Below are 57,671 nucleotides of genomic sequence, written 5' to 3'. Positions count from 1 at the left end.
TTAGCGGTAACCGCATGTTATAAATTACCGATCACTACAACAGGAGCAGCGTAAAATCGCTGCTCTTTTTAATTTTGAATGAAGTATTGTTATATAAAATTCTGCATCCTTAATGTCGATACTATCGTATGGAACAATATAGGAGATGAATTTGAGTGAATAAAAAAATAAGAGACTTTATAATTGTTTTTGTAATCATACCGCTATCATTATCATCACTCATCTGGGTACACTTTCTTACAAATTATATGGATTGGAAACATATTAAAGAAGAATACCATACTCAAGAGGGCTACTGGGAATTCTTTGGACGAAATTGGTATAAAAAAGGTTTCCAAATTGAAGTGGAATATCTAAGAGAATACAAAGAAAAACAAAAGAAAGCTGCTGAATAGTAGCTTTTTTATTTGTTCAGGAAACTTTTCCTTAGCTTCAGATACATTATCAAAAGGAGTGAATAACAAGGCATGGGACGAAAGAGAGATCCGAAACGGGACGAAGCATTTGATTTATACAAAGCCAGTTCCGGCAACATACGTCTCACAGAAATAGCCTCTCAACTTAGTGTATCTGAAGGTACGGTAAGAGGATGGAAGGCTAAAGATAAGTGGGAGAACATGCTCGGGAATGAAACGGAACATAAGGAACGTTCTAATAAAAATGGAACGGATCAAAATAACGAAACTTCAAATGAAGATGAAGACCCAACAGAATATCCTGATGAGCTTTTTCTAAAAGCCGTCCAAATTGTAGCCGAGGCCAAACAAGCCTCGGTTTCTTTATTGCAGCGAAGAATGAGGATAGGTTATAGCAGAGCGGCCCGACTGATTGATGAAATGGAGCGGCGCAAATTCATTGGTACATATCAAGGTGATAAGCCAAGAGAAGTATATGCCACCCTGCTTACTGTTGATGCACTTTCTAAAGAGCTGGGGGATGCTCCAAAAATACGGAACGCTCCAAAAAAGGTAAAGGAACGCTCCGACAATATGGAACGTTCCAAAAAAGTACAGAGCGCTCCAGTGATTGTTGAAGAACCTGAACCAGAGATTCCTGATGAAGATGGGTTAACGCCCAAACAAAGGATTTTCACATATGAGTATCTTCGAGACTTCAATGCAACGAGGTCAGCTATTGCGGCAGGATATAGTAAGAAAACAGCCTATCAGATCGGTTTCGCGCTGTTGAAGAAAGTTGAAATTCAAAACATTATTCGCCAGCATAAGGAATCTATGATCGACGAGGTAGGTTTGAATGCTCAACGCGTTCTAATGGAGTACATGAAAATTGCTTTTGCAGACATTACGGATTACGTGGAATTCGGTCAAAAGGAAGAGGATGTTCTTGGCTTAGAAGGTGATCCTGTATTTGATCCTGACACTGGAGAAGCGAAGAAATACAGGTACAATTATGTCTCTTTTAAAAATAGTGATGAAATTGATGGAACGCTGGTTTCAGAGGTCAAACAGGGTAAGGACGGAGTGAGTGTAAAGCTACACGACAAAACCAAGGCATTGGACGTGCTGACTAAATATATGGATTTGTTGCCGGATAATCATAAACGTATGATTGAAAACGAAAAACTCAAGATGCAGCGTGAGAAACTTGAGCTTGAAAGGGCAAAGGTCACGGGTGAAGGCAATACAGAAGACGATTTAATTGACGATTGGGTAGAGGCGGTGGTAGGTAATGAAGACGAATGACTCGCCGGAGACGAAACGGAGGCTTCAAGCATTCAAGATACGGATTCCTGAGTATCGTAAGAATCCAATATTGTTTTGCCAAGAGATGCTTAAGTTCTACCCTGATGATTGGCAGGCAAACACCTTAATGGATTTAGCTAATAATCCGCGCGTTTCAGTACGTTCAGGTCAGGGCGTAGGAAAAACAGGTTTAGAAGCGGCAACAGCTCTATGGTTCTTGTCGTGTTTCCCATATCCAAAGGTGATTTGTACAGCTCCTACAAGGCAGCAACTACATGACGTTTTATGGGCTGAGATTAACAAATGGCAATCTAAAAGTCCAGTATTGAAACGGATTCTAAAATGGACAAAGACCAAAATCTACATGAAGAACTACGAGGAACGCTGGTTCGCTACAGCTCGGACAGCTACCAAACCCGAGAATATGCAAGGCTTCCATGAGGACTACATGCTTTTCATTGTGGATGAAGCTTCAGGTGTTGCTGATCCAATCATGGAAGCCATTTTAGGTACGTTGTCGGGTGAGTTCAATAAAATGTTGATGTGTGGCAACCCGACAAAAACGTCGGGTGTTTTTTATGATTCACACAATAAGGACAGAGCAGACTACAAAACACGCAAGGTATCCTGCTTGGACAGTCCAAGAACCAGCAAGGATAATATCGCCATGCTCAAGCGTAAGTATGGTGAAGGCAGTGATGTATGGAGAGTCCGGGTTGAAGGTGAATTTCCCCGTGGAGAATCAGATACATTTATTTCGTTAGAAGTGGCTGAATTCGCAGCTAAAGAAGTAAAGGTGGAACCCACCGGAAATATGTTAACTATAGGTGTGGACGTTGCACGATTTGGTGATGACGAAACCTCAATGTTTGCTGGCATAGGACCAAGAATTGTAGGGGAACACCATCATTTCAAGAAAGACACAATGGTTACTGCTGGTTGGGTGATTAACCTAGCTAAAGAGTTGCATGTTGCTCATCCATATTTGAACCGAATCAGAATAAGAGTCGATGATAGCGGCGTTGGCGGAGGAGTAACGGATCGACTAAGTGAAATCGTAGTTGAAGAAGGGCTACCGTATGAAATCATACCAATTAACAATGGCTCTTCTTCTTTAGATGAGCACTATGGAAACCTTGTTACAGAAATGTGGGCATCTATTAAGGAACAATTAGAACAGAATATGAGCAATTTCATAAATGGAGATCCAAGTGTTCTGCAGTTACCCGACGATGATGTACTAATAACCCAACTTACAGCACGTAAATGGAACATGACCAGCAAAGGTAAAATGCTGCTTGAAAGTAAGAAAGATATGAAAAAGCGTGGGCTCAAGTCACCAGACAGAGCTGATGCTTTTGTTTTGACATTTGGAGAATATTTGATGGAGCCAGATACACATATTATGCTTCCTTCAATAGGTAGTGTGGTAGTAAAAAGATAAATTGACGAATAAATATTGTTTGGCAAGGCCGCTATGATACAGCAGGGGAACTGGACTCAGGTCAAATTAACGGGATTAATCCTAAGCTGAATCTGGGTATTCTGCCTATGCCTATCAGTGATGACGCAGCTGCTGGGGACAAGCTAACTAGGTGGTCAATAATACTTCTTCGGTTAGAGCTGGGGCTAAGGAGTTTTTGAAGCAGGTGGTAACATCCGAGCAGGGAAAACAATATATCACCAAGGAGTTCAGGTTCATTCCGACGTACAAAAGTATCAAAGGTACAGAGGCTGATATGGGCCAACTGGGTGTCGAAGCAGTGAAATATGCCAGGAAAACAAACTGCTCGTTTAAGCGCTATCTTGGAGAAGCGAAGCAAGAATTCGGAAGTCAGATATAGGCCAATGTGGTAGGCAAGTCGATTCCGCGAAGCTGTTTGAGGATTTCCAGTGCACGTAAGGTAATTTGAAAGAAAATAATTAAAAGAGAACACAGATAAAGCCTTCGTATGCCAGTGAGAATTTATGGTCCTAAACCTACGAAGGCTTTTATTGTATTCCCAATTATGCAACTATAAAAGAAGAACTAAAGGATATTTGCGTGGAACAGGAACGAAGAGGGTAGAATGGTGCTGTACATGCGGAACGGTCACTTTAAAAGCTTTCCTACGAAAAGCTTGCTTCGGAAGCATGGATTTCTACCCTATTGAGGCTTTATTTCAAGAAATTCGCTGCGATAGGCTGTATTTTGAGTAAATGCCCGCGAATAGCAGGGAACGGTTCATACTGTACCGTTCAATCGGGAGACCGCCATAATGATGGTGGAAGGCACCCCTGATTATTCTGGTTTAACGAGTACGGGTCAACTCTATTAACTCGATCCCATGTTAGTTTAACTTCGTTGCCTGCTCTTCTTCTCTTAAGTTTGAGACTGCATCCGTGCCTGCGTATCCCGCCATTGAATACATGAGACTGGTTCCTTTACTGGTTTTAGCAATTACAAAATAATAATTATATCCATTTTTATATAATGGATTTGTATCAGTAAAGGAAGTACCTTTTCCGGTATACAGTGTGTCGGATCCAGTATAGTTGGATCGAACTAACTCAAAACTATAATCGCCTGTTAGTCCGACATTTGACCAATTTAATTTTATAGAGGGACCATTTGTTATCTCAGGTGTAGCGAATTTTCTTATGATTGGAGTTCTTGCTTTTGTTCCATCCTCATACTCTGTTACATAAATGGTATAGGTGGTATTTTTCTTTAGCCCATCAACATCTGCTCTCCAATTTTGCCCATAATTGGAATAAAACCTTTGTCCAATGTTTTTTTGTGTTGATCCATCTGCAAATGCTCCATACAAACTTATTGTTACATAAGTACCTGGATACTGTGTATCAAATTGACCAGAGATAGAGGCTGATGATTCCGTGATAGAAGTAACAGAATTATTATCCATTGCTGCATCTACCTTAGAATTATTCATGATAACTCCAAACGTGAGAATAAATAAATATGTTAGTGCCTTGCATATTATGCTTTTGTTTTTCCTCATTTTTCTTTTACCTCCTTCATTTTTGTTTATTAACCATCTTCGTCCCTATTTTATTATTCTTTACAAACGCTTAATTTCCCTTCTCTTTTTTACAATTAATTCAATTTAGGGCATGGATAACGAAGATCAGTGAAAAAAACAGCTTTGGGAGCGTATATAGAGGGTCAGGAAACTTTTCCTGATCTTTTTTGGTTGTTTAGGAGTTCAGCAGTATCTTCTAAAGGAGGTTGCTATGGCGAGAGTAATCATTTTTCTAGTAGAAAATCAGTAGTAAATCTGAATAAAACTGATGTTATTCTGTATTCATAGAAGTTTGACAAGAAAGGTGGTGAAATCTTGAAATGGTATCATAAAGCTATATACTCATTAGCAATATCTGTTCTTCCAGCAGCGGTAAAGCGACAGATGATGGGTGTTGGTAGGACGACAGTCCCAAAGAACTCTAACCCATGGGAAATCTTTAGCTGGTTGCCTAAGAAGCATCAACAGGCTCACAATATTGATCTTACAAAGTTGCAAAGCTACACAGCAGAAGAATTGCTTGAGCTTCTTATATCCGTTCATCCTGACGTATCCTATGCTTTATACACATACTTACGTATGGGAGATACCGACTTAACATTTACAGCTAAGAAGCCAAACGGGAATGCAGATAAGAGTGGACAACTGGTTTTGGACGAACTGAAGGCCATGCTGAATACACCGTTACCTTCGCCGGGATATCAACACGGACGGTCGCTGGAAAAGTTGGACACCATTCAGCGAATGATGATTATGGTTCGTGGCGCTTGTGCTGGTGAAGTTGTGCTGAACGAGCAGTGTAATGATGTAGTTGATATTGTTCCGGTTGATCCGGCTTTAATTTGGTTCCGCAGGGAACCAAATACGAACCGGCTTACACCGTGGCAATACGTGAAGAACCCGCGAAGGAACGCGAACGAAGAGTGGTTCGGTAATTACAAAAAAATTGACACACCAACGTTCATCTATGAAGAGTTCGATCCGATGGTCGATGATCCTTATGGACGAACGCCCATGCTTCCAGTGCTGCAAGTAGTTTTCTTCCACCTCCAAGTGCTGGCTGATCTAAAAGCAGTAGTGCACAACCAAGGATATCCACGGCTTGATATCTCCATGTTGGAAGAAATCATGCTGAAGAATATGCCAAACAACTTAAAGAGTAATCCCGATGGTCAGCAAAAATGGCTCAAAGAGCGAATGGATGAGATGCTAAACCATTTCAACTCACTTAATCCAGATGATGCGCTTGTCCACTGGGATAGTGTAAAGGTCGAGTATCTCAAAGGCGGCAACTCGGGGCCAATGATTGATATTAAAAAGCTAATTGATATCATTGATACCCAAATGGCCACTTCACTCAAGACACTGCTAACCATTCTTTCTCGGCATCAAGGGTCAACCGAAACATACAGTTCGATTGATACTCAAATATATATCAAAAATGTAGAGTCCGCGCGGAGCGTAACCAAACGTTTCTGGCAGCGGGCTTTTTCGTTGTCCGCAAGAGTAAAAGGGACTCAAACAAAAGTTGAAGCTGACTACCTCCCCATTGATCTACGCTCTGAAAATGAGATTGAACGTGACCGCCGTTCAAAGATCGATAACTACATCATAGCGGAGAAGAATTTCTACATCACACCGTTGGAAGCTGCTGAGGAAATACGTTGGACTCTTGGTATTAATGCCAAAATTCCTGCTGAATTACTTCCTTTGCTTGTAAAGAAGCATGAATCTGATTCGAATGAAGAAAATACTCCATCGGAGGGAGGTGAATAAAAAATATGGCTAAACCTACACCCGAACAATTGGCGAAAATCAATCAAAAAGCATTGGTCCCTTTAACCGATGAACAAACTCATGTGTTTCAAGCAAGAATCATAGGAACCAAGCGTATTGATAAGTACAAAATGAAGATTACTCCAAACTTCCTACGCAAAATGGCAGATCAAGTTAAAGAGGGAGTTGCCTTGCTGGTTGACCATCCGTGGCAGAAGTGGGAAGCCTTATCTTTTCCGTATGGCAGGACTTTTGACAGTCGGATTATTGAAGAGGGAGGGGAACTGGAACTCTTCGGTGATCATTACATGGCAAAAGGGCTAGAGGCTAATGGAATCTCAACGGATCAACTGGCTACTGGTATTGACTCAGGTACTATCTTTGATACCTCAGCAGGGTTTGTTACTACAAAGCATACGTGTAGCATTTGTGGCGGCGATTATTATGGTTCCTCAGCATGTTCACACATTCGTGGGCAAACGTACGATGACAAGGAATGTCTTGTTCTCGCGGATGATGGATACATCATGGAAAACTCTATCGTGTTTGATGGCGGTTACGAAGGCGCAGGAATTACACGTGAATCTCTCTCAATGAAACAACATGGTGAATCCGAACAGCCGAAACAAACTGAATACGAACCGTTACCTTTAGATGCGAAGTCGCTTGATGGCGATGGACGTGTCTTTTATTTTTTCAGCAACAAAGGCGACATGTCTGCTTTTGTATCTAAACAGCATCAAAAAAAAGAACAGGCCGAGACACTGGCCCAAGGAGATGACACTGTGACAGACGAACAAAAAGCTGCGTTAGCAGCAGCACAAACCCAGGCAACTGCATTGGCAGCAGCTAATAGTGTACTTGGACAAATTCGAGCTGCATTGAGTGTAGATAATGATTCCGACATTCTGAGCAAGCTTACATCATTGAGCGCTCAGGCTGCTGATGGGGCGACATACAAGATCAAAGTTACTGAACAAGCATGTGGAGCTGGTGTCCGCGCTCTTGGTGAAGCCTTTAATGTAGAGGCGATGAAAACAGCACTGTCTCATCTGCCGGTATCTGAAATTGAAAAGATCGGTGCAACGTATGAGGCGCAGGCACAAGCTGCTTTGGGTGGCGGTGGTCGCCATACACAAGGTGAAGATGTAAACCTTCCTGAGGGAGCACTGAATGGAACACCACCAGCTAACTCACAAAATGATGGTAGTGAGAAAACGCCAGAACAACTTAAAGCATTAGCTCGTGAAGAAGCTCGGGCGGCACTTAAGAATACAGGCAGAGGTAATCTGCTGAAGGAGGATAAATAATTATGATGCAATCTCAGTATAACGGTGCTCCTGGTCCCGGACAGGTTATTACTCAAGAGTTTACGGAGGTACTTGCGTCTACTGACCTTCAAGCTAAACTCCCAGGAGGGATTTTGCTGAAAAATGGGCAAGGGATCTTGAAAAAAGGGACGGTTATAGGCAGGATCACAGCGGCTGGAGAGGATAAAGACAAGGCAGTGGCTTACAGCGCTTCAGCAACAGATGGTTCCGAAGTAGCTTTATGCATTCTGGATAACGACCACGATACTACTCTTTCTGATATCGGCGCATCCGCATGGATTGCAGGAATTTTTGAATCATCTAAATTGACAGGCATTGATACAGCGGCTAAGACAGCGCTGAAGCTTTGCTACTTTGTATAAGGGGGATAAACATACATGGCAAACGTACTTGATCCATATTTCCTTACGGAAGTCGTTCAGAACATCCGAACGGATATTAACAGCTTTCGAGGGGCACAACTGCTAACCAATGGAGTTGACTTCAAACCGGAACTTGGACTCACTATTGAATATGACATCACCTATGACGACACAGGTATGACGCCACCTACTGGATTGAATGATCCTTCACCTATTCATACTCCACCTGTGGTGAAACACATGAACTTCACGAACCAAGAATGGAGAGAAAAGGTTGTTATCGACCGTGAAAAGATTGCTACTTTGAGAAAGCCAGGCAACAGTCTTGAGCAAAAGTGGGGCGAAGAATACATGATTGAGAAAATGGTTGGTCTGAACCTTCGCCTCGAGACACGGTTTGAGTGGATGAGATGGCAGTCATTAACAGGAAAACTTATTGTACCAGCCACATCCACCAAACCAGCCAGAACGATTGACTATGGTGTTCCAGCTAATAACAAGCCAACAGCATCCGTATTGTGGAGTAATACCGAAACAGCAGATCCATTGGCTGACTTAGATGGCTGGTCACTTCGATTCCGAGGAAGTGGGGCTCGTCCTGTTAAAATTATTGTTAATAAGAAAGTCGATATCTATTTGAAGCAGAATGCTAAAATCCGCGAATTGATCAAGTACACTTTTGGTAAAGATGTTGTCACTGACGGTTCGCTTGCTGAAATTGTCAGCCAAAATTTGAATGGTCTTAAGTATGAAGTTTACGATGGTGGTTACATTGATGACTCTGGCGTATTCTATCCGTTCATTCCAGATAATGCAGTAATCATAATCGGCCATGGTATGACAGGCTCAATTATGGATCTTGTGACTGGCCCGAATAACTATGAAGACATTTTCACCGGTCATACAGGAAAGTTTGCACTGACTAAGTTGATCCAAGGAGACCCCGATCAATGGCAAGCCATCAATGGTGCAACAGTGCTACCGCGTCTGAAATACGTTAACTGGCATATCTTCGCAACAGTGGCGTAAGAGAGGAGATCTAATTTATGACAACTGTAAGAGTATTGGTTGATGCTGTTGGGCAATACAATTCGGGGGACATCGTAACAGATGCCCCTGATGGTCTTGTAGATATCGCAAAGAAAGAAATCCGTAATGCGGCAACTGGACAATTGCTTGCGGAGATTGTAGATGGTGGGGCTCTTGATGGTTCTCCTTCAGAACGGGAGTTACAACTTCAGGCCGAATTAGAACAGTCCAAAGCGCGAGAAGCAGAATTACTTGAGCAAATTGATATTCTTCAGTCCGATGGTGAGTTGAAAGAATTGAAAGCCTCAGCTAAGGAATTGAAAATACCCGGATACACCAAAATGAGTATTGAAGAATTGAAACAGGCTATCAGTGCTGCTGGCGGTGGAGCAGATGGCAAATAAGATCCTCACTACGGAGACGTATCACGAGGAAATTAGAGGGCGTCTAGGCGTTGGTGAGGATGTAATATCCGATGCTGACATAGACGCTCTTTCTGTTTTACCCATTGGAGAATCGAGGATTGTGAAAGCCATTCCTGATTATGCTGAGTTAACTGGTGATGATCAAACTTATGTGTATGCAGCAGCCGTTTGTATGGTTGCTGCCATACTGGCCCCTTCCATGACAGCGAGAATCAAGAAGTCTAAAAAGGACTTTGACTTCTCTTTTGAAAATCAGGTTGTTGATTGGAAAAAGTACGCTGTTCAGCTTGTTGATGAAGCCTATGAGTTTATCGAGTCCATATCAACAGTGCAGCAAGGGACAAATGTTCCGGTATTCGGTGTAGCGGGGCCAACACGGACGAAAGAAGGGCGGCGTTACTGATGTTTAAAGATTTTGCCCATCGGCATTCACCATGTACCGTAAACGGCGAACCGGACATTGTCATTCTGTCCCGAGATACCAAGGCGACAACGATCATTGGCAAAGAATATATGTACAATGGTCTGTTTTCATCGAAATCACCTGTAAAGCAGGGAGATATAGTCCAGAATGACGATCATTTTTTAGTTCAGACATTGCGTCCAACAACGGAGAAAGATAAATATTGCTCTCTGATTAAAACGAACGCCATGGTCGAGGTGCAAAGATACCAGCAAGCTTACGATGCAAATGATAATCCGGTGGGCGATGCGGAATTCACGTCGGTCGCTGCTGATGTTGTTTGTTCTGCACAGTATGTCACAGCACAATTGCGACAACAGGAGCCGGGCTTGCTGCCGAGTACCGTGTTTACCTTGCAGTTACAGACGACAGTCGATGTAAGAGACCCTCAAGACTCAAGTCTATCCGCGCTTGACCGGATTGTAATGGGCGGGAAGACATACCAGGTAGATGTGGTAGATAGGATCAAGTATCCTAACTTGCTGCATGTTCAGCTTTCAGAGGATCGACGATGATTACAGGTTATGATGCAGCTCGGGCTGCTAAAGATTTGGAAAATAAGCTGGCTGTTGAGATTACCGGATTAACAAAGTTGGTCATGCTTACGGCTAAAAGCGGCATACGGTACTATCCGGCAGTTCGGGACCACTTGGAAATGCACATGTTTGTCCTGGCGAATCAGATGATTTCAGGCGACATCACAGCGGATTACTGGCAAGCATGGCTTGAGCAATTTGGTAAAGGCTCCAAGATGGCAGACAGCAGTCAAAACCCCGGATTGGTGACTTATATGAACAGTGAAGCGTGGAACCGACTGAGGTCCAAAGGTGATCGTGTTATTGTAGGTCGTTCCCGTGGAAAGTACCGGGCAATTGACGGAACAATGAAGGAATCAGGCGGGGGCTATGCTGGGGTGGACTTGGAAGAGCTCGCGGAGCGTGGTGAAATTGATCCTTCATTCAGGGCCACACCGCCAACCTACTTTTTGCGTATTGCAATCCAATCCAACCGGAAACGTATTTTGGAAGGCATTAGCCGTGTAATAACTGAGTTTCCGTATCACAGATACTTCAAGGAGGAGGTAAAGGAGTGAGCCTACAACTTATTGATGCTGTTCAGAATGCTTTAAAAGCAGATTCGGAACTTATGAGCATGCTGAAGCTTACTCCTTCATCACCCTCTGCTGAGGTAGTAAAGCGATTTACGAAAGGCATGGAGCCTGAGATAACGGTTTCTAAGGATACAGTTCCACATATCTGTCAATATGTCATGCCGGGACGTTACGCAACTAATCCGTTGGTATTCGAAGGTAAGTTTTGTATCGACTTTTACGGTAAGACAGCATATGAAGCAAAGCTTCTATTCGAAAGAGCATTCAAAACCCTGCACGAAAAAAGGTTGTTTGCACAGGGGTTTATGTCCTATCTTTGTGTGCTGGCCTATGACTCAGATTTTGCTACTGGTATACAAGGGGCCAAGGGGTACAAAGCAATTTTCGATGTTGATTACTTGAGAATGAATTGAGGTGAACTAAATTGACAGAAGAAGCAGTATGGAAAGCAACGGGAAGATCCGGTGATCACAATGGCGTTAACCATGTTGAATACGAGTTGCTTGATTCAGCGCAAAAGCGAGTTTCCTTGGCTAAAACAAATGTGTCCAGCATTGAAAAAGATGGGGTTAAAATTGAACCCGATGATCAAGAGACTCTATGGTTTAGCGAAGCGAACGCAACCAAAAAGTACAAATTTAATGTGCTTACTCTTGCTGGTACAACTTATGAAGCCGAATTGAATTGGACTCAACCTATACCACCTAAACCTGAACCCACTGAGTGGGACAAGCTGATAGAGGAGAAGATCATACTTGCTAAAGGGTTGGGTATTATGAGTGTTTGGAATCCAAAACAGGGTTACAAGCTAACCAAAGAGTACGTACGAATTGCGGAGATTGATAAGCGTTTATGGGAACTGGTCAAATAATCTGATCGGTTCTTTTTGTATTCACACATAAGGAGGATGAAAAATGCAACCTTTAGTATTTGATGGTGTAGGGTCAGCACAGGTCTATGAAGAAGGCGGAAGGCTTAAGTTTCTTGATGATAAAATTACTAAGGTAACTTTGCAATTGCAGTTTGATTGGGACAAAGTAATGGGTGGCGATAGTGGGTATGCATTCCACTACACCGCTAAGGATTTAGGGGATAAAGCTTCTATGGAGGTTCCGCGCTACTCTGATATTTTGGCTGAATTGTCTCAAGGGGCTGAATCAGAAAAAGGCACGGCGCAATTCGATGAAGTAGAGCAAGGATTTTTGAATGCTACTGATGGCTATAAATTAAAAGCACCCACGAAGTATAACGGAACTTTTGTCGCTAAGAGTGACCGTGTTTACTTAAAAGACACTGACACAGGAGAACTCATTGAACTGACTCGTGTTGCATCTGCCCCAACAGCAGAGCAGTACGTAATTACAGCTGATGGGAAAATTACATCTGACGTTGCAAACGAAGGGAAGTTAATCACCGTTACGTTCAAATGGTCAAAAGAGAATGCTACAAGAAGTAGCTTAAGCGGTAAACGCCGTCCGAAACCATTTAAACTGGTACATCGTTTTTCATTAACCGATGATCGGAATGGCAAAGAAGTCCCTTGCCAGCTCACTATTTGGAAGGCTCTCGGCGGCGGGACTTTGGATGTGTCCCAAGAGCGCAAAAAGCCAACTACCAATACATTGGCGCTGGAGATTATGGAACCGGATATCACGCAGGAAAACCCTAACGGATATGCAGTAGAAATCATTTTCGGTATCTAATTAATCACTAACTCAACCCCCTATCGCTCAGGTAGGGGGTTACATACATTGAGGAGGAAATTTAATGAGTACAGACAAACAGTTAGATAAAACACTTAATATCGGGACGGAAATCCCTCTTGGTGAGGGAATTGTAAAACACGTTAAAATCGGAACTATCGCTCTGATCCGTCAGGTGCGACAACTTATGAGTGGAAATGAGTATAAGTTCTCTTTTTCGATTGGACGTGAAAAATGGGATGCCACAGAAGATCGAGCCGAGGTCGATTGGCCTAAAGTTGAGGCATTGCATAAGGAAGCCTTTAATCTTGTGTTGGTAGAAGGACTGACAGAGGAAGAATACGAGAATGTAGACGAAGAGGGCATTAAGGAGTTGGACGGCCTCTTAGAACGATTTCTATAAGGAGTCGTTTCCACCTGATGAAGATTATGAGCCTGACGACGAAGACGACCAAGAGGTTACTGAGGATGATCGGGAAACGGACTGGATAGAACTTTGGGCTTTATGCGTGAGTAATGGTATTTCTGATTCAGAGTGGCCTAATATGACTATTCCAAAAATTAGAGCGTTAATGAAAGCCAAGAACAGAAACCGGGAATTTGAAATCATTCTTCACGGTGGCAATGTGGAAAACAAAAAGCCGAAGAAGGTCAAGACGTTATCTGATCTTGGTTTCTTCGCCAAGTAAATTAAGAGGCATCCGCAATCATGCAGGATGCCTCTTTTTCTGTATTTAGGTCAGGAAACTTTTCCTGAACCATTTGTGAGGTGAGTTAAGTGGCAGACTTAAATAAGGACGTAGTAGGCGCACGAATAAACCTGGATACCAGCAAGATATTACCTGCATTCAAGGTTATCGACAATGGAGCAAGAGCCAATGCTGAATCGTTTAAACTTCTAAATGCTGAATTAGGAATCAGCGAGAAAAATTTCAAATCCTTAGCCAGTAGTGCGGATAAGTTTGCTTTGAGTGCAGAAGACAGACGGAAGAAGATTCTCGCTGAATCCGAAGCTCTTGTAAAGCAGCGTACTGCACAGGCAGAATTAAATAATGCTCGGAAGAATCAACTGGACCAGGCGAATAAGATAACCGACGATAAACTCAGAGCACAGCAGGCCATTGTAAAAAAGCGTGAGGATGCAATTGAGCAGCAGGAACGAGAGCATCTAAAACGGATGGAGGCCCTTCAAAATAAGGCGACATCAACCGGACAGAAAGCCGCTAAAGTTTCAGGGGTAGGAACGGATGATAAGACGCGTGAACGTGTCCTCATGCAAGAACAGGCTATCCGTATGAAGTTGCAACAAAATGCGGATAAGGAAGCACAACAAGCAAGGAAGAACGCTCAGGATTATGAGAAGTTCTGGATAAACGCTCTGCGTGCTAGAGAACAGAAAGAAGCACAGGTTCGCGAAAAGGTGCTTCAAGAAGAACAGAAGATCCGTCGTTCACTGAGCCAAACCGAAGCACAGATGAAACAGACCTTCACTACAACGCCTAATTGGATGAGCCGAGTAGGAGACATGGCTACGCATGCGCTTGTATTCAACACAATGTATGCAGCCATGCACAAAGTGCAGGAAGCACTAAAAGAAGGATTGGTTGGGATAGAATCCAACATGGCGGGTTATATCCAAACAAATGAACATTACTTTTTAGAATATAACGAAGGCACTAAAGAAATGGTTATGAACACCGAAAAACTTCATGACCAGACGACCAAATTTATCCGGACGGCGCATGACCTTGGCTCGGAAATCATGGATGTTACCGAATCAGCACGTCTTTGGGGCCGGATGTATAAGGATGCAGGCGTAGTACAGGAAATGGTGCGTAAGTCTACAATGCTTTCCACTGTTGACCTTGTGTCCTTAGAAGATGCGACAAAATCAATGGAGTCTACATTTGCTCAGTATGGAGTGCAAATCAAGGACAGTAATGACGCTATGGTGTTGGGTGGGCGCGTTCTGGATTCTTGGTCCAAGGTTGCCCATGATACGATGGCACCAGCTAAAGACTTGGGAGCAGCCTTCGAGCGTACAGGTAAGATTGCTGCTGAAACAGGCGTAAGTTTCGACTTCATGAACGGTCTTATTTCAGCCGGTGTACGTAACACAGCGCTCTCTGGTGAAAATCTCGGTAACATGTGGAAGACAGTCTTGGGTACGATTCGTACCGACAAGGCTGTGGGAGAAATTGAACGCTTGGGTGTTGCAACCAAGGAAGTTGTTAATGGATCAGAGCAATGGAGAAAAGCAGAAGATATCTTGTTGGATCTTTCTACTAAAGTAATCGACAAAAACTATGATCTTACAAAGTCATATGCAGATATCTCTCGCGGCGTGTATCAGTATGCCAAATTGGCAGCTTCCCTTAATGCCGGGGATATTTTACTTGGTACAGCAGCCTCTATAGGCTCAACCGGATCGACAATGGAATACCTGAAAGTTCAAATGGATACTATTCAGCGTAAAGCAGCACAAACCAAGGCATCTTTGCTTGAGATATTTAACAATGCAGGCGACGACGGGCTAAGAAGAATGATCAAGAATGTCTTGGACGCGATTGACCAACTGCTTATTGGCCTTACCAAAGTACCGTCTGGTGTGTTTGAGGGTACGGCAGCTATTGGAGGTTTACTTCTAGCTTATAAAGCCCTCAGCGGGCCAATTATGAATGTAGTAGCTGCTGTGAAAGTACTTACAACAGCTAAGGTTACAGAAACATTGGCTGTTGCTGCCAACACTACAGCCAATGAAGTGAATATCGTTTCTTCTCAAGGAGCAACATTGTCTACCGTCCAACGTAGCGCAGCAACTCAGGCATCCACTGCTGCAACAACAGAGGCAACAATTGCAACTACAGCTATGACTAGGGCGCAAGCGTTATCCACTGTAACGATGGCTGCTGCTACAGCAGGTTTGACTTTGCTGGCTGGGGCAATTGCTCTTGTCATTTGGGAAAGTGGAAAAGAAGAAAAAGCAGCGCGTGAAAGAGCACAAAACTTGAAAGATGAAGATTCGGCAGCTCAACAAATGATAAGTCAGTATCAGCGACAAATTGACTTGCTTCCCAAACTTGTTAATGCTCATAAATCGCTTTCTGATTCGCTTAAAATTAGCGGTACCTCAATCGAGAGGCAAACTCAAATAAAAAAACAACTGGAAGAGGTCACAAAAGCATTAATTATAACAGTAGGCAAGGATGGAGCTAAACAGCTTGAATCCGCTAACTTTAGTGAAAAGGCCGTACAAATACAAGTTGACGCTTTGAACACACTGATTACAAAGCAAAATGAAGCGCGAAAGAACATGCTTACCGATCAACAAAATGAGATTAACAATCAGTTGAAAAAGAACACCGAAGAATTGGAGCAAACAAAAGAGAAACTCCTTAAAGTTAAAGACAGCCTAGCTTCACAAATGGGAGAGTTCTTTAAAAACGTTTTTACTGGAAAGAGTTTGGACGAAGCTTCTAACTCCGTTCAGCTGCTCCAGGACGAAGTAAATGGTTTAGAGAAGGAGAACCATAAACTTGCTGCCTCTGCCGCTGAAGTCGCAGTGCAGCTAGGCCAAGTTGCAGTTGATGCGGTTGATCAATTTGCAGGGAAGTCGGGTACAGCAGCTGAAAGTGCCAAAGCTCAGGCGGAAGCATTAGCAGATTTAAGAGAGCAAATTCAAGGCAATGGCACTGCTGTATCTGAGATGAATAATCTCTTGAGCGACCTTTCAAAAGGACAGTCTCTCAACGCCGCTGCTGCCACGGACCTAATATTAAAATATCCTCAACTTGCAGCAGAGATATATAAGACGAGCGATGGATGGAAGTTTGAAAAAGATGCTGTGGAAGTTCTCCGAAAAGCAAAAATTCAGAAAGCAATCGACGATTTGAAATCCGAGAAGGCTTCAGCGTTTAACACAAAAGTATCCACCGATGAACGATTAAAAGCTTATAGCATTGAAGCAGAGGCTATTAGAAATTTAGCTCAATTAAAAGCTGCTCTTAATGGTGTGATGGCTCAGAGTTCGTTGGAGGTTGCGAAAAGACAAACTGAACTTAATAGCATGACTGGCATTAGATCAGTTTTAAACGCTCCTTTCAAGAATCAACTTGATGTTGATAAGAAAAAACTGGATAACAAAAAAAAGCTTGATGAAATATACACTGATTATGAAAATCAAGCAAAATCCTTTGACACTCGGATTAACGCTTTATCGAAGCTCTACAAAGATCCTAAATTTGGAGTTAGTGATTCATCAAGCAAAGATAAAAAAGGGGGAAAAGGAAAGAGTGATGCAGAAAAATCGGCTGAAAAAGCAGCCAAGGAAGCTGCTGAGGCTCGTAAGGATTCTTACAGCGATGATATGGACAACTTCAAATACATCGCTGAACGTAATGAATGGTCTATAGATCAACAGGTTGCAGGATACAAACGATTGGCTCAGCGGCATAAGCAATATCTTATCGAAGATAAGGATGCAATGAAACAATGGAGCCGAGATGTTCAGAAGCTTAACGATTCCAGATATCAGGAAGATGTTGAGAACCTAGAGCGAAGAAGTGAACGCATGCGACAGGCCAATAAACAGGAAATTGAAATAGTTAAAACCAGCCTGGACTTTTACAAAAAGGAGCAAAATAAAAATTATCTTCTTCCTGCTAATCGTAGAGAGATTGCCAAACAAATCTACGATTTAACCGTCAAATACAATGAGCTACGCTATCAAAACAGTGAGAAGTGGATTGATAAAGAAACTTCTAAAATGGAGATGGCAGGGCAAAGCCAGATTGCTATCCTCAAAATGGAATATGACGCTTATATGCGTATGAGTAAGGCAAAGGATCGTACCGCCGAACAGAGTTTTGAGTTGCAGCAGAAGATTTATGAGAAACGTAAAGCTTTGGAAGATGAGTTCCTGTCCGACTTCCAAAAACGAATCAATTACCAAAAGAGTATGGAAGCTGTATCTGTTTCTGATCAACTCAATTTATGGACAAAAATGCAGGCTCTTTATAAAGAAGGATCAGAACAACGGATGGAAATTGATGTACAGGTTCATGACCTTAAAAAACAGCTTCTTGAAGATCAGAAGAAGGTTGTTGCCGAAGCAGCTAAAAAGGAGAAGGAGGCGCTTGAAAAGACTCGGGACGAGGAAGTAAAGCGTATCGAGGCGGAACGTGATGCTTTTATCGAAGCTCAGGACGCTAAAATTAAGGCCATAGACGACTTGCTTGCCAAGATGCAGACAGCTAATGAAGACGAGGACTATGATCGTGCTATGGCGGAGAAACAAGCACGTCTTGCCTTGCTCCAATCCGCCGTTGGTCCCGAGGGTATCGCTGAGCGCAAACAAACCGAGAAAGACATTGAGGATATGCAACGGGAACATAACCGGACGCTGGCAAAGCGCGGCTTGGAGGATCAAAAGAAAAAGCTTCAAGATGAGAAAACTGAGCGAGAAAAGGATTACAATGACCAGATTGAAGCTGCCAAACAGCATTATGATCAGCTTGCTGAAAAATACGATGAGTATTCAGACGGAGTTGAATCCAAAGCAGAAGATTTAAAAAATACTCAAATCTCAAAAGAAACTGAAAAGAACGCGGAGATTTTGCGTCAGTTGGATCAGTTTATTGCTGACTATCAGATGAAAATGGCTGAAATTAATGCAACCTCGTTGTCTGCTTCTTTGGATACAGGTTCCTCAATCTCTGAAAAAGATAGTGACTTGGCGCGATATAATTCCAATATTGATAAATGGTACTCGGCAGGCACTGCTGAGAAGGGCAAGCTGCACGAAGAAAATGCTGCTCTGCGGAATAAGTATGGCATTAAGAAGGATACAGGCAAGCTTCAAAAATTCCATTCTGGCGGGATCGTTCAGGGGGATCGAGGTGCAGAGGTTCCGGTAATTGCAAAGGCTGGAGAAATGTATCTGAACGATCAACAGCAAAGTAACCTGTTTAACCTCATTAGTTTCAAAATGCCAAGGCTTGATTTCTCTATGCCGAATTTCTCCATGGCTTTGGGGGAGGGGACAAATCCGCAGTATAACAACAATTACTACACAGTAACTTCAGGAGATACTTATATTGAAGACGAGTCCGCAGCAAAGGTGTTTTGGACCGAACGAGATAACCTGGTACGGAGGTTACAAGCGAGGGGAGGTAAGTCTTAATGATCGACGCTACGGCAGATGGCAAGTCTTTTAAATCCATTGGTTTGGGGTTGAAAAAGCACAATATACCCGTGCTACCTCCTACGAAAGATCATTCTCTAGAAATAGCTGAGCGTGATGGGGAATTGGATTTTGGCAGCACTTACGGAGCTAGGACAATTGACCTTGAATGTGTCGTAATGGCAGATGATACAACCCTTGATTACCATAGGAGAGTCGCCCAAGTGGCGGCTCTTTTTAATGCCAAAAAGGGGGATATCGTATTCACATTTTCGGACTTACCAGGAAGGCGATATATTGGACGCTATGCCGGAACATTGGATATCGAAAAAATACTTTGGGACGGAGAGTTAACTATACCAATCAAAATGGGTGAACATCCGTTTCCCGAGAGTGACGAGAACATTGAAGAGGTCACCATCACACAATCGCCGCAGACCGTTTCAGTTACATCAGTTGGCGACGAAAGGGCAAGTCCTGTTATTGTCCTGACCAACATCGGTAATAACGACATACGGAATTTCCGAATTGCGAATGAGTACCAAGTAGAATAGGAGGTCTTTATATTGGCAGACATATTACTAAGTAAGTCGAACTGGTGGAAAACAGCCTGTATTAATGCGGCCTTGCGTGGGATTAACTTTGCTTCTCCTCAAGCGCTATACATTGCCCTATACACCAGTAGTCCAACCGATGCGGATACAGGGCAGGAGGTAAGCGGTGGAGGCTATACGCGCCGTGCTATGACGTTCTCAGAACCAGTTATAGTGGATCGTAGAGCCGTTACTTCCAGCGTGGGGGAGGTCTCTTTCCCTATCGCTGGAGCAGATTGGGGATTGATAACACACATAGGCATTCGGACAGCAGCAACCGGGGGCAATCTTGTCTATCACGGTGCAGTCAAAACACCACGCACGGTCCAGACAAATGACACGATCAGGTTTCTGGCTGGGCAAATTAAAGTAGACGAAGGGTAGGTGTGAAACGTGGAAAAAATGTATCCACCAGTCGTCAACTCTCCTAAAACAGAGTTGACGGAATTGATTACGGACAAACAAACGGAAATTACTGTTGCTAATGCGTCTGTGCTGCTTCAAGGCGAAGGTATTGCCGTTTTGGGCAATGGAGATGCAGCAGAGACTATTATTTATACATCCGTCCAAGACAATGTTTTAAAAGGCTGTGTACGCGGTTTTGAAGGTGTTGCCCGTGCGTGGCCTGTTGGTACACGAATCGCCCGCAACTTCACGGCAGCGGACTGGAGAGCAGCTATAAACAATATCCAAGCTTTGCATGAGGAAGCAAGTTCAGAATCTCGTAAACCCATTACATTACAACCAGGTGTCCAAATCGTAAAAACAGACAAACAGACTGTATTTAATTTAGCAGGACTAACAGGTAAAACGGTAATCGACTATGACGGTCAAAAAGGCTTATTCGGTGTCCGTAACCCTTATGTAATTCGGTACGGAGAGAATTTGTTACCATCGTTTTATGAATGGACTGTGCATAGTAATGCTAAAGTAACAAATCCAAATGCACTAAGTCTTGTTACTGCACAAAGTACTCAGGAGCTTTCGTATTATGACTTTAGGGCTGTAATTGTCGGACAAAAATATACAGTTTCTTTTCAAGGGGCAGGCAAGGCGATTATATCCTTTGTGGATGCGACGAATTCAGCACCTACAAGGGTTATCGTTTCAGCCGCAACGCCTGTCACTTTTATAGTGCCTAATGGAACGGTATATATCCGTGTGTATGTGGGCAATCTCATAAGTTACACTGATGAAAACAATCCCTCCACATACACATATGCTGCGGGAACATATACGTTTAGTAATATGATGTTCAGCATTGGGGAGACAGTCAAGCCATTCAAGCCACGAGAAGACTCCATGCTGGCCTTGCAAACAGACCTGTACGCCGATCCAGTTACAGGAGCAAATGCTGATACGGTATTTGAGCGTGACGGGCAATATTACAAGGCCAAGAAGTGGAAAGGATTAACACTTGATGGTAACAGAGCGTGGGTGATCGGTGACGCAGCTGTTGGTGCTGGAGTCAGACAGGTAAAAGTGGTAGGTCTGGCGGCTGGTGCTGTGGCTGCAAGCGGTATTGTAACGAAGTTTGACGGTAAGATAGTACCCCAAGGGAGTACAGGCAACACAGCAGACACAAACGCAGTCACCGCAGCCGGAGACGTTTATATAGCTATTCCTGTTGCAGACAGCGGATGGGGAGACAATTATTCACCTACTCAGGACGACATCAGAGCCTACTTTTTTGGGTATAAGGCGTATGATGCAAACACCATTACTCCTGCCACTGCTCAAGCAGCTACAACGGCGACATGGACAGGAACGGGAACTAAGTATTGGGTGCAAAGAGTTGGCGCGGCTAATTTTACACAATCCGCACCGCAAACATCCTATGTAGGGTACACGCCTTATAAACTCGTATACCAACTTGCAACGCCTACTGTTGAGCCTATTGTAGCTGAGGGCCAGTTATCTTTTATTGAAGGAGATAATCAAGTTGAAGTAGGCACGGGTATAGTATTGCGCGAGAAAGCTACGCCTTTCGGTGCTTACATCAACGCGATTAATGCAGCAGGTGGAACAAGCAACCTTAAAAACAAGACGACTCGTATATTAGCTGTATATAAGTCGGGTATGCGTGACGGTTCTTGGTCACTACGTCCACATGTATTTAATGGGGAAGACTATATGTATGCAATGAATTTAGATGTAGATAACGGTTTTCCTTATACTGTTTCCTACATTACTCGTGACCGTTCGCCAGTTGCTTCATTCATAGGCACCTACGCCGCGAATGAAAAGACGCTGCTGTTGGATTTGGTGGACAGCGTACAACAAAACAATGCGCGCCTATCCGTGGTAGAGAATAAGAAAGCGGAGAAGGATGCCCCAGCATGGATTACGCTTACAACACTATCTAACGGTTGGGTAAATAGAGGGAATGCAGGAGATCATCTCGCATCATATTTCAAAGATAACTCCTCAATAGTTCGTGTGCGGGGGGTTATTAAATCAGGTGTTGTAAACACAGAGGTGTTTAGGCTACCGACAGATTATAGACCTGATAGTATATACCGCTTTCCCATCATCACTTATAACAGCAGTTCGGTTTTGGTAACAAGCTTTGTATCAGTTTCCCCTAATGGAAGTGTTCAAATAGCAGGGAATGCAGGTAACGATTATGTGATAATCGACGGAATTGAATTTTTGGCAGAACAATAAAGGAGGGACTAGACGTGAAAACAGTGCCTAAAGTAAATACTGAAGGTTTTTATTTTGATGTCGCACATGTGGAAGATGCCTTTTCGGGTGTCGTTCCTTTTTATGAACAACCAGAGACGATTATATATGATGGGGACGAGATCGAGAAGCCAGAGCCAGTTATAGCAGGGTATATCGTTGGCGTTCCTTTTCCAGAAGGCTTTGGTGCATATGTAACTGAGGATAAAACGTTTCGTTTTGATCTAGTGGCATGGAAAGCATACGAGACGGCTAAGGAGCAGCTCCCACCACCGGAACAACCAATCGTATGGGTGGAAGGGCTGAGTGCGGCAGAAATTGCGGAGTTGACCAAGGATGCGGCACAGGAGCAAGATGCATCCGCCGTTATCGGACAGCAATTATCTGAAATGAAATTACAGACGATGCAGCAACAACAGCTAATTAGTGGACTTGGAGCAGAACTAGCAGCAGCCAAATTAGAGTTAATTAATCTCAAAGGAGCTGGTCAATGATGAGTTTTTGGGCAATGGCTTTTAAATGGAAATGGGTAACGGCTGAGAAGTTGAAGGGTGCTGTTAAGACAGATTCAAATCCATTCGGTGAAATTACATCGGACGAATACAAGACCATAACAGGCGTGGACTTCCAGTAAGGAAAATTTTCCTTGCCTGACAGGAGGACGCTATGTTTAATGGTGGATTTAATAGCCTTGGTTTTAATACAGGAGATGTAGAAGGGAACATTATTGACCTTTCTGCATCTCTTTCTGGTTCCGGGCAAATGTACTCACGGAAGGTGGAGACAGCTGGAGCAGAAAACGATAATGCGTTCAATCTTATGTCGTTTAATGTGGATGAACCCGGTACGGTAACGGAATACATTTTGGAGTTTGTTTTGGATATGACAGCCGCGGCTAATCTGTCTGGTGAAGGACAGGCACAGGCTGATTTTGTCCGTGAGTATGCTTTGGAAGCCGTTCCTATGTCTGGCGAGGGACGCATAACTAATGCAGAATACGTTCGAGAAATTCTGATGCAAGCAGTACCCATGTCTGGGGAAGGAAGGATATCGGCGGAACTGTCGAAATTCCATACCGACTACATTGAGTTTACAGATGTGTTCAGGCCAGGAGAGGTAATTGTCATTGACTCAGGAAAATTCAAAATAACGAGAAATGGTCAGAATGTTTCCCATCTGTATAACGGAGACTTTTTCGATCTTAATCTCGGAAACAACAACCTGACCTGGACAGACCCAGAGACAGGCCGGACAGTTTTGTTCCGTATTACACACCGAGATAAATTCTTATATTAAGAGAGGTGGACTATGCCTACTCCAACTATGCAAGTGTTTGATAAAAACATGCGGCGCGTTGGGACGCTGGTGGACTCTTATGACATTCAGCGGCGGCGCAGGATTAACAGTGATTACGAATTAACATTTATGGTACCGATGACCAGTGAGGATTACCGTGAGAAAATAGCAATCAAGGGCCACGTTCGAGATGAGCGTGGTCAATTTTATGTCATTCAGTCTCGTAGCCGATCACGTGAGGGAAGGAAGCTAACGGCGAATATCTATTGTAACCATGTCATGTTTAAATTAAATGATTTCAAATTCCCTTATGCGTCTTATATCGCAGAAGCCTATGGTATCCATATTAGCCAGCTTACTGACCTGATTACAACGGCTACAGGTGGAAGATTCAAGTTTGTTATACACGACACATTCGACCTTCATGACGTTAAGGACTTCGGACGCGGCACTTGTCTTGAAGCACTAAATAAGATCATTCAGTTGTATGAGTGTGAGGTCGAACCAGACAACTTCACTATTAACCTGAGAAAAAAGATCGGAACCGACAGCGGATTACAGTACCGGCTTAAAAAGAATATCGTATCCAGTAGCTTTAAAGACAAGGGTGAGTCTCTGGTCACACGAATGTTCGCTCAGATGAAGGATGGACGCACATTTATTGGAATGGATGCGTCCAAACTGACCGACGAGGAGCGGAGTTTGCTTTCCGGCGTGCCAGGAACGATTGTAAATGGAAAGATGGCGGTGAACTATTTGATATCTCCTTATGCTCAGTATTGGGCTAGCGATTCGGTTCCTTTTTACGATGGGGAAATCATTGAACAGGACATAGAGGAACCAGAGGACTTGCTAAAGGCTACACGTAAGGCGCTTGCTGAACAGGAAAACGTGACGCTGGAGGTAACCGTATCGACGGCGGACCTGTTCAAAATAGACAATACTGAACCTAAACCAGCTTTGGGCGACAATGTAATGTGCATTGACCCGGCTATGGATATGAACAAACTCAAAGCCCGAATTACAGAACTTACAGAATATCCGTATAGCCGTGACAAACACAGCGAGCCTACGATATCCAATGTCAATTTACGGGACTATGCCGATATCATTTCTGACCTGGAGCGGAACAAAAATATTATCAATAACTTGTTTAGTAATGGAAAGATCCGAACGGAAGTATTTGAATCCTTTGCAAAGCAGGCCGTGATTGATATTGATAATTCCAAAACAGAAATCAAGTACGATCAACGCGGAATAATCCTACAGGACAAGACCAATGCTCAGAACCAAGTTATTATGACTTCAAACGGGGTAGTCCTAACAACAGATGGAGGGAAAACAGCAAGGACAGCAATTACAGCACGTGGCGTTGTTGCTGAACAGATTGTCGGGCAACTCGGTAACTTTGTATCCTTGGTGATTGGTAGTGGTAATAATGTAACCAAAATCAATACGAATGGAATAAGTGCAGGGAATGACGACTATACCATTGCGCCATTCCGAGTAGACATGCAGGGGAATGTTGTAGCTCGTTCGATTAAGTTGACTGGGCAGATAGACAACTCAGAAATGAACGCTTCAGATATAAGGGCTAGTACAGTTAATGCAAGTACGATACGAGGGAGTAAGTTAATCGGTAATGAGATCGAGGGCGGTATTATTACAGGAGCCTTATTCCGTACAGCCAAAGAGGGTAGGCGTATAGAGATAAACTCTAATGGTCTTACTGCTTATAACTTACGCGGTGGAGAAGCTATTTCATTAGGACAATATAATGATGGTGGAGCCTTACTCTTTATGGATAATGGCTCACCAAGAGGAAGTATTTTTGCTGATTCGAATGGATTCCATTTAGGAAATATGGCTGGTATGATTCTACGATCTATAGATGATATGGTTTATTTTCAAGGAGAAGTTGACTTCAATGACGCGACAGTTAACGGACTGGAAATAGATAAAATAATGAACTTAAAGCAAACTATCAGTAATTTGCAGAATGATATTTCAGAGATTCGCGGTGATCTGTTTAATGGTTTAATCACTAATGCCTCTTTCGATCCAAGTTCTAGGAATCTGAAACTATTTAGTCGGGGTAAAACTGTGGCTACAGTTAATATTCCTGCTGGAGGAAACTCTAGTAGTTCGACAACATGATGTTTACTGAACCTCCTGCCGATGGTAATATTAGGACATATATACTATGTAGGAGGTACGGATAATGAAAAAATGGTCTTATTTACTCAGCGGTGTGTTAATTGGTGCGGTTGTCGCTACGGCTGGAAGTGCATTTGCGGATCAACTAAAATCTTTAGTCGGGCAAACAGTAGCAGGAGAGTACACTGTGAAGGTCAATGGAAACTCTCTGTCGGAAAGTGCGATAGTAGTTGACGGAAAAGCACATGTACCTTTGAGAGCTGTGTCTGACTCTCTAGGAGTGAACTTAAAAGTGGATGGTAAAACAATTCAGATTACTAATGGAACTGCCGATACGGAACCTGTAAATACGGCTTCAACAGGAAAATATGAAGGGTGGTCCAAAGAAAAGCTGAATGGGCGAAAGGCCGAACTTGAAAAATATTTATCCGATACCGAAAAAGATCGTGACAAGGCTGTTTCTAACCTTCAGAAGATATCGAACATGAATACCGCAGTGTCTGATGATATTTTGGCGATCAGAAGTGAAACCAAGAAGAATACAGAAATCGGCATACAAGAAGCTGAAACTAATATAGCTAAATATAAGACTGAACTAGAAGAAATAAATAAAGCTATAGCTTCACTGAAATAAAATAGAAACGAATAGACCGTTAGCGGAGGCATTTAGATGAATAAAAAGATGTATACGTTTATAGGTGCTTTACTCGGGGTACTGCTAGCTACTTCTGGTGGAGCTGCGGCAGATCAAGTGAAATCACTAGTTGGGAAGACTGTTGCAGGGGAATACAATGTGAGAGTAAATGGAACAACATTGTCTGAAAACGCTATTGCCGTCGATGGTACAGCGTATGTACCTTTGCGCTCGATCTCAGAATCTTTGGGGGCGAACCTAGTGGTGAAGGGGAAAACTATTGAAATTACAACAGTAACTCCTTCTTCTAATGTGGTTGTTAAAGAGCAGTCACAAGCTATAGCTTTGAAAGATAACCCATATACCAATTGGTCCAAGGAACTAATTGTGAAGCATATTGGAACTGTGGAGGAATTGATCGATATATATAATAATGAGGTTAAAAAATATGAAAAGTCATTGACTGACACAAAAAGAAGAATAGGTGCGGCAGGCGACGATCAAAAACTTATTGAACGCATTGAAAAAAGCGTCACTGAGACAGAGAAAGAATTACAAGAATCCAAAGACGGTTTATTTGAGCACAAAAAAGAGCTAGAACAACTTAAAGCAGCATTAGCTACTAAATAAATAAGTAGTAATCTAGAAGCAAACAAAAATTATATACTGTATACACAAAAGCCCTCTTAAACAGAGGGCTTTTACTTTTATAAAAGAGGATAGTATTAGACTGCTTTCAATAAAGAAACAACCTATATCTTAATACGTCTATTGAATCGGAACGCAAATTTCGCAATAATGATTATTAATAAGTTCAACTGTATATCGCTCCAAGATAGGTCTGGTTTCATCTAAGCTGAACCTTTGATTTTCCAACTCCAGGAATATTTCAGCCCAAGCTTTTTGAACAGCTTCTGCTGTATGATTTATCTTAAAAACAGCGTATCTTCCTCCACTAATGTTGCTCAGGATTACTTCATCAGCATCAACACAGTAATCATTTGGAACAACCAAACACGCATCGTAGCGACAATTTTCCGGTTTTACAAATGCAGGATTATCTTGGGCAATACCGAGGATAATAGACGTATTATTAAATAATTCATTAGATTCAACCCAGAATTTAAATTTCTCCATTAGTTGTGAATTTGCAATTCCATAAGGACCAATCTGTCTCATGTATACAATTCTACAAGACGGTATTTTTTCAATTTCAGCCTTCATATTTTCTTCTCTTTCTTTTTAAAGTACATCGATGTCTGAAACCATCTTATAATGCTTTAAAATGATAAACAACTCCATTTTAAAAATAGTCAAATTAGCGCCTAATGCCCAAAGAGTAGGCTTATAGCGCCTGCTCAACAATCATGTCCCGTTAGTTGAATAGTCTTCACCGTTATACTCTCATTAAGTAAAGTACGGAAAGTGATCATGCATAAAATGAGTCAAAGCATCCTCGATGTTTCTATGCAGGCTCATATATTGGAATAAGATATCCAAGGTGAGTACGGTTTTAGATTCCTCAATACTAATAGTCCAGGTTGGTGGCTCTTCAGGATTATAACTAAATTCCCTAATGATACCGTATGCTATACCTAGATCCTCTAGCCCGTTAATTATCTTGTGTAGAATCTGATCAATCTCGCCTGTCAGTTGGTCAATATGAATCTCACTCTGTTCCCAAGTATTTTTATCATTCCAGTTATCCATTGCCTATTAACCTCCATATGTCATTGATTAAGCCAACAAGTATGTAACAATCATCTCTATGTTGGTTTAACTATGTCACCCAACACTTTGGCACATCTAAAAATAGCTATTCATTTTCTTTACGCTTATATTCTATAATTCGCTGAAGAGAAATATGAATTGCCCTGAGATAACTTACTATGGTTATAAAACCGATCACTAAAATAATTATGAGTAGATCCATGGGTAACTCGATCCTAACTCAAACAAAAGATTATTCCCCATATTACCATAATTGGAACTATACTTCCTGTTAGTTTGAAAACGTATGGTCTGTTTACAACTTTATTTTCACTGATTTATGTTTCCCTTTAAAATCCGCAGCGTTACAGCAACAGTACCAATTTAAGATATAAGTATGAAAGCCTCTGATAACTCAGGGGCTTATTTTGCGTACAAAGAAAGGTGAGATCAGTAATGGATATACTTACAATTCATGGAGTGCGAGGATTTATTGATGGAAATGGTACAGCTCAACTGAATTTAGGAGATACAGTGCGCGGCCTTGGATTTACTAAGTGCGAAACCAAGAACGGGAAGGAATACAACAGCATCCGGTGGGAACGCATTTTTGAATACCTGGATGAGTTTGGTTTCGACCACAAGTGGGCGAAAGAATCTTATATACCTGAGAATGTTTTCTATCGTCTTGCAATGAAGGCAAAAGTGAAGTAGCTGAAGCATTTCAGGCTAAGGTGGCAGATGAGGTACTACCTTCTATTAGAAAGACCGGAGGATACATAGCGAACGAAAATGCATTCATTGAAACATATCTCCCTTTTGCTGACGACCAGACCAGAGCCATGTTCAAACAGACTTTAGCGGTTGTGCGACAACAAAACGAAGTAATCATATCCCAACGTGAAGAAATTGAATATAAAGAGACGGTCATTGTCGGGTTAGTTGATGATATCGACCTTGCTGCCAAGCGACAAATTTTAAATAGAGTTGTCCGTAGAGGTGGGAAGAGGTATCAAGAACGCTGGCGTGAGCTGTACAAACAATTCGAGATGAAATATCACATCAATTTATCTGCTCGCTTGGATCGCTATAACGAAAATAACAAGCCGAAATTGAAAAATAAAATTGAATACATTGACAAAGTGATGGAAAAGATTCCAGAGCTTTATGAAATTGCGGCGAAGCTCTATGAGAACGATGTGAAAGAGCTTGCTCAGGAACTGTATGAATTGAACGCAAGATAGTAAAACTCACAAGAAAGGCGATGACCTTAATGTCAGATAAAATGATTGAGTCTAACCCAAAGGAACTTGTTCGCTTGTTTGAAATCATCAATCAGTTCGGATCAACCTGTAGTTTGGAGTTTCAAATTGAGGGACAAGCCGATCCGCTGATGGGAATGGTTGATGAAAAAATCATTCCTGAGTTTTATGAAGGAGATGGTACTGGAGCTGCAATAGCTTTAGAACTTGGAGCCACTACTTTTTCTTTTGAAATCGAAAAACATAAATTTTCGAAATATATTTCCGAGATGCAGTTCACCATATGTATTGTAGGCTCGGGATATGCAGTTTGGTTCAATAGCGGTGTAATTCCGCCAGAAGGTATTTCCATAGCAAAACAATGACGGCAAGACACTTTTAATAAGGTGTCTTTTTTTCGTTCGAAGGAGGTGATTGAACCCATGGCAAAGATAAAATCTACATTGGATATACAACTGGATCTAACAAGGCCGATTGAAGAATTGACTGAGGTCATTTCTGCTGTAATTGCTTCACAGCCACATAAACGTAAAGAAATACTTGAGGGATTGGATATAGCTGTAGGAAATGCATTAGCAGAGATACAGGCCCAAGAGGAAAAGGAACAGAAAACAGATGATGATAGCTCAGGAAAAGTTTCCTGAACGGAGAGACGGGGGAAGCAAGGTGGATAAGTGGGAGGTTTTTAAATTTAGCGCTGCTTTAGGAAGTAGCGCAGTGACGTATTTTTACGGTGGGTGGTCGGGAGTATTGGGGGTGTTGCTTGCACTGGTCATTATTGATTATGTGACCGGATTATTTGCGGCTGGCGCAGAAGGTAAGAAGGGAACCGGACCAGGTTTAAAAAGCAAGATTGGTCTCATCGGCATCGCTCGAAAAGTATTTATTTTTGCAATGGTAGCAGTATCCCATCTGATTGATGGAGTCTTAGGCGATTCGCACCTATTCCGGGATGCGGTCGCCTATTTTTATATGGCAAATGAGCTGCTTTCGATTCTTGAGAATGGAGGCAGGCTTGGAGCGCCAATTCCACCAGTGATCCGGCAAGCGGTTGAGGTTCTGAAAAGTAAAAGCGGAAGTCAGGAAGGGGATAGGGAAGATGCAAGCAAGGAAAAAAGGTAATGCCCAAGGGATCGACGTATCCCGTTATCAAGGAAAGATTGATTGGAAGGCAGTGAAGGAAGACGGTTTATCGTTTGCCTTCATCAAGGCCAGTCAAGGGAAGTCATACCGGGACAAGACATTCATAGGTAATGCGCAGGCTGCGCGAGCTGGAGGAGTCCTGGTTGGAGCTTACCACTATGTAGATGACTCTGCCATAACGCCAGAGGATGCCCGAAAGGAAGCTGCAAACTTTGTGAGCGCCATTAATTCAGCCGGAGGCATCGCGTCTTTCGATCTGCCACCAGTAATGGATTATGAGTCCAACAAGTCCGGCTTAAGCAAAGCGGCGCTTACAGCCGTAGCCAAGACATTTCTGGCGGAAGTTGAGCGGCTTACTGGAGTACGACCAATCGTGTACACATATCCTTCGTTCATCGGTAATTTCAGCGGCTTATCAGATTACCCATTGTGGATTGCCCGGTACAGCGCCGCACAGGTTCCGCCTGGCGCATCTGGTTGGTCACGCTGGGATTTCTGGCAGTATAGCGATGGCTCGGCTGGTGGCGCATTGCCGTCCGGCACACGTAAGGTGGCTGGCATAGCGGGTCCAGTCGATTTGAATGAATTTGACGGTACGGCAGATGAGCTTCGGACACGGTTTAGGAAGAAGACATCCGTACCCAAAGAAGAGCCTGCGACTGTTGCGGATGGATCATTCCAAATCAACGGAGAGAATGTGGGTAAAGCTCTGCTGTTTGATGGAAAGACTCACGTTCCGTTGCGCGTGCTGGCGAATGCTCTCGGTATCCCTTTACGCTGGGATAATGCCAAAAAGGTCGCATATCTGAACAATCGAAAATTGCAATCTGTGCAGCTTGTGGAGGGTGTCGCTTATGTACAACTTCGGCCAATCGCAGAATCTTATGGAGCTGAGGTTTCTTGGGACGCGAAAAATAAAATTGCTGGTCTGAAAACGAAAGGGGATAAGTAATCATGCAATCAATTATCGAAACTGTGCAACCTTACGTAAATACCATCGCCACAGCCGCTGCGGGTGTGCTTACAGCGTTTGTTTTAGGAGGTCTAAACAAACTCAAGACTAAGGTTAACGTGTGGCTAGAGGCGCGTACAACGGCAGCACAACGTGAGGTGATCCATAAAGTAGCAGGGGAGGCATTCGCACTTGCTCAAACAGCATTTAAAGAAGCTGGAGGAGAACGTAAGCTTCAGGAAGCTTTGCAGTATGCTTCACTTACTCTTTCCAGTCAAGGTATCGTAGTATCCCAAGTAGAGCTAAAATCCGCGATTGAGAAAGCATACCTGGAGTATAAGGCCAAAACAAAAGCGGTACTGGCTACTGAAGCACAGCCGAATGAAGAGGCGACACAAGCCGCAGCTAAGGAAGCTGTATCGGGTCTGGCTGCAAAGCTTAATGATTTCCTGGCACAGGCTACAGCAGAGGTAACGCCCGTTATTCAAGGTCAGGTTCACTTTGAAACTGAGCCTAATACAGCGCCAACAGAAGCTGCTGTTCAACAGACAGTAGCTGCGGAATAAAACAAAGGCCCCGTGCATTTACCGTCGGGGCCTTTGTTTTATTTTAGTAATAGATTTCCATCCAAATTGCTCCATCCATTCACTTTCCCGTCTTTAAAACTCACGCTTGAATTTCCGTAAAACCATCTTTCGAAAGGGCCTGCATAGTTTATCGTATCAGCAGTACCCATTACCTTCTCAACGCTGTCCATTGAATCCCCTTTACCAAAAGTTCCTCTGTCTCGATTTCTGACTTCTGCAAATTCACTTTCAGAGGGGCTTTGATTTACAGATATGCTTTGAGTTTTGATTTCATCTAGTTGTCCTTCTATAGCAGCCATTACATTCTGCGTGATTTCTTCTTTCTGTTTGTCAATTTCCATAGAAATTTCACCTTTATATTGTTCCATTTTTCCAAGTGCTGAATCAATATCAGGAGTGTTTTGCCAGCCGTTTTGAGTAAGAATCTTTGCTTCTCCAGTAAAACGATTAATCATTACAGGATATTTTTGATCCAATTTATCGTATTTGTACATAGTGGGGTAAATAAAAAGTCCAAATAATAAAATAGACGCTAATACGAGAGGATAGATAGAAACTATTCTCCAATTAATCCGGGTCTTTTTACGTTCATTTTTGATTTGATTTACAGGTTCCAAAGTAGTAATCCCCTTTACATTGGATATTCTAGTCGTAGTCTATCAGAACTAGGGATATATATCCATATAGAAAGTTCTTTAAACACCTGTAGCTACGAAATAAAAGGATAAAGTAAATACCTTGCTGGCTTTAGCCGGTAGGGTGCAATTTTGTATTCAGAGGATTGAGAGGAAGTAGCTAGAAATAATTAAGAGAATAATTAACGGAATAATTTACAATGATTTTGACAAAATCTTAAATTGATAATATAATAATAGAAAGAGGAGGGAAGCTATGGAGCCACTATTGAAGGATGACGCAATAAGAATGTTGCAGCCATATATTGATTTGATTAAAACTGCTGTTTCTAAAGGTGTACAGGATTATTACATAGGCGAGGAATATGCTCAGACAAGGCACAAGCACTCGCAAAGAACAGCAGCTTCAATTTGTCATGATAATATTAAAGATGAAATCAAGTTAAAGTTTGAAGGATTGCCTAAAGTAAGAACTGACGAGAGAAAAGGCTTATTCATGCTTTCAATTGAAGGACTTTTAACTCTACGGTTTAAAAAGTTTAACGACAAGCTTCTTTCTAATGGAATAACAACAATGCAAGCATTGGCCTATGATCTTCAAGATACTGTACAATTGGAACTGGAAGGATTACCTCCGTATGGATTGTTGCATGTTGGTTATACTTTGAATAACCTTCAATCAAATATTGATGGAATTTATATCACTTACAGATATGGAAAGATAAATATCTGGGAGTGGGATATCACTCATGAAGAGGTAACTCCTATTGCGGAGCCGGCCCTTTTCCCGCTACCTACACCTTCAGAAACTACAACAAGAAAAACAAGAGTTCGGGTTAAAGACAAATCTATTAGTGCTGGTGATAAAAATGCAATTAACAAATAGCGTGAATTATAATAGCCAATTAGTTGTGCTGGGGAGAGAATCACGATCTATCAGCCAAAGTGAATTGGCCAAAAAAATTGGCTTTACACAGGGGAAACTTTCGAAAATCGAAAATGGATTAATTTCAATAACTCAAGAAGAGTTAGATAAAATTTCAAAAGCTTTAAATTATCCGAATAATTTTTTTCAAAGAGAAGAGAAGATATACGGAATTGGTTTGAGTGAATTTTTCCATAGAAAAAAACAGGCGGTTCCCCAACGACAATTAAACACTGTTTATGCGCGGCTTGAATTAAGAAGAATGGAAATTCAAACCTTGCTGAGATCAGTTGATATAGACGAGCCTACGTTCTTTCATATGGACCCAGAAAAGTATGATGGTGATGTCGAAAAAATAGCACAAATAGTTCGTGCAACTTTTAGAATTCCTAATGGGCCAATACAAAATGTAATTGATGTTCTAGAAGATGCGGGTGCAATAGTTATTCCTTTCGACTTTGAAGATGCTAATATAGATGCTATTCATTTATGGAATCCTGGTGTACCTCCGCTCATTTTCACAAACTTTAATCGAACTATGGACCGAATCCGTTTTACATTATGTCATGAACTTGGACATATTATTATGCATCGAAAACCACCAAGTGAAGATGTGGATATTGAAGAACAAGCGGACCGTTTCTCTTCTGAATTTCTAATGCCTAAAAATGAGATTTCTCACTCTTTGGGTGGCATTACTCTTCCTAAACTTGCTGCTTTAAAGCCATATTGGAAAGTATCAATGAATGCTTTGCTAAAAAGGGCTGTGGACTTAAATAAAATTACTGAGAGACAGTCAAGATACTTGTGGACTCAAATGGGAAAATCGGGCTATCGGACGAGGGAACCTATTGAACTTGATCTTCCTTTTGAGAAGCCATCTATGTTAGAAGAGATCTTGCAAATCCATCAATCTGATCTCAGTTATTCATACAAGGATTTAAGTAACGTGACTTCTCTAACCGAGGCGGAGTTTCAAAATATATATTCTGTAGGAAAACCGAGGATAAGGCTTATAAAGTGATTTTTTGACATTTTATAGCTCAATGTAATAGAATTAAAGTGGATCGACCCAAAGCTCCGTTATGTTAAACTAAGGGAGCGTGTGCTAATTGACAAACAATAATGCAATCTATAAAGCGTATCTGGTTTTTATAATCTTCATGTTAATAATATTCATTTCACTGATCGGAACTTTAAACTACATGTCATACTTGCTAGCCAAGAATTGATAAAAATACGATTTGACTTAATATTTTAGGAATGCTTTGGTCGGTCCCTCCTAAATAGGGGCCCTACCAAAGCATTTTAATAAACAAATATAATAATGATTGTGATTTTCATTGTGTCAGAAACTTTATTTACCCATTCTTATGGGTAAATAAAGTTTCTTTTTTTTGTTTTCTCTATGTCTTAAGTAATAGTTCTTGTTGACTAATTCACTCAATGTTGTAATAATCTAAGAAGGTAATATAAGTAAAAGGTAGGGAGGCTTTAAAGTTGAGCCATTTATCTCAAGATGACTTATTATCTCAAATTAAAGAGATAAGGATTGAACTTGAAAAAAAAGAGTTCAATGTTGAAGGATTTCTTGTTGAATGTAGAGATATAGAGGAGGTGCTTATAGAAAATAGTTTGAGTACGTCAATTTTGCTAAGTAAGCAATATGAAATCGTGGATTTAAGAAGAAAAATCGTTAAACGTATTAATAAAGGGAAAAAGGTTTTTATTTATTCATGGATAGGATTGATATTTTTATACGGATTTATGATCACACTATTAAATTTACTCAATCATGATACACGTCTTCTAAATAATCTCCCGATCAAATTTATCTTGTTTATAACTGTCGGAGCAATTGGCGGAATGACGTATACTCTTATTTCGGAATTTAATAAAAATATTAATACTGCTTTCGATACTTCATACAGAAATCTCTTGGCGATAATGTTTCCAGTAATTTTTATATGTGTATTTAAGTATAATAATGATGGTTTAGAAGGAATTAATGGTTTGAATTTTTTATTTTTCGTATGTGGGTTTAGTACAGAGTTTTTATTATCATTCCTAAATAAATTAGTGATTGCAGCTAAGTCCATGTTTAATTTTAATGGTTCCAACGGCAATGGGTAAGGAATTTCGAAGATACTGCATAAAATTGATTTGAAATTGGAGAGTGTTATTACTTGCATAAAATATTACATACTGACACTGACTTTTTGATCGCTGCTTTGTCTGGTTCCCGCGTATATATCATTTCTCCAATAGATGAGAATATGGTGGAAATTATAGATTACGGAGGACCTGTCGAGAAGTATACACCGGAGTCAGTCAAGATCAACGGATCTTATTTTTTCCGTAAGCAGTTTGAATTTAGAGTAGATGTGAAAAAGGACTCCGCTGGTATGTAACCAGTATGGAGTCCTTTGTTGATTTATTATTTAGTTGAATACTCACTCACTTCAAACGTAAGGATTTTGTTGAAAATTACGTAGTCTTTGCGGTTGCTGAATGGACCTTTGTTGTTATTGTGCTTATCAATGGCAAAGAATGAAGGACCTCTTCCGGCATCTTTAGCGTCATACCAGGCGATGAAGGCACTCAATTCTTTTTTACTTAGATCGAATTCTTTATCAAATCCATTATCCATTGTTATAGTCAGAACAGCACGGTCTCCAGTAGGTTGCGATGATCCATCAGTATCCGATGATCCAGGCGTTGTAGATGGATCAGGCTTTGTTGATGGGTCAGGTGTTGTAGACGGATCGGGCTTTGTAGATGGATCAGGCGTTGTAGATGGATCAGGTGTTGTAGATGAACCTGAATCTTGATAAGGTAAAAATCCCTCAGGAATAGGATATTTAAAATTGCTTGCTCCAAAATTAGCTTCATAAGATATTTTCGAAGCAGTCCCGCTTGAAACTACAGGGAAAATCTGGGTCCCCTCTAGTTCAGATGGTTTAATGGAATTAGCTCCGAGGGAGACTCCATTCTTGTACCAAACAATTTTATCGTTATCTAAGTCCAATGCAATGCCGATAACGTTACCAACTCCAAAACCAGAACTATAACCTATCTTTACTTGTGATGTAATGTTATTGACAATTTCACCATTATCATAAATCGCTTGATACTGTCGATCTGATTCACCTGTTATTCCTATTAGTGAGGCAACATTGTTTACCTTTACTTCCCAATACCATTTCCCACTTGTTTTCCCTACTGTCGCTCTGTCGCTTTTTCTTGACCCATCAATAAAAGTTACTAAAGACCCATTTGTCCAAGTTACATTTGTAGTCTCTGCTTTTGTAACTGTAGGAAATAATGAGAACACGGAAACTCCAATAAATAATGCTAACAAGGTACTCCCAAACTTTTTGAACATTTTATTATTCATGACTTCCTCCTAAAATTATGTAATAACAAACTGAATTATAAAACTCAATTATAGGAATGTCTAAACATTAATGTCTATATATTCAAAAATAAGTTTAATAATGTATTTAAATTTTCAAAGAACACAAAGCTCAACCTATATGTATCTGGTAGCACCTTTATTTTATTATGTGACAACATATGCGATACTTCGACATGACTCTCCAATTAGTATAGAGGAGATTTAAACACTATGGAGGTGTCATATGATAAAAGGAATCGCAAAAGGATTAATCGTATTTTTACTAGCTGCTATTTTTTCCATTCAAGGCGTCTATGCTGAACCGGCAGTAATTAGTCAACAAGCAACAGGGTATACGTTGGATTTCCCAAGCTCACGCTACCCAGAAACTGGAGCACACATCAAGGATGCAATAGCAGCCGGACATTCTGCTGTATGTACTATTGACCGGGATGGGGCTGAGGAAAATCGAAAGGAATCCTTAAAGGGAGTTCCAACTAAAAAAGGATATGACCGCGATGAATGGCCGATGGCTATGTGCGCAGAAGGTGGCGCAGGTGCTGATATCAGATACATAAGTCCTAGTGATAACCGGGGAGCAGGATCATGGGTAAGTCATCAGCTAGATAATTATGCTGATGGAACAAAGGTAAGATTTATAGTGAAATAAGGATGAGAGACTCTAATAGTTAGCAGCCAATAGAGTCTTTTTTATACCTAATAAAAAATAAATATGCAAAACAATGACTTTATCTCTTGGTACGAAAGCAAACAGGCTGGTTCTGGATCTGCATCCTATGCAATCAACAAGCACGATAACAACAAAGGACCATTTAGCAGCCGTAAGGACTACATGCTGTATGATCGTATCCTAACGTTTGAGGTAAGTGAATACTCTAAATAAAGCAATCCCCGCCGGCCAATTAATCGTTAAATAGTGAAAAGCCCAGCTAATCCATTAAGGTTAGCTGGGCTTTTGCTAGACAATAAGTATGGCAACATTGCTCCGTAATAAATACCCGCTAAGCTAACGAGATAGATAAATTTTTTGGGTTGTGAAATTGTTTCCAATTTCGATCATCTCTGAATTGAACTACTTTTGACATTAAATTTTTTATCTTATCTTCGTAGGGTGACATAGCTCTTTCTCCGCTCTCTGTTTTATTTTGCTGAACTCTATTGACATCAACCGTAATAATCACAAATAATTAATTTAGATTTACTAACATTGTAATATAAATAGATACAGAAATGAGTAGATGTCTTTGAAATACGGAATAATGAATCTGCCTCTATACGTAAATGGTAGCAGCACAAACCAAAATTGTATTCATGATCTCTGTCAAAGTGAACAAGATATATTAGATAAAGGCTTTGTCACTTATATCTACTATAATCTAAAGAAAAAAACAGTATACATAGGCGAAACAAAGCATTTTTGGGTACGTCACGACCAGCACATTCATGAAAGTCATTTCAATGATGGCGAATTTACCAATTGCTTAATTGTTTACAATGCAAGCTTCTTTACCGAGTCCCATATCAAAGATTTGGAGTTCATGATAATTAACCATATGCTTGCGGAAACAGACGAAACAAAGTTCAAGATATATAACCGAAATAATGGACAACCTCAACCGCAATACAACGAGCATCACAAAGTGGAGCAAGAAGTATTTGTGAAGCTGTGGGGAAACGAATTATATAATCAAGGATTAGTACATACAAACGATCTAGAAAGAATTAGGCAGAAGATTATTTTCAAATACTCCCCTTTCACTCAACTGAGCAAACAACAATCTGATATTGAGGAAAGAGTAATTCAAGATCCTCGTAATAAGTATCTAATTGAGGGTGGAGCTGGAACTGGAAAAACAGTTCTCATGATGTCGCTTATGTATAGGTTGATCAACAAAAATCCAGATATGAAGATAGGTTTGATCACTACAAGCAACCTACTCGACAAGTTTAATCGAATTTTAAAGCAACTGAATTTGAAAAATAAACTTACCTTTGTTCGAGCTGGCAAGGCTATTGAGGAAGCACGCAAGAGTAATAGTCACTACGATATCATCTTAGTTGACGAAGCACATCGTTTGCAAAGATACTACCCCAAAGGACACCCAGAATCTAAAAAACATTTCGACAAGAGTCAGCCTGAGATTAACGAAATCCACATGCTTCAAGAAATCACAGATGGACTCGTTTTCTTCTATGACCAGTTCCAGAGTATACGTCCACAAGATGTTCTTAGGGCTAACTTCATCAAGCTCACCCAAGGATATGTAAAAGAATCTCTAAGTCAACAATATCGAATCAAGGGTGACGCTTCCTTTAGTGGCAACGATTTTCTCAATGGCATCCTGTATGCTTTAGACATTGTAGATGAAATTGAATTTAATCCTAATGTCTTCGCATATCGCAACAAGGACTCTTATTTTGGAATCGTTGATTCCATTCAAGACCTATTTAAATACATTGGAGAAATTGAACTCCGTCATGCCAATACTACAAATCGTGTTATTGCTGGTTATACTAGAGAGTGGATTTCAAACCCAAAATCATCGCAAAATAAAGGAATAGACAAGTTTAATCTGCCTTATGATTGGGTTGAGAATGAAAGCAAGTGGCGATGGAATAGCCAGTATGAAAAATGGGTTGAGATTGAAAGTAGTAAGAATGAAATAGGCTCTATCCATGCCATTCAAGGCGCGGATATTGACCATGTCGGAATTATTATCGGCAAAGATATCGCTGTTGGTGAAAACGGGAAACTTAGAGCTATAAAAGGGAACTATAAAGATACTGGTGGTACTCCACTACTGAACGAATACAATGAACAAGAACTTACTAGTTTCATACTGAATATATATTACGTGCTCCTCACTAGAGGAATTAGTGGATGTAGGGTTTACTTTGAAGACTCTAAAGTAAGAGAATATTTTGAAGAGAAATTATCGTCTAAAGTCATTTAATTGTTGATATACAGCCGACCTTTAAGGTCGGCTGTTTGGACTACATCTGTAGTTGGGTTTAGCAATGGTGTGTAATCCTGATGCATGGAGGGTTCTTGATACGGACTACCATACCGACGGATATGTGAATGGCTGGAATTTAAAAGCGGAGTAAAGGGGGCGAAGATGATGAAAAAGAAAACATTAATTAGTATCCTTGCAGTTCCATTAGTAGTGGTAGCTGCTTCAGGTTTTTTCTATCTAAACACAGATAGAGTTGTCAGTGCACAGAGTGAAACGATCGCAGCTGCTGACAAAGCTACCAATAGTCAGGTGGAGTATATCAAAATATCTGTTTCTTCAAGCACTTATTCCGATAGTTCTTATCAAATAAGAATTCGTGATCGGAAAAACCTAAGTGAAGTTACTGAAGATTACGTGGGAGGAGTCCTACAAAATAAAATTATAGTTTCTGAAGAGGGAAGACGAATCACTTCTATAGGGAGGGATCATGTAACGGGAAAACTTGTAGGGAACACCTGGATATTGCCCGTTAACCTGGCTAATGAAAATAAGAAAATTTTAAATATTTCTCTAATGGAAGAACAGAAAAAAGAAATGAAAGAGCAAAATTGGGTGAAATCTTTACGACCACAATCTAATGATGCATCACTTCAAGAGGTTGTAGCAGAAACCAGTCTTAAAAAAGAGGTTGTAACCATTGATGCTAAAGGGCTCCCGGTAAAGAGAGAGGTCTTTGTGAAAGATAAAGAGGGGAATTGGACAGAAGACTCCGTTAGGGTCGAGGAATATAAATATTTAGACTCCATGCCAATGAATTTGCAAAGAATGAATGATGAAGTGGAGATCAAAGAAATTACTGCTCCGATTAAAGAAGATAAATTATTAAAAGGGTAATCCGAACAGTATAAGAACAAAAAGTGAACAACAATAGTAAGAGGAAAAAGTAGTACATCAAAAAGCTCTGCTAACCTTAATTGGTCGGCAGAGCTTTTATCGTTTCTAACAGGTCTGTGTTAGCTAGCATATATTTCGTTTTAGCTTCTTCATATAATTTGCCGAGGTTACGAAACTCTATTGTCGCCCTTTACCATGTTGAAAATATGTTTACTATTTAATATTTTTCGTATATATTAATATTTGGAAATTATTTTTTTCACAAATATTTCCTATAAAACTAGATTGAATTAACAGAGGAGATTATTTCAATGAGCATTTCATTAAGAATAGAACGCAAATCCGGTGGTGAACCAATCGAGTTTGTAAAAGGTGAAATCATTGGCTTTACTTATAAGAATAATAGTTCCATAAACCTTTCAGCTAAGTCTCCAAACTTGAATCATTCACTACATATTCGAAGCAAAATTCCGCTTCATTCGCTTCCTTCAGTTGTAGACAATGCGGATAATTCCAACATGCTGTATACATGGGCAAACACAGAATATAAACCTGATACTGAGGATTACTATCGCAAATGTAATATCCAAATCGTTAGAAATGAAAACACAATTCGAGATATTACGTTTACACACGCTTACGTAGATGAGTATCAAGAACAGATTGATACCAGCAAAGAGATCCTTGAGTTTGAACTTGTTTTAAAACAAAAAGAAGATCAATTGGGAAAAATTCAATACAGTCCTCAGTTAGAACCTATGGAAACAAGAGAAAAGGATCAGTCTGATGTCTCGCAAAAAGTACTGGAAGGCGCATATAGTAAGAATATGTTAGTGTATGCAGGAAATAATACTTTTCCGTTTGAAAATCCGATGGTAGAACTAGAAAAGACTTGGGTGCGAGGCGTAGAGAAGGTAAAGAATTCAACAGATACTGTAATACATTATCCTGATCGTAAAGCATTTGCATTAGTAGCTGTTCCTATAGCTCGAAAGAAGTACGGGGACATCACAGCCAATTTACTTCAACATTCACTTGACTACAAACCAGGAAATTTACACTTTAACGAGTGGTCATATGAGGCGCAGCAAGTTAAAAAATCTAAAGAGCACATCGCAATAGTTAATGATGAAGTCAAAAAAGCTAATGCTAAAAAAGTTAAAAGTTTTTCTTATAATGGATCTGAGCAATTAGAAAGTGATAGAGATTTATATAATGCTTTTCACAAAATGAAGTACAAAATAGATGGAACATATGTAAACGGGCAATGGAAAATTACTACAACGTATTCTGATGTCTATAATTTTGAGTATAATTTTAAACAAATGTTTACTGGGAACAACAAACTTGGTTGGGCTGCAGCAAACCTAACAAATTTAATGGAATCATGGGGAACACTAAATGAGTATACGTCTTATGTAACAGTAACTGATACAAGAAAAGCTTGGAAGTGAGGTGTGAATTGCGGATGAAGCGTAGATATATCTTTATTTTGATCTTGCTCTCTCTACTAGTTATAACTACTACTATAATTTTTTTAGTGAATTTGGGGGATAATACGAAGTATAAATACCCATCAGGCAAAGATACCGTAGAATATTTTGGTGACGGGACTTTTCAAATTTTAAGAGGGGGGCCGGAAGACCCTTTAATACTTTATAATCATCTTGCTGATCCACTGGAAAAAGCTGTTGATAATATTGTGTCATATAAGATAAAAAAAAATATCGTATATGTGGTTGGGGAAAATGGCTTCATTAAATTGGATTCAAGTACCAACACATACGTGAAAAAGAAACGGATTTCCGATTTTACTCCCAATGATAGAGAGATATTTAATAAATTAATGGAAAAATAAAAGCAAGTTTTCGGACCAATCTAGATTTTTTTTGTGGTATAATCTGGATTGTGCGACAAAACGGCTATAAAGGACGGTCGGCTAGTCTCCTGTAAAGGAGGTGATGCCTGTGGAGGTTAAGGATGCTCTGACATTAATGATGATGTTCGGCACGCTATTAGTAGCGTTGATCGGATTAATTGTTACGATTGTTATTGCGTTGAACCAAAACAATAAGAAATAGACCGCCCTCTGCTAAAGGTTAACGGTCTATTTCTGGATCAAACCTCAATTGCCGACCGCTTTTATAGCGGTAAGTCGTGCAGGGGACGGTGGCTGCCGTTCCCTTTTTCTATTCTTATGTTATCATATTCATTTTATTCAGGCAATGGAATTGCCTTTGTTGACTGTATTCAAAATGTCATCTTAAAGATACCAAGCCTCGGAGTATTCCGCGGTTTATTTTTTTGTCTTGCTGCCAATAATAATTTCTTGTAAGGAACATATGTTCGGGGTATAATTTCTACATAACACATCAGGAGGCTACACTACATGTCTAAAAAATTAGAAGGTAACGGGTTGTGGGAAAACAGCCGGATTATCATACCAGAACACAAGGAAGCATACTTAAAACTCATGAAAGATCGTCAGCGGAGAGGCAAGCCGGAACTTGACGATCAGGAAGTCCGGTTGATCGAGCAAGCGCTTATAAAGTCCTACAACACACGTCAACCTGTAACACTGGTGGTTTTTAGTCCGTTCGATGACGAAGAACTCAAAGGTGTAATCACGTCTATAAATACTGCCCGCAGGGAAGTGAAACTGTTTCGTGGCGAAGATGATTATAGTTGGATCAAGTTGGAGGATATCATTTCAGCAAGTATCTAGCAGATAAATCTAGAGAATAGCAAAATATTCGTGCGATTTTTGTAATAAAAGTATATATATTGGAAAAATTTCATGGTATATTTATCCTAGAACTAAATACCTAGGAGGATAACATGAGAAGTAATGGAAAGGGAAAGATCATAGGAATTATCTTTGCAGTGATTATAGCTGTGGCGATTATTAAGTATTTAGGATTGCTTATTATCGCAGGAGGGCTTGGTTACTGGGGATATAAAAAATATCAGAATGCTAAGAGAGCAAATCAAAAAAGTAAATTAGCCATAGTTTTATTTTCACTTGCCGGAATTTTCTTTCTAGCGTTCATCGGCAATCTGTCTAATGTTAAGCAGCAGGATTTAGCGAATAAAGCACCAGCTGCCCCAGCTAAAATAGAACAAACTTCTGTGGTACCTACTACAGCAAAACCCGAGCAAACTTCAAATGTTGTTTCTACCTCAGCATCTAACGAAGAGACAGCTCCTGAACAACCAAAGCGTATTCCAATAACCTTAATAGCTGGAACAGATGGAGATACATTTAAAGCATCAGTTCAAGGGAAAGAGGAAAAGATTCGACTACTCCTAGTGGATACACCTGAAAGTGTAAAACAGGGTACACCGGTTCAACCGTTTGCAAAAGAAGCTTCTGCTTTTACTCTAAAGCAATTAAAGCAAGGTAACCTTTCCCTAGAGCTTGATGTTTCAGAACGAGATAAGTATGGTCGTCTACTTGGATATGTATGGGTTGGAGATAAGATGTTGAATGAAATGTTAATCGAGAAAGGGTATGCTCGGGTGGCCTACATAAACCCTCCAAATGTTAAATACGTCGATCAATTCAAGGAGATCCAAACCATTGCTCAAAAGAGTGGAACAGGAATCTGGAGTATTGAAAACTATGCGCAAGAAGATGGATTCAATCAGAAGGCAGCTCAAAAGGTAACGGCCAAGGCTGAATCACCAAAAAGTGACTCTAGCGAGAAAGAGTCTAAGCCTAAAGTTGCTACTCCTAAAAAAGAAGTAGTTCAATCTTATTCTGAATCAAGAGAGTCATCAAGTAATGTATACTATAAAAACTGCTCTGCGGTTCGCGCTGCTGGTGCCGATCCTATTTATAAAGGTGAACCAGGTTACAGTAGAAAGTTGGATCGTGATGGTGATGGAGTAGCATGTGAAAGATAACTTTTATGAACTGGAGAGAGTAATTTGGAATTACTGAAAATATCTGCCCCTTTTTTAGGCGCGTATAAGATCATAACGTTTATTGTTTTGTCTATGCACGTAATAGCTTTTTTTAGATCCTCCCCTCTTGAAAAACAATTTGAAACTAATATTTTCAAAACAATAAGAGTAATATTTAAGGAGATCGGGTTATATGCCTTGATCATATCCTTTGTAGTAGTAAGTTTCGGTGGAATTAGAGAATATTCATTTTGGTTTCTATATTTTATATTTCTTCTTACTACTATTATGATTTTAACACAACTAGAATTTCCCACTTCAAAAGTTCAACTAACAATAAATAAATATTTCATTAAAATATTCAAAGTTTCAAAATTCACTGCAAGAGTATCAGATAAAATAAAATATTATAAGATATTTATATCATCCCTACATTTCGTATTAATTTTTTTGTTTTTAACATTTTCTATAAAGACTATGGCCTTTAAAGTAAGTGATACTTTTCATCTTAATTCAATAAATTTACTTGATTTTTCTCTAAAAATCTATAAGAGTAGCCCTCCATTTTTTTATGCATTTATAGTGATGGGAACAATAATGTATCTAACAGTACGACTTTACTTACAACCAGCCTTCAAAATGCTTGGGAAATTTTACGCACAAAATCATAAAATAAATGTGAAGTTATCTGGAGAAGTTTTTAGCAATATTAGCATAAAAAATACGACTTCGAAAAATACTATTCATTTTATGATAGAAGATGAAGAAAAAAATGAAATTCGAGAATATTTAGTGGATAAAAGCAAAATCGAATTCATTGAAATTATAAGTGAAAAAAAACAGAAAAGAACAAAGAAAAAATAATTTTACTTCAACTTTAGCCAGATACGTTATGTCTGGCTTTTTATAATTATTTGGGTATAGTAGGATATTGCAATTCTTCTTTGGCAAAAAATGCTAAAGAAGGAGATTATAATATAAGGATGAATACTTCCATTTAAATTGTAATTGGATTGCCTCTAACAAGTATTTTAGTAGAGTGACCACACAGGCAAAAGAGCAGTGAGGGGATTACCCTCCTGCTCTTTTTATTGGGGACAAATTGGGGACAGACTGTAGTATTTTGTGTAGAATACAGTCCAAATGAGAACATATACGAACACACAAAAGCCTTGAGGCTGCTGGATTTTGGAACTGTATGCCAGTACAGTATATTGAAAACTCATGTCTTAAAATCCTGCGGTAGGTGACTACCGTACCGGTTCGATCCCGGTCCTCGGCATTTTTGATTTATAACGGACACATCAAAGTTAAATGAACGAAAATAACGCGAGGTTCTGTGTACCTGCGGAATACTCCGTAACAGGTACACAGAACCAACAAAAACGTCTCACCGTTAACATACGGAGAGGCGTTTTTTGTTTTGGAAAAATTAAGCGATCTTGTAACAGAGAGTTGGAGCCTTTCTATTGCATCAATTGTTATAATCATAGGACAACGAAATTAGGCCTTTATAATTAAATAGTAAGTATTTCTAAAAAATGAAGTGGCCCAAAACCTTAAATCAGAATGTTGTTGTTTTTAATTAACTATTGGGAAGGTGGTTCGGTGAAGCTGATATGAATCTGACTTTTCATATGGAACAGTTAAGAGTCTGTTTTATGAATTTCATCAATTATGTATATTTTGTAATGGATGAGAAAACAAGAGACATAGCTATTGTTGACCCATCATGGGATTTATTGAAAGTAGAGTTCTATCTTCAACAATTGAATGGCGATCTCAAAGCGATACTATTAACTCACTCACATTGGGATCATATTAATTTGGTAAATCCACTCCTGGAAAAATATAACCCGCAGGTATTCATGTCAACAAACGAAATCGATTTTTATCATTTTAGATGTAGAAATTTACATTCAATTAAAGACAAGGATTCAATCCAGGTCGGTGAAACAGAAATCAAAAGTCTTTTGACTCCCGGACATACCGCGGGAAGTGTATGCTATCTTTTATCAGATCGCTTATTTACTGGGGATACAATATTCATTGAAGGTTGTGGCTTTTGTGACCCAAATGGAGGAAATCCAATAGAATTATATAATAGTGTTCAAAAAATAAAGCGAGAAATTGATGACTCTATTCAAATTTATCCTGCTCATTCATTTGGTAAAGCGCCTGGTTTTACACTCAATCACCTCATGGATGAAAATATTTATTTTCAATTTACGAGTAAGGAATCTTTTATTAAATTTAGAATGCGTTCGAACCAAAAGGGCCTGTTCGATTTCAAATGAGTCTGTATTGTGGCCCAGTTCTAATGGTGAGAGAAAATCTTAAATATAAAAAATAATACATAACGATCTATCATTTGTCTGTGCCCCAGATGCTCAAGTTAACTAGAGTAAAACACTCGGATCAGTTCTTTTATAAGCCGCCAGAAACGTTGAAGCTGTATTCGAAAGATAATAATGACTTCAAATTAAGTATTTTCAGAAAGGTTTGCGAATCCAATCTGAACTTGGCCGTTTCCAATCAACTGTGAATTGACAGGGTTTGAGTAGAGGATTATAATGGAAAAACATTATTCCAATTATATGATTATATGAAAAATAAAGGAACTTTTCTGTGGTTAATCGCTGGCGGGTCACGTTAACCATCAAAGAGGGATATATCGTGAGAGATTGTAGCTTATCAAGTAGGATAAGTGAAAGGGCGAAGCTATGTATATGGGTAGTAGACATTATAGGAGATGATTTGGCAGTACGTTTTTATAGGAGATGAGTTAAGTGAGCTGGTACGTGTTTTTTGTGCGAACGGGTAGGGAAGAACAGGTCAAGCAGCTTATTAATGAGTGGTTGGATTCTGAAGTCTACAAACCCTTTATACCACTCCAAGAGAGACTCTTTAAAGTAGCAGGAATAGTAAAGAAAGAATGGGCTCCTTTGTTCCCAAGCTATGTATTTATTGAGTCGAATTTACCTGACTTGCAGTTCGTAACCAGTACAAATTCAATGATTTGCACTTCTAGTGATATCATTCGTTTATTGAGATACTCGAAGTTTGAAGCTTCAATGAGAGATTCGGAGAAACAAATGTTAGAAAGTCTATGCAATGATAGCTATTGTATAGAATCATCAACTGGAATTATTGAAGGAGACAATATATGTATCCTAGATGGCCCACTTAAAGGAAGGGGGAGTATAGTTAAGAAAATAGATAGACATAAACGACAAGCGGTCATTCAGTTAGAATTTATGGGTGATATCAGGTTAGTGAGAGTAGCTTTGGAAATTATAAGTAAGGTTTAAAGTGGAGAACTCGTGACGAGTTCATACTCCATGAGGAAGCTTTCAGAACCCTTAAGGGATTTGAAGGCCTTTTTTGATTTGGACTGCTAAGTTAGTAGTTTACTAGGGGGGATATGCGTAGCCTCGTATGCAGAACAACTAATGTTGAAGCGGGAAGATGCCGTGATGAAGGCGGCCGTCAGTTTTGTCCATGCAGATTATAACGCAGACGCTCCCCTTGATCGAGAAGTCTTTCATTCGGATGAGTGTAGTTACTTCGAGAGTTTGGTATTCCATCGGCGGAAATCCAACTTTGTGCTTGGCAGGCTAAGTGCTAAACAAGCAGTTTCGGTGCTGTTAAGCGAGCCAGACCTGCGCAACGTAAGTGTGGAGTCAGGTGTCTTCGGCCAGCCCATGCTTCGAATCAATGGTGTCCACAGCTATCAGGTGAGCATTGCCCACTGCGACTATATCGGAGCGGCTGTTGTTTTTCCCGAAGCACATCCCATGGGCATTGATATTGAGAGGATTGATTCTAAGCGAAATAAGACAATTGAAAGCCAACTGACGGCGGAAGAAAAAGGAAGAATCTCTGTCGTGCGGGGAGTAGGGGAGTACTCAGCTTTATTGGCGGTTTTTTGGACAGTGAAGGAGGCCCTGTCGAAAATATTGCGTACAGGTTTTACAACATCGCTGCATGTACTTGAAATGAATGAGACCAGATTTGTGGATGGCTGCTTCCAAAGTACATTTTCACATTTTCCACAATATGCTGCTCAGTCTTACCAGTTAGGTGACTATATCTGCACGATTGTAGCACCGAGGAAGACGGAATGGAGTATGAATACTTCTCGGCTTTATGAAAAATTCAATGCAAGTTTTCATCGAAATCCGTTTGTAGATCATGTTTACTGAACACTAGGTTTGTTGAGTTTTAAATCATTTATTTTTTAGGAGGATACCTATGCATAAGGAAGAAGTATTCGATATCGTTAAACGTTGTATTCGTGAAGTGCTTCCCGAATTACAAGATCACACGTTCGAGTATGGCGATCGATTGGTGGATTTGGGTGCAGATTCAGTAGATCGGGCTGAAATTGTAAACAAGACGATGGAAACATTATCTCTTAATATTCCGCGCGTCGAATTGTCCGGCGTGAAAAATATAGGGGAATTGACAGATGCACTTTATGCGAAATTATGAAAAATTATGAAGAGTCTGAGTTAGTCGTTACGGGGATTGGCGTGACTTCGGCGATTGGGCAGGGGAAGGCTGCTTTTGCCTCGGCGTTGTTCAAAGGGCAACATGCATTTGGCGTCATGCAACGCCCGGGCAGAAGAGGTGAAGCTTCATTTATAGGTGCGGAGCTGCCACCCTTGTCTTATCCGAAGGCATTATCCAAACGAATGTTACGTACAGCATCATTTTCGGGGCAGGTGGCCATGGTAACCCTTCAAGAAGCCTGGGAAGATGCCCAATTGGATAACGTTGATCCTAGCCGTATTGGACTGGTGATTGGAGGCTCCAATTTTCAGCAACGGGAGCTATTTCAGACCTATGAGGCCTACCGGGAAAAAATGTGCTTTGTACCGCCGACCTATGGGGTTTCCTTTATGGATACTGATTTGTGCGGACTATGTACCGAACAGTTCGGTATTCAGGGGTTAGCTTATACCGTCGGTGGTGCATCCGCGAGTGGACAAGTCGCAATCATTCAAGCAATTGAGGCCATTCAAGCAGATCGTGTTGATGTTTGCATTGCAATGGGGGCATTGATGGATATTTCGTATATGGAATGCCAGGCATTGCGATCCTTGGGAGCGATGGGAAGCGACCGATATGCCGATGAACCTGCAATGGCGTGTCGACCATTTGATCAGTCGCGGGACGGGTTCATCTATGGGGAATCTTGCGGGGTTGTAGTCATAGAACGGGCCGATTCTGCCGTGAGGCTTCGGGAGAAACCTTATGCCAAACTGGCAGGATGGGATATGGGAATGGATCGAAACCGGAATCCCAATCCCTCCTACGAAGGCGAAGCCCGAGTGATTAGAAGAGCTTTGGAGAAAGCAAAGCTGCTACCGGAAGAGATTGATTATATTAATCCCCATGGGACAGGCTCGGTCGTTGGAGACGAGATAGAAATAAAGGCATTACAGGATTGTAAATTGTCACATGCCTATATCAATGCAACTAAATCCATTATCGGTCACGGCTTGAGCGCGGCAGGAACTGTTGAAATTATTGCTACTCTTTTACAAATGAAAGAGTCGAGACTTCACCCTACCCTTAATTTGGAGGAGCCTATCCAATTGGACTGCAATTGGGTGAGGAATGAGTCCGTACCAGCAATTATTCACAATACTATGAATCTAAGCATGGGGTTTGGTGGAATCAATACTGCCATTTGTATGCAAAAATGTGAGTCGCGTATTTGAGAGAGGGGGACGATTATGGTTGTCGTGGGAATTGAGGCAATGAACGTTTTTGGTGGCTCTGCCTATCTGGATGTTATGCAATTAGCCCAACACAGGCAATTGGATCCTGCAAGGTTCGAAAATTTATTAATGAAAGAAAAGGCGGTTGCCCTACCTTACGAAGATCCAGTTACCTTTGGAGTAAATGCGGCAAAACCGCTGGTGGACGCTCTTTCAGAAGCGGAAAAAAACCGAATCGAAATGCTTATCACCTGTACGGAATCAGGTATTGATTTTGGGAAATCAATCAGTACATATATTCACCACTATTTGGGGTTGAATCGGAATTGCAGATTATTCGAGCTCAAGCAAGCCTGCTATTCCGGTACTGCTGGACTCCAAATGGCGGTGAATTTTATTCTTTCTCAGGTCTCGCCAGGAGCAAAAGCGCTTGTAATTGCCAGTGATATTTCACGATTTATTGCTGCTGAAGGCGGGGATGTCTTGAGTGAGGATTGGTCTTATGCTGAGCCAAGTGGAGGCGCAGGGGCCGTGGCAATGCTCATTAGTGAAAATCCTCATGTTTTTCAAATCGATGCAGGCGCTAATGGATATTACGGCTATGAGGTGATGGATACTTGCCGGCCGATTCCAGATAGCGAGGCTGGGGATGCAGATTTGTCTTTAATGTCCTATCTGGACTGTTGCGAGCAAGCGTTTTTGGAATACCAAAAACGGGTGCAAGGAGTGGATTATAAAGATACCTTTCAGTATCTTGCCTTTCATACTCCTTTTGGCGGAATGGTAAAAGGAGCGCATCGCACGATGATGCGAAGGTTGACTCAATCCAAACCAAATGAGATTGAGGCAGATTATTTACAACGTGTTAAGCCCGGATTGGCGTATTGCCAACGAGTCGGTAATATTATGGGGGCGACTTTGTACCTCTCCTTGGCAGGTACGATTGATCAGGGTACATTCGATGCTCCAAAGCGAATCGGCTGTTTTTCCTACGGGTCAGGCTGCTGCTCTGAATTTTATAGCGGGGTTGTTATGCCGCAAAGCCAGGAACATCTGCGGCGTTTTGAAATTGAGCGTAATTTGAATGATCGCTATCAGGTAACTATGGATGAATATGAATCCCTGCTAAAAGGCAGTGGCGCTGTACGGTTTGGAACCCGCAACGCCAAGCTGGATTTTCAATTGATTCCGGGGGTGATAGCTTCCGGGAAAGGGAGACAGCGGTTGTATTTGGAAGAAATCTATGAATTCCACCGTAAATACAGGTGGGAATCATGAGTTATCAAACGATTCAGGTTCGGTTTCAAGAATCGATTTGTTATATTCGCTTTTACCGACCGGAGGCAAATAATACGATTAATAATACCCTCATCGAGGAGTGCTTGCATGTACTTGCGCTGTGTGAGGAGTCAGTTACGATCGTAGTTTTGGAAGGTTTGCCGGAGGTGTTCTGTTTTGGGGCGGATTTTGAGGGAATGCGTGAAAAAGTGGAAAGTGGACAAGAACATGCAATGAGTCCAGAGCCTATGTATGATCTGTGGTTAAAATTAGCAACTGGGCCCTATATCACGATTTCTCATGTGCGAGGAAAAGCAAACGCTGGTGGCGTCGGATTTATTGCTGCCAGCGATATTGTGATAGCCGACGAGACGGCACAGTTCAGCTTGTCAGAATTGCTATTCGGACTTTTCCCTGCTTGCGTTCTACCATTTTTAGTCCGCAGGATTGGATTCCAAAAAGCGCATTATTTAACACTAATGACGCAGCCCGTTTCGGTTCAACAGGCCCATGTATGGGGATTGGTTGATGCGTACGATGTTCAGAGCGAGATGGTGCTACGCAAGCATTTATTACGCCTCAGACGATTGACCAAGAAGGGGATCTTACGCTACAAGCGCTTTATGGATGAACTCAACGATTTGCGTCAGTGTAAACCACTAGCGTTGGCGTCCAATCAAGAGGTGTTTTCAGACGCTCAAAATCTTAAGGGCATTTTCCGATACGTCGAAACGGGGCAATTTCCGTGGATGGACTGATGGTCTACGCCACAAGATGGGGATGTAGGAGGGAAGAAGATCATAATGTCACAATCCGTGGTTGAATTACTTGAAATCGAGCGAGGCATTATTCAAGTGAAAATGCAAGATAGAGTTCATAAAAATACATTTACGCTTGAAATGACCCATGGACTAAGACAAGCGTTCAAGACGATCCAAGAAGATTCAACCTGCAAAGTCGTAATTCTAACAGGATACGATAATTACTTTGCCACGGGTGGGACGCAAGAGGGACTGTTGGCTTTACATGAAGGAATCTCGAAGTTTACCGATGAAAATATATACTCACTTGCATTGGGCTGTAAAGTTCCAGTGATAGCTGCTATGCAGGGACATGCGGTGGGCGGAGGCTTTGTAATGGGGCTATTTTCTGACTTTGTAGTCCTAAGCAGGGAAAGTGTGTACACGACTAATTTTATGAGATACGGATTCACACCGGGAATGGGTGCCACGTATATTATTCCTAAAAAACTAGGGTTCAGCTTGGGAGAAGAGTTATTGTTAAATGGGGGCAATTATCGAGGTGTTGAACTGGAAAAACGGGGAGTTCCATTTCCGACCCTGCCCCGCAAAGAAGTGATGGGCTATGTAATGGATCTTGCCCGGCAGCTAGCCGAGAAACCCAGATTTTCTTTAATCACGCTAAAGGATCATTTGGTTGCTCCACTCCGGGAAGAGCTTCCCAAAATCGTAGAACAAGAGCTTATCATGCATGAGAAGACCTTTCATCAAGCAGAGGTTAAAGAACGAATTATCAACTTGTTTGGAAAATAACCAAATAGAGATTCGTTGAACGCCTTTGCGGTTGTTCATGCGAACCAGCAACGAGTGTGAAAGAGGCATATAGCCTTCCTCATCACTCGTTTTTTCTTTGATATATTTTAGCAGGCAACTCCTGGCAATGCTTCAAACGTGAATAATAGCTCAAAATGGACAGGGTGATAAGCCTTTAGCTCATGTTATATAAACTTTGTGTTTTGAGGAGTTGGTGGAGAATGATGCGAAAACATGACCAAACATGGAACCTTGATATTCCGATCGCTTCTTTTATTGAAACTTGCCGGAAATTTCCTGAAAAAGAGTTATTTACGTTTGAGAAAGAAGGCCAGAGTCCTCAAATTCTTTCCGGAAATACGCTTCTACATCAAATACAGGCTTTGGGCAATATCCTATTGAAAGAACTGGCTGAGCAGGAACGGGCACTTCTTGTATTTCCTCAGGGTCTGGAATATATCAGCAGCATGCTGGCATGTTTTTATGCAAATATCGTGGCCATACCTACACCTATTACAGATTCGGAGCCGGATGAAAAAATCTTTGAGAAGATGATGCCTATCTATAGGGATTCCCAAGCCGTATGTATCATAACCAATACGGACTTCAAAGCATTTCTCCAAACACGGAGGGAGTTTAATTCAATCCGTATCCTGAATATTGATGAAATCTTTCAAGAAGACACCGTTGACGTTGAGATAGAGATGAGAATGCCAGCGCCGCAGGATACTGCTCTTTTGATGTATACATCGGGCTCAACCTCCTTGCCAAAAGGCGTAATCCTTAGTCACAGCTGCTTGATGAATCAGGCCAAGGCCGAGCAATGGAGAATTGACCGGAATAGTCGTGTCGTTTCCTGGACGCCGCAATTTCATGCTTTTGGACTGCATAACAATATTTTAGTCCCACTTTTAAACGGGGCGTCGAGCATTATTCTCCCGCCAGAAAGCTTCGCTAAAAATCCGGAAAATTGGATTCATATGATTGACAAGTATCAGGCTACCCATACGGCAGCGCCAAATTTTGCGTTCGATTATTGCTGCTCCACACTGGACATAGCTTCAATTAAGCAATATTCACTTCGCCATCTCCAAGCGATTATATGTGCAGGTGAGCCCATCCGGAAGGAAACTTACGAGAACTTCATCCATAAATTCCGGGAATTAGGGCTACAAGAGGATATATTTTGTCCCCTCCTTGGCTTATCGGAGCTGTGCCCTGTCGCCAGTATAAAACCAGGTCAGTCGATGAGATTCCTTAACTTGGATATCCCTAGCTTGGAGCAACGAAGAGTCCAATACACGGATGAAAAGAATAAATCGAAGTCCGTAGTGAGCTGTGGGGAGATTGAAGATCCGACGCAAATACGAATTGTTCATCCTGAAAGGCATACACAATGCTTACCGGAGGAAGTCGGCGAGATTTGGATTAAATCCGCACGGATGGCAGAGGGATATTTAAACAGGAAGGAAGAAACGAATAGCACTTTTGAGGTAGCCCTTTCTGATACAAAAGAAGGCGGCTTTTTTCGTTCCGGGGACCTTGGCTTTATTGCGGATAATCATATCTATGTCATCGGCAGAGAGAAGGAAGTCATCATTATTCGCGGTAAAAACCATCACCCCGTCGATATTGAATGGACCATCCAAAAGAATATGCCAGAGTTGACCTTGCCCATCGCGGTATTTTCCTCTGAAATCAATGGTCAGGAAAAAGTAATCGTCGTACAGGAAATTGAAGCGCCCCTTCATGAGCAGGAATATAAACGTCTGGTCGAAAACATACTGAATGCCGTATCCAATACGCATCAACTTGAAATTTACGATATCTATTTGCTGCTTAAGGGAAGTATACCCAAAACAGGAAGTGGGAAAATCCAAAGAAAGATCTGCCGCAATGCTTATATCAAACAAGAGCTTCAAGCACTTTATCAATATCGGAGTGCGTTCTCACTATCACATTCGAATATGGAAGAAACCGCCGCAGAAAACCATGACAGTACCATAAATGCCGTTTCGTTGGTTCAATCGAAGATTCAGGAGTATATAGTGCAATTTTTGTGTTGGGAACTGAATCTCAAGCACGAGGAAATGAATTTGAATACAAATCTTCATGGTTATGGCATCGATTCTATTCTTGTCATGAAGCTTATACGCGGCCTTGAGAAGTCCTATCCGATCAAGGTCAAAGCAAGAGAAATTTTAGAGAACCCGACGATTCAACTATTATCGGCATATTTAGCCCAAAAGGTGGAAGAAGATAAATCCACTGTACAGGTCAATACTGAGAAAAATTCGCTCAGTTTCCGAAGGAATCCGCTTTCTGAAGTTCAGAAAGGGTTGTGGCTATTACATAAAATGTCCCCTGAGATGAATGCTTACAATATACCAATATGCCTCCGGTTTAATACGAAGATTGAGATTGAGAGCATTAAACGGGCTTTTCACATCGTTTTAGAACAGTATCCTATTTTAAAAAGTGTGATTGAAGAGGAAAATGGGATACCTTATCAAAAGCTGCAGCCCACGCAGCCGCTTCATGTGCAAGTGGAGGATATTTCAGCCTTGGAAGCAGATGAGATTATTCCATTTATTAGGAATAAAGCAAAGCAACCATTCATGCTGGAACAGGATCCTTTGATGCGTATTTATGTTATGTCCAGATCTGAACAGGAACATTTCATACTGGTTGTCATCCACCATATTATTTTTGATGGAAGTTCTTTCGGCATGTTTACACAAAGCTTTTTAGATGCCTATAAAAACGTGATACAGGGAAAGACATCGACAGTGTTTCCACCCGCAGCGAGCTACGGCGATTTTGTTAAATGGGAGCAAACGATGTTAGCGAGTGCAGAAGGGGAGAAGTATCGTTCCTACTGGACACAACAGCTGTCAGGTGCTTTACCGACCCTGGAGCTGCCATATGACCGCTCTGGTTTTCCGGCTCAAAGCATGGAAGCACAAACATATTCCAAGCCGCTTCCGCTTAAATGGGTCAAACGGGTAAAGTCTTTTGCCCAAGCGCAATATACGAGCTTGTCCACAGTCTTGTTAGGTATGTATACGGTATTGCTTAACCAGTATTCGGGACAGGAAGATATCATTGTTGGAATGCCAGTTATGGTGCGCCCGGAGCAGCGTTTTGATAACTTAATCGGCTATTTTGTCAATATGCTTCCAATACGGATCCAGATATCGGAAACAGAGACATTCCTGGATTTTATGAAAAAATTGCAGCTGACAGTAGTCGATGGAATGGATCATGTCTCGTATCCTTTTCCGGCTCTGGTCCGAGAATTGAATGTGCCGCGGAAGCAGACGAGCTCACCTGTTTTCCAAGCAGCCTTTTCTTATCAAAACTTCCTTCCAACTTCAAGCTTTCAGCAGCTTTGCAAGCCATATAAAGATATCTTTTTCGTCGAATTGGTTGAAGAAATTCACCAGGAAGGCGAATACGAGTTGGTATTGGAACTGCAAGAGCAGGAAGAGGAAATGATATTAAATATCAAATATCGTTCCAATTTGTTCGATCATTCAACCATCATACAGATGGCAGAGCGTTATATAGAATTAGCGGAAGCACTTATGGAGAATCCCGCTTGGCCCTTGGAGGAGCATTCCTTACTCTTACCAGAGGAAAAGGACATCATCCTTAATGACTGGAATGCTACCGGAACAAGTTATCCTGATAAGTGCTTCCCTGAATTATTCGCAAAACAGGCAAGAAAAACACCTGAAGCTATTGCAGTTGTATATGAAAAGGAATCGCTTACCTATGGGGAACTAAAAGAAAAGAGCACTTTACTGGCCTTATATTTGCAGAAACATGGGGTAACTCCTGATACTCTTGTGGGGATTTGCATGGAACGTTCTTTAGATATGGTGATTGGGCTGTTAGGAATCCTGATGGCCGGTGGAGCCTACGTACCGCTCGATCCGGAATATCCGGAGGACCGATTGGAGTATATGCTTCAGGATTCCAATGTTTCACTGGTTATTACGCAATCGGGGTTGTTGGAGAAAGTATCACGCTTGGAAGGGAACAACGTTAGCTGTATTGTCCTTGATAAAGACTGGGATCATCTGAAAAGTGATGTGAAGGGTAGAAAGACAATCAAACGGGAAGTGCAACCTCACCATTTGGCATATGTGATATATACCTCTGGAAGTACAGGGAAACCCAAGGGGGTCATGATTTCACATAAAGCGTTGACCAACTTTCTTATTTCCATGGGAGAGCAGCCCGGT

The 57,671-nt window shown here is 41.0% G+C and carries 61 protein-coding genes and 1 pseudogene (1 of these 62 running past the window's edge); 57 read left to right on the top strand and 5 right to left on the bottom strand.

Going from position 1 to position 57,671, the window contains the following annotated elements; all coding sequences use genetic code 11:
- Positions 1–155: 155 nt before the first annotated feature.
- From MKX30_RS04930 to MKX30_RS04915, 4 genes are all read left to right on the top strand, one after another.
- Positions 156–395 (top strand): hypothetical protein, encoded by a 240-nt coding sequence (locus MKX30_RS04930; protein ID WP_341062527.1) that lies wholly within the window; start codon positions 156–158, stop codon positions 393–395.
- A gap of 72 nt (positions 396–467) precedes the next feature.
- Complete coding sequence (locus MKX30_RS04925) at positions 468–1,703, top strand: terminase small subunit (RefSeq protein WP_341062525.1); 1,236 nt, start codon at positions 468–470, stop codon at positions 1,701–1,703.
- Positions 1,690–3,147, top strand: a complete 1,458-nt coding sequence (locus MKX30_RS04920; protein WP_341062523.1) for a DEAD/DEAH box helicase family protein — start codon at positions 1,690–1,692, stop codon at positions 3,145–3,147. Before MKX30_RS04925 ends, MKX30_RS04920 begins: the two co-directional genes overlap by 14 nt.
- Positions 3,148–3,343: 196 nt before the next feature.
- Positions 3,344–3,547 (top strand): hypothetical protein, encoded by a 204-nt coding sequence (locus MKX30_RS04915; RefSeq protein ID WP_256715617.1) that lies wholly within the window; start codon positions 3,344–3,346, stop codon positions 3,545–3,547.
- A gap of 486 nt (positions 3,548–4,033) precedes the next feature.
- Here MKX30_RS04915 and MKX30_RS04910 read toward each other — a convergent pair whose 3' ends face one another.
- The gene (locus tag MKX30_RS04910) at positions 4,034–4,705 is read right to left on the bottom strand and encodes a hypothetical protein (RefSeq protein ID WP_076158401.1); all 672 of its coding nucleotides are present in this window, start codon (positions 4,703–4,705) and stop codon (positions 4,034–4,036) included.
- Positions 4,706–5,041: 336 nt separating this feature from the next.
- On the opposite strand from MKX30_RS04910, the gene MKX30_RS04905 reads away from it, so the two are divergent.
- The 23 genes from MKX30_RS04905 (at position 5,042) to MKX30_RS04795 (ending at position 27,102) form a co-directional block, all read left to right on the top strand.
- Positions 5,042–6,502 carry a hypothetical protein gene (locus MKX30_RS04905; RefSeq protein ID WP_076158398.1) on the top strand — a complete coding sequence of 487 codons (1,461 nt, stop codon included), beginning with the start codon at positions 5,042–5,044 and terminating at the stop codon, positions 6,500–6,502.
- A gap of 5 nt (positions 6,503–6,507) precedes the next feature.
- Positions 6,508–7,812 carry a hypothetical protein gene (locus MKX30_RS04900; protein WP_076158395.1) on the top strand — a complete coding sequence of 435 codons (1,305 nt, stop codon included), beginning with the start codon at positions 6,508–6,510 and terminating at the stop codon, positions 7,810–7,812.
- A 2-nt stretch (positions 7,813–7,814) separates the two neighbouring features.
- Positions 7,815–8,195 (top strand): head decoration protein, encoded by a 381-nt coding sequence (locus tag MKX30_RS04895; protein ID WP_076158392.1) that lies wholly within the window; start codon positions 7,815–7,817, stop codon positions 8,193–8,195.
- A 15-nt stretch (positions 8,196–8,210) separates the two neighbouring features.
- Positions 8,211–9,224, top strand: a complete 1,014-nt coding sequence (locus MKX30_RS04890; protein ID WP_279832284.1) for a major capsid protein — start codon at positions 8,211–8,213, stop codon at positions 9,222–9,224.
- 17 nt (positions 9,225–9,241) lie between these two features.
- Positions 9,242–9,628 carry a hypothetical protein gene (locus MKX30_RS04885; RefSeq protein WP_341057479.1) on the top strand — a complete coding sequence of 129 codons (387 nt, stop codon included), beginning with the start codon at positions 9,242–9,244 and terminating at the stop codon, positions 9,626–9,628.
- Positions 9,618–10,052 carry a hypothetical protein gene (locus MKX30_RS04880; protein WP_279832290.1) on the top strand — a complete coding sequence of 145 codons (435 nt, stop codon included), beginning with the start codon at positions 9,618–9,620 and terminating at the stop codon, positions 10,050–10,052. Before MKX30_RS04885 ends, MKX30_RS04880 begins: the two co-directional genes overlap by 11 nt.
- Positions 10,052–10,627 carry a hypothetical protein gene (locus MKX30_RS04875; RefSeq protein ID WP_341062521.1) on the top strand — a complete coding sequence of 192 codons (576 nt, stop codon included), beginning with the start codon at positions 10,052–10,054 and terminating at the stop codon, positions 10,625–10,627. Before MKX30_RS04880 ends, MKX30_RS04875 begins: the two co-directional genes overlap by 1 nt.
- Positions 10,624–11,205 carry a hypothetical protein gene (locus MKX30_RS04870; protein WP_076158380.1) on the top strand — a complete coding sequence of 194 codons (582 nt, stop codon included), beginning with the start codon at positions 10,624–10,626 and terminating at the stop codon, positions 11,203–11,205. The genes MKX30_RS04875 and MKX30_RS04870 overlap by 4 nt, the downstream gene beginning before the upstream one ends.
- The gene (locus MKX30_RS04865) at positions 11,202–11,636 is read left to right on the top strand and encodes a hypothetical protein (protein WP_076158377.1); all 435 of its coding nucleotides are present in this window, start codon (positions 11,202–11,204) and stop codon (positions 11,634–11,636) included. The genes MKX30_RS04870 and MKX30_RS04865 overlap by 4 nt, the downstream gene beginning before the upstream one ends.
- 11 nt (positions 11,637–11,647) lie before the next feature.
- Entirely contained in the window at positions 11,648–12,094 is a 447-nt protein-coding gene (locus MKX30_RS04860) for a hypothetical protein (protein WP_076158374.1), read from the top strand.
- A gap of 43 nt (positions 12,095–12,137) precedes the next feature.
- Entirely contained in the window at positions 12,138–12,926 is a 789-nt protein-coding gene (locus MKX30_RS04855) for a hypothetical protein (RefSeq protein WP_076158371.1), read from the top strand.
- A 64-nt stretch (positions 12,927–12,990) separates the two neighbouring features.
- Positions 12,991–13,329, top strand: a complete 339-nt coding sequence (locus MKX30_RS04850) for a hypothetical protein (RefSeq protein WP_071558615.1) — start codon at positions 12,991–12,993, stop codon at positions 13,327–13,329.
- Positions 13,330–13,471: 142 nt separating this feature from the next.
- The gene (locus MKX30_RS04845; protein ID WP_167518779.1) at positions 13,472–13,615 is read left to right on the top strand and encodes a hypothetical protein; all 144 of its coding nucleotides are present in this window, start codon (positions 13,472–13,474) and stop codon (positions 13,613–13,615) included.
- Positions 13,616–13,704: 89 nt separating this feature from the next.
- A complete protein-coding gene (locus tag MKX30_RS04840; protein WP_341062517.1) occupies positions 13,705–19,107 on the top strand; it encodes a phage tail tape measure protein in 5,403 nt (1,800 codons plus the stop codon).
- The gene (locus tag MKX30_RS04835) at positions 19,107–19,661 is read left to right on the top strand and encodes a phage tail domain-containing protein (protein ID WP_341062516.1); all 555 of its coding nucleotides are present in this window, start codon (positions 19,107–19,109) and stop codon (positions 19,659–19,661) included. The genes MKX30_RS04840 and MKX30_RS04835 overlap by 1 nt, the downstream gene beginning before the upstream one ends.
- Positions 19,662–19,673: 12 nt before the next feature.
- Positions 19,674–20,084, top strand: coding sequence for a phage tail fiber protein (locus MKX30_RS04830; RefSeq protein WP_076264650.1), 411 nt, complete (start codon positions 19,674–19,676; stop codon positions 20,082–20,084).
- A gap of 18 nt (positions 20,085–20,102) precedes the next feature.
- Positions 20,103–22,367 carry a hypothetical protein gene (locus MKX30_RS04825; RefSeq protein ID WP_371917982.1) on the top strand — a complete coding sequence of 755 codons (2,265 nt, stop codon included), beginning with the start codon at positions 20,103–20,105 and terminating at the stop codon, positions 22,365–22,367.
- A 14-nt stretch (positions 22,368–22,381) separates the two neighbouring features.
- A complete protein-coding gene (locus MKX30_RS04820; protein WP_076264649.1) occupies positions 22,382–22,879 on the top strand; it encodes a hypothetical protein in 498 nt (165 codons plus the stop codon).
- A complete protein-coding gene (locus tag MKX30_RS04815) occupies positions 22,879–23,019 on the top strand; it encodes an XkdX family protein (RefSeq protein ID WP_076264789.1) in 141 nt (46 codons plus the stop codon). The genes MKX30_RS04820 and MKX30_RS04815 overlap by 1 nt, the downstream gene beginning before the upstream one ends.
- Positions 23,020–23,051: 32 nt before the next feature.
- Entirely contained in the window at positions 23,052–23,681 is a 630-nt protein-coding gene (locus tag MKX30_RS04810) for a phage distal tail protein (RefSeq protein WP_076264648.1), read from the top strand.
- Between the two features lie 12 nt (positions 23,682–23,693).
- The gene (locus MKX30_RS04805; RefSeq protein WP_076264647.1) at positions 23,694–25,838 is read left to right on the top strand and encodes a phage tail protein; all 2,145 of its coding nucleotides are present in this window, start codon (positions 23,694–23,696) and stop codon (positions 25,836–25,838) included.
- A gap of 64 nt (positions 25,839–25,902) precedes the next feature.
- Positions 25,903–26,472, top strand: coding sequence for a 2,' 3'-cyclic nucleotide 2'-phosphodiesterase (locus MKX30_RS04800; protein WP_076264646.1), 570 nt, complete (start codon positions 25,903–25,905; stop codon positions 26,470–26,472).
- Between the two features lie 36 nt (positions 26,473–26,508).
- Positions 26,509–27,102: a stalk domain-containing protein gene (locus MKX30_RS04795; protein ID WP_076264645.1), complete on the top strand. Its 594-nt coding sequence runs from the start codon at positions 26,509–26,511 to the stop codon at positions 27,100–27,102.
- 138 nt (positions 27,103–27,240) lie between these two features.
- Here MKX30_RS04795 and MKX30_RS04790 read toward each other — a convergent pair whose 3' ends face one another.
- Together MKX30_RS04790 and MKX30_RS04785 are read right to left on the bottom strand one after the other, a co-directional pair.
- Positions 27,241–27,696 carry an AraC family transcriptional regulator gene (locus tag MKX30_RS04790; protein WP_076264644.1) on the bottom strand — a complete coding sequence of 152 codons (456 nt, stop codon included), beginning with the start codon at positions 27,694–27,696 and terminating at the stop codon, positions 27,241–27,243.
- A 183-nt stretch (positions 27,697–27,879) separates the two neighbouring features.
- Positions 27,880–28,182 carry a hypothetical protein gene (locus tag MKX30_RS04785; protein ID WP_076264643.1) on the bottom strand — a complete coding sequence of 101 codons (303 nt, stop codon included), beginning with the start codon at positions 28,180–28,182 and terminating at the stop codon, positions 27,880–27,882.
- A gap of 456 nt (positions 28,183–28,638) precedes the next feature.
- Here MKX30_RS04785 and MKX30_RS04780 point away from each other — a divergent pair, with 456 nt between their 5' ends.
- The 7 genes from MKX30_RS04780 to MKX30_RS04750 are packed head-to-tail and all read left to right on the top strand — an operon-like array spanning position 28,639 to position 32,105.
- Positions 28,639–28,896, top strand: a complete 258-nt coding sequence (locus MKX30_RS04780; protein ID WP_341062513.1) for a hypothetical protein — start codon at positions 28,639–28,641, stop codon at positions 28,894–28,896.
- 20 nt (positions 28,897–28,916) lie between these two features.
- On the top strand, positions 28,917–29,426 hold the full coding sequence (locus tag MKX30_RS04775) for a hypothetical protein (protein WP_341062512.1): 510 nt from the start codon (positions 28,917–28,919) through the stop codon (positions 29,424–29,426).
- A gap of 29 nt (positions 29,427–29,455) precedes the next feature.
- A complete protein-coding gene (locus MKX30_RS04770) occupies positions 29,456–29,809 on the top strand; it encodes a hypothetical protein (protein ID WP_076158327.1) in 354 nt (117 codons plus the stop codon).
- 57 nt (positions 29,810–29,866) lie between these two features.
- Positions 29,867–30,088, top strand: coding sequence for a hypothetical protein (locus MKX30_RS04765; RefSeq protein ID WP_076158322.1), 222 nt, complete (start codon positions 29,867–29,869; stop codon positions 30,086–30,088).
- Entirely contained in the window at positions 30,063–30,566 is a 504-nt protein-coding gene (locus tag MKX30_RS04760) for a phage holin family protein (protein ID WP_071558623.1), read from the top strand. Before MKX30_RS04765 ends, MKX30_RS04760 begins: the two co-directional genes overlap by 26 nt.
- Complete coding sequence (locus MKX30_RS04755) at positions 30,544–31,539, top strand: GH25 family lysozyme (protein WP_341062511.1); 996 nt, start codon at positions 30,544–30,546, stop codon at positions 31,537–31,539. The genes MKX30_RS04760 and MKX30_RS04755 overlap by 23 nt, the downstream gene beginning before the upstream one ends.
- Before the next feature lie 2 nt (positions 31,540–31,541).
- On the top strand, positions 31,542–32,105 hold the full coding sequence (locus MKX30_RS04750) for a phage holin, LLH family (RefSeq protein ID WP_341062510.1): 564 nt from the start codon (positions 31,542–31,544) through the stop codon (positions 32,103–32,105).
- A gap of 38 nt (positions 32,106–32,143) precedes the next feature.
- Here MKX30_RS04750 and MKX30_RS04745 read toward each other — a convergent pair whose 3' ends face one another.
- The gene (locus MKX30_RS04745) at positions 32,144–32,743 is read right to left on the bottom strand and encodes a hypothetical protein (RefSeq protein ID WP_341062509.1); all 600 of its coding nucleotides are present in this window, start codon (positions 32,741–32,743) and stop codon (positions 32,144–32,146) included.
- Positions 32,744–33,017: 274 nt separating this feature from the next.
- Here MKX30_RS04745 and MKX30_RS04740 point away from each other — a divergent pair, with 274 nt between their 5' ends.
- The 4 genes from MKX30_RS04740 to MKX30_RS04725 all read left to right on the top strand — a co-directional run bounded on the left by MKX30_RS04740 (position 33,018) and on the right by MKX30_RS04725 (position 36,097).
- Entirely contained in the window at positions 33,018–33,647 is a 630-nt protein-coding gene (locus MKX30_RS04740; protein WP_341062508.1) for a hypothetical protein, read from the top strand.
- Entirely contained in the window at positions 33,631–34,710 is a 1,080-nt protein-coding gene (locus MKX30_RS04735; protein WP_310165938.1) for an XRE family transcriptional regulator, read from the top strand. The genes MKX30_RS04740 and MKX30_RS04735 overlap by 17 nt, the downstream gene beginning before the upstream one ends.
- A gap of 476 nt (positions 34,711–35,186) precedes the next feature.
- On the top strand, positions 35,187–35,819 hold the full coding sequence (locus tag MKX30_RS04730; protein WP_341062506.1) for a hypothetical protein: 633 nt from the start codon (positions 35,187–35,189) through the stop codon (positions 35,817–35,819).
- 53 nt (positions 35,820–35,872) lie between these two features.
- Positions 35,873–36,097, top strand: a complete 225-nt coding sequence (locus tag MKX30_RS04725; RefSeq protein ID WP_341062505.1) for a hypothetical protein — start codon at positions 35,873–35,875, stop codon at positions 36,095–36,097.
- Between the two features lie 26 nt (positions 36,098–36,123).
- On the opposite strand, the gene MKX30_RS04720 is transcribed toward MKX30_RS04725, so the two are convergent.
- Positions 36,124–37,083: an SPRY domain-containing protein gene (locus MKX30_RS04720; protein WP_341062504.1), complete on the bottom strand. Its 960-nt coding sequence runs from the start codon at positions 37,081–37,083 to the stop codon at positions 36,124–36,126.
- A gap of 244 nt (positions 37,084–37,327) precedes the next feature.
- On the opposite strand from MKX30_RS04720, the gene MKX30_RS04715 reads away from it, so the two are divergent.
- The 19 genes and pseudogenes from MKX30_RS04715 to MKX30_RS04625 form a co-directional block, all read left to right on the top strand.
- On the top strand, positions 37,328–37,753 hold the full coding sequence (locus MKX30_RS04715; RefSeq protein ID WP_341062502.1) for a NucA/NucB deoxyribonuclease domain-containing protein: 426 nt from the start codon (positions 37,328–37,330) through the stop codon (positions 37,751–37,753).
- Between the two features lie 72 nt (positions 37,754–37,825).
- A pseudogene (locus MKX30_RS04710) lies at positions 37,826–37,987 on the top strand (fibronectin type III domain-containing protein); the annotation flags it as partial.
- A 361-nt stretch (positions 37,988–38,348) separates the two neighbouring features.
- Entirely contained in the window at positions 38,349–40,058 is a 1,710-nt protein-coding gene (locus tag MKX30_RS04705; protein ID WP_340958641.1) for a DNA/RNA helicase domain-containing protein, read from the top strand.
- Between the two features lie 165 nt (positions 40,059–40,223).
- Complete coding sequence (locus MKX30_RS04700) at positions 40,224–40,955, top strand: hypothetical protein (protein ID WP_341062500.1); 732 nt, start codon at positions 40,224–40,226, stop codon at positions 40,953–40,955.
- Between the two features lie 311 nt (positions 40,956–41,266).
- On the top strand, positions 41,267–42,409 hold the full coding sequence (locus MKX30_RS04695) for a hypothetical protein (RefSeq protein ID WP_076264629.1): 1,143 nt from the start codon (positions 41,267–41,269) through the stop codon (positions 42,407–42,409).
- A 14-nt stretch (positions 42,410–42,423) separates the two neighbouring features.
- On the top strand, positions 42,424–42,813 hold the full coding sequence (locus MKX30_RS04690; protein WP_179085442.1) for a hypothetical protein: 390 nt from the start codon (positions 42,424–42,426) through the stop codon (positions 42,811–42,813).
- A gap of 109 nt (positions 42,814–42,922) precedes the next feature.
- The gene (locus tag MKX30_RS04685) at positions 42,923–43,036 is read left to right on the top strand and encodes a putative holin-like toxin (RefSeq protein WP_222847808.1); all 114 of its coding nucleotides are present in this window, start codon (positions 42,923–42,925) and stop codon (positions 43,034–43,036) included.
- A 308-nt stretch (positions 43,037–43,344) separates the two neighbouring features.
- Entirely contained in the window at positions 43,345–43,680 is a 336-nt protein-coding gene (locus MKX30_RS04680; RefSeq protein WP_341062497.1) for a YolD-like family protein, read from the top strand.
- A 113-nt stretch (positions 43,681–43,793) separates the two neighbouring features.
- Positions 43,794–44,861, top strand: a complete 1,068-nt coding sequence (locus MKX30_RS04675; protein ID WP_341062496.1) for a thermonuclease family protein — start codon at positions 43,794–43,796, stop codon at positions 44,859–44,861.
- A 24-nt stretch (positions 44,862–44,885) separates the two neighbouring features.
- A complete protein-coding gene (locus MKX30_RS04670) occupies positions 44,886–45,725 on the top strand; it encodes a hypothetical protein (RefSeq protein ID WP_341062495.1) in 840 nt (279 codons plus the stop codon).
- A 755-nt stretch (positions 45,726–46,480) separates the two neighbouring features.
- The gene (locus tag MKX30_RS04665; protein ID WP_341062493.1) at positions 46,481–47,158 is read left to right on the top strand and encodes an MBL fold metallo-hydrolase; all 678 of its coding nucleotides are present in this window, start codon (positions 46,481–46,483) and stop codon (positions 47,156–47,158) included.
- A 492-nt stretch (positions 47,159–47,650) separates the two neighbouring features.
- Positions 47,651–48,172, top strand: a complete 522-nt coding sequence (gene loaP / locus MKX30_RS04660) for an antiterminator LoaP (protein ID WP_023989394.1) — start codon at positions 47,651–47,653, stop codon at positions 48,170–48,172.
- Positions 48,173–48,313: 141 nt separating this feature from the next.
- Complete coding sequence (locus tag MKX30_RS04655; RefSeq protein WP_069080409.1) at positions 48,314–49,066, top strand: 4'-phosphopantetheinyl transferase family protein; 753 nt, start codon at positions 48,314–48,316, stop codon at positions 49,064–49,066.
- A 49-nt stretch (positions 49,067–49,115) separates the two neighbouring features.
- Positions 49,116–49,355, top strand: a complete 240-nt coding sequence (locus MKX30_RS04650; RefSeq protein WP_013310983.1) for an acyl carrier protein — start codon at positions 49,116–49,118, stop codon at positions 49,353–49,355.
- Entirely contained in the window at positions 49,352–50,590 is a 1,239-nt protein-coding gene (locus tag MKX30_RS04645) for a beta-ketoacyl synthase N-terminal-like domain-containing protein (RefSeq protein WP_341062492.1), read from the top strand. The genes MKX30_RS04650 and MKX30_RS04645 overlap by 4 nt, the downstream gene beginning before the upstream one ends.
- 15 nt (positions 50,591–50,605) lie before the next feature.
- Positions 50,606–51,868, top strand: a complete 1,263-nt coding sequence (locus MKX30_RS04640) for a hydroxymethylglutaryl-CoA synthase family protein (protein ID WP_340959351.1) — start codon at positions 50,606–50,608, stop codon at positions 51,866–51,868.
- Complete coding sequence (locus MKX30_RS04635) at positions 51,865–52,626, top strand: enoyl-CoA hydratase/isomerase (RefSeq protein ID WP_013310980.1); 762 nt, start codon at positions 51,865–51,867, stop codon at positions 52,624–52,626. Before MKX30_RS04640 ends, MKX30_RS04635 begins: the two co-directional genes overlap by 4 nt.
- 45 nt (positions 52,627–52,671) lie before the next feature.
- Positions 52,672–53,421: a polyketide synthase gene (locus tag MKX30_RS04630; protein ID WP_341062490.1), complete on the top strand. Its 750-nt coding sequence runs from the start codon at positions 52,672–52,674 to the stop codon at positions 53,419–53,421.
- 221 nt (positions 53,422–53,642) lie between these two features.
- On the top strand, positions 53,643–57,671 hold the start of the coding sequence (locus MKX30_RS04625) for an amino acid adenylation domain-containing protein (protein ID WP_341062488.1). Its footprint extends 7,110 nt past the window's final position; 4,029 of the gene's 11,139 nt are visible here — the first part of the coding sequence; its start codon is at positions 53,643–53,645; its stop codon lies beyond the right edge, outside the window.

Source organism: Paenibacillus sp. FSL P2-0173, assembly GCF_038008045.1.
GTDB lineage: Bacteria > Bacillota > Bacilli > Paenibacillales > Paenibacillaceae > Paenibacillus > Paenibacillus polymyxa_B.
This window is presented reverse-complemented; position numbering and strand designations above follow the sequence as displayed.

Coding starts and splice junctions, on each gene's coding strand:
- MKX30_RS04910 (WP_076158401.1), bottom strand. CDS start 4,705: ATGAGGAAAAACAAAAGCATAATATGCAAGGCACTAACATATTTATTT.
- MKX30_RS04790 (WP_076264644.1), bottom strand. CDS start 27,696: ATGAAGGCTGAAATTGAAAAAATACCGTCTTGTAGAATTGTATACATG.
- MKX30_RS04895 (WP_076158392.1), top strand. CDS start 7,815: ATGATGCAATCTCAGTATAACGGTGCTCCTGGTCCCGGACAGGTTATT.
- MKX30_RS04880 (WP_279832290.1), top strand. CDS start 9,618: ATGGCAAATAAGATCCTCACTACGGAGACGTATCACGAGGAAATTAGA.
- MKX30_RS04925 (WP_341062525.1), top strand. CDS start 468: ATGGGACGAAAGAGAGATCCGAAACGGGACGAAGCATTTGATTTATAC.
- MKX30_RS04645 (WP_341062492.1), top strand. CDS start 49,352: ATGAAAAATTATGAAGAGTCTGAGTTAGTCGTTACGGGGATTGGCGTG.
- MKX30_RS04770 (WP_076158327.1), top strand. CDS start 29,456: ATGTCAGATAAAATGATTGAGTCTAACCCAAAGGAACTTGTTCGCTTG.
- MKX30_RS04640 (WP_340959351.1), top strand. CDS start 50,606: ATGGTTGTCGTGGGAATTGAGGCAATGAACGTTTTTGGTGGCTCTGCC.
- MKX30_RS04815 (WP_076264789.1), top strand. CDS start 22,879: ATGAGTTTTTGGGCAATGGCTTTTAAATGGAAATGGGTAACGGCTGAG.
- MKX30_RS04740 (WP_341062508.1), top strand. CDS start 33,018: ATGGAGCCACTATTGAAGGATGACGCAATAAGAATGTTGCAGCCATAT.
- MKX30_RS04635 (WP_013310980.1), top strand. CDS start 51,865: ATGAGTTATCAAACGATTCAGGTTCGGTTTCAAGAATCGATTTGTTAT.
- MKX30_RS04795 (WP_076264645.1), top strand. CDS start 26,509: ATGAATAAAAAGATGTATACGTTTATAGGTGCTTTACTCGGGGTACTG.
- MKX30_RS04850 (WP_071558615.1), top strand. CDS start 12,991: ATGAGTACAGACAAACAGTTAGATAAAACACTTAATATCGGGACGGAA.
- MKX30_RS04805 (WP_076264647.1), top strand. CDS start 23,694: ATGCCTACTCCAACTATGCAAGTGTTTGATAAAAACATGCGGCGCGTT.
- MKX30_RS04735 (WP_310165938.1), top strand. CDS start 33,631: ATGCAATTAACAAATAGCGTGAATTATAATAGCCAATTAGTTGTGCTG.
- MKX30_RS04765 (WP_076158322.1), top strand. CDS start 29,867: ATGGCAAAGATAAAATCTACATTGGATATACAACTGGATCTAACAAGG.
- MKX30_RS04875 (WP_341062521.1), top strand. CDS start 10,052: ATGTTTAAAGATTTTGCCCATCGGCATTCACCATGTACCGTAAACGGC.
- MKX30_RS04760 (WP_071558623.1), top strand. CDS start 30,063: ATGATAGCTCAGGAAAAGTTTCCTGAACGGAGAGACGGGGGAAGCAAG.
- MKX30_RS04870 (WP_076158380.1), top strand. CDS start 10,624: ATGATTACAGGTTATGATGCAGCTCGGGCTGCTAAAGATTTGGAAAAT.
- MKX30_RS04675 (WP_341062496.1), top strand. CDS start 43,794: ATGAGAAGTAATGGAAAGGGAAAGATCATAGGAATTATCTTTGCAGTG.
- MKX30_RS04855 (WP_076158371.1), top strand. CDS start 12,138: ATGCAACCTTTAGTATTTGATGGTGTAGGGTCAGCACAGGTCTATGAA.
- MKX30_RS04690 (WP_179085442.1), top strand. CDS start 42,424: ATGAAGCGTAGATATATCTTTATTTTGATCTTGCTCTCTCTACTAGTT.
- MKX30_RS04885 (WP_341057479.1), top strand. CDS start 9,242: ATGACAACTGTAAGAGTATTGGTTGATGCTGTTGGGCAATACAATTCG.
- MKX30_RS04650 (WP_013310983.1), top strand. CDS start 49,116: ATGCATAAGGAAGAAGTATTCGATATCGTTAAACGTTGTATTCGTGAA.
- MKX30_RS04720 (WP_341062504.1), bottom strand. CDS start 37,083: ATGAATAATAAAATGTTCAAAAAGTTTGGGAGTACCTTGTTAGCATTA.
- MKX30_RS04780 (WP_341062513.1), top strand. CDS start 28,639: ATGGATATACTTACAATTCATGGAGTGCGAGGATTTATTGATGGAAAT.
- MKX30_RS04900 (WP_076158395.1), top strand. CDS start 6,508: ATGGCTAAACCTACACCCGAACAATTGGCGAAAATCAATCAAAAAGCA.
- MKX30_RS04655 (WP_069080409.1), top strand. CDS start 48,314: ATGTTGAAGCGGGAAGATGCCGTGATGAAGGCGGCCGTCAGTTTTGTC.
- MKX30_RS04845 (WP_167518779.1), top strand. CDS start 13,472: ATGACTATTCCAAAAATTAGAGCGTTAATGAAAGCCAAGAACAGAAAC.
- MKX30_RS04755 (WP_341062511.1), top strand. CDS start 30,544: ATGCAAGCAAGGAAAAAAGGTAATGCCCAAGGGATCGACGTATCCCGT.
- MKX30_RS04665 (WP_341062493.1), top strand. CDS start 46,481: ATGAATCTGACTTTTCATATGGAACAGTTAAGAGTCTGTTTTATGAAT.
- MKX30_RS04890 (WP_279832284.1), top strand. CDS start 8,211: ATGGCAAACGTACTTGATCCATATTTCCTTACGGAAGTCGTTCAGAAC.
- MKX30_RS04825 (WP_371917982.1), top strand. CDS start 20,103: ATGTATCCACCAGTCGTCAACTCTCCTAAAACAGAGTTGACGGAATTG.
- MKX30_RS04800 (WP_076264646.1), top strand. CDS start 25,903: ATGAAAAAATGGTCTTATTTACTCAGCGGTGTGTTAATTGGTGCGGTT.
- MKX30_RS04810 (WP_076264648.1), top strand. CDS start 23,052: ATGTTTAATGGTGGATTTAATAGCCTTGGTTTTAATACAGGAGATGTA.
- MKX30_RS04785 (WP_076264643.1), bottom strand. CDS start 28,182: ATGGATAACTGGAATGATAAAAATACTTGGGAACAGAGTGAGATTCAT.
- MKX30_RS04680 (WP_341062497.1), top strand. CDS start 43,345: ATGTCTAAAAAATTAGAAGGTAACGGGTTGTGGGAAAACAGCCGGATT.
- MKX30_RS04630 (WP_341062490.1), top strand. CDS start 52,672: ATGTCACAATCCGTGGTTGAATTACTTGAAATCGAGCGAGGCATTATT.
- MKX30_RS04700 (WP_341062500.1), top strand. CDS start 40,224: ATGATGAAAAAGAAAACATTAATTAGTATCCTTGCAGTTCCATTAGTA.
- MKX30_RS04835 (WP_341062516.1), top strand. CDS start 19,107: ATGATCGACGCTACGGCAGATGGCAAGTCTTTTAAATCCATTGGTTTG.
- MKX30_RS04750 (WP_341062510.1), top strand. CDS start 31,542: ATGCAATCAATTATCGAAACTGTGCAACCTTACGTAAATACCATCGCC.
- MKX30_RS04920 (WP_341062523.1), top strand. CDS start 1,690: ATGAAGACGAATGACTCGCCGGAGACGAAACGGAGGCTTCAAGCATTC.
- MKX30_RS04715 (WP_341062502.1), top strand. CDS start 37,328: ATGATAAAAGGAATCGCAAAAGGATTAATCGTATTTTTACTAGCTGCT.
- MKX30_RS04695 (WP_076264629.1), top strand. CDS start 41,267: ATGAGCATTTCATTAAGAATAGAACGCAAATCCGGTGGTGAACCAATC.